At 35.5% G+C, this 57,671-nt stretch carries 40 protein-coding genes (1 of these 40 only partly in view); 15 read left to right on the top strand and 25 right to left on the bottom strand.

All coding sequences use genetic code 11. The features are described from left to right. The 4 genes from CG11_RS18640 to CG11_RS18625 form a co-directional block, all read right to left on the bottom strand. Window positions 1-1,112 carry the 5' portion of an ABC transporter ATP-binding protein gene (locus CG11_RS18640; RefSeq protein ID WP_052598350.1) on the bottom strand. 670 nt of this gene lie to the left of the window's left edge, so the window shows 1,112 of its 1,782 coding nt (coding positions 1-1,112); the start codon lies at window positions 1,110-1,112; its stop codon lies off the left edge, out of view. A gap of 423 nt (window positions 1,113-1,535) precedes the next feature. After that, on the bottom strand, window positions 1,536-1,889 hold the full coding sequence (gene secG, locus CG11_RS29090; protein WP_063833144.1) for a preprotein translocase subunit SecG: 354 nt from the start codon (window positions 1,887-1,889) through the stop codon (window positions 1,536-1,538). 33 nt (window positions 1,890-1,922) lie between these two features. Continuing rightward, entirely contained in the window at window positions 1,923-2,126 is a 204-nt protein-coding gene (gene secG / locus CG11_RS18630) for a preprotein translocase subunit SecG (protein ID WP_052598349.1), read from the bottom strand. A gap of 61 nt (window positions 2,127-2,187) precedes the next feature. Then, the gene (locus CG11_RS18625; RefSeq protein ID WP_156039828.1) at window positions 2,188-3,270 is read right to left on the bottom strand and encodes a hypothetical protein; all 1,083 of its coding nucleotides are present in this window, start codon (window positions 3,268-3,270) and stop codon (window positions 2,188-2,190) included. Between the two features lie 517 nt (window positions 3,271-3,787). Here CG11_RS18625 and CG11_RS18620 point away from each other — a divergent pair. After that, window positions 3,788-4,999: a hypothetical protein gene (locus CG11_RS18620; RefSeq protein ID WP_052598347.1), complete on the top strand. Its 1,212-nt coding sequence runs from the start codon at window positions 3,788-3,790 to the stop codon at window positions 4,997-4,999. 12 nt (window positions 5,000-5,011) lie between these two features. On the opposite strand, the gene CG11_RS18615 is transcribed toward CG11_RS18620, so the two are convergent. The 3 genes from CG11_RS18615 to CG11_RS18605 form a co-directional block, all read right to left on the bottom strand. Continuing rightward, window positions 5,012-5,602: a TVP38/TMEM64 family protein gene (locus CG11_RS18615; RefSeq protein ID WP_052598346.1), complete on the bottom strand. Its 591-nt coding sequence runs from the start codon at window positions 5,600-5,602 to the stop codon at window positions 5,012-5,014. A 136-nt stretch (window positions 5,603-5,738) separates the two neighbouring features. Further along, complete coding sequence (locus CG11_RS18610; RefSeq protein WP_052598345.1) at window positions 5,739-6,344, bottom strand: TVP38/TMEM64 family protein; 606 nt, start codon at window positions 6,342-6,344, stop codon at window positions 5,739-5,741. Between the two features lie 126 nt (window positions 6,345-6,470). After that, window positions 6,471-6,902, bottom strand: a complete 432-nt coding sequence (locus tag CG11_RS18605; protein ID WP_052598344.1) for a hypothetical protein — start codon at window positions 6,900-6,902, stop codon at window positions 6,471-6,473. Between the two features lie 393 nt (window positions 6,903-7,295). Here CG11_RS18605 and fbp point away from each other — a divergent pair, with 393 nt between their 5' ends. Further along, on the top strand, window positions 7,296-8,291 hold the full coding sequence (gene fbp, locus CG11_RS18600) for a class 1 fructose-bisphosphatase (RefSeq protein ID WP_052598343.1): 996 nt from the start codon (window positions 7,296-7,298) through the stop codon (window positions 8,289-8,291). 97 nt (window positions 8,292-8,388) lie between these two features. Here the strand turns inward: fbp and CG11_RS18595 are convergent, their stop codons facing one another. The 9 genes from CG11_RS18595 to CG11_RS18555 all read right to left on the bottom strand — a co-directional run bounded on the left by CG11_RS18595 (window position 8,389) and on the right by CG11_RS18555 (window position 19,893). Further along, on the bottom strand, window positions 8,389-9,999 hold the full coding sequence (locus CG11_RS18595) for a hypothetical protein (RefSeq protein WP_052598342.1): 1,611 nt from the start codon (window positions 9,997-9,999) through the stop codon (window positions 8,389-8,391). Between the two features lie 319 nt (window positions 10,000-10,318). Beyond that, window positions 10,319-10,798: a GtrA family protein gene (locus CG11_RS18590; RefSeq protein WP_052598341.1), complete on the bottom strand. Its 480-nt coding sequence runs from the start codon at window positions 10,796-10,798 to the stop codon at window positions 10,319-10,321. A 240-nt stretch (window positions 10,799-11,038) separates the two neighbouring features. After that, window positions 11,039-11,866, bottom strand: a complete 828-nt coding sequence (locus tag CG11_RS18585) for an alpha/beta fold hydrolase (protein WP_052598340.1) — start codon at window positions 11,864-11,866, stop codon at window positions 11,039-11,041. 23 nt (window positions 11,867-11,889) lie between these two features. Further along, entirely contained in the window at window positions 11,890-12,288 is a 399-nt protein-coding gene (locus CG11_RS18580; protein ID WP_052598339.1) for a hypothetical protein, read from the bottom strand. Between the two features lie 67 nt (window positions 12,289-12,355). After that, a complete protein-coding gene (locus CG11_RS18575) occupies window positions 12,356-14,392 on the bottom strand; it encodes a BatA domain-containing protein (RefSeq protein ID WP_052598338.1) in 2,037 nt (678 codons plus the stop codon). 263 nt (window positions 14,393-14,655) lie between these two features. Further along, window positions 14,656-15,066: a Holliday junction resolvase RuvX gene (ruvX, locus tag CG11_RS18570; RefSeq protein ID WP_052598337.1), complete on the bottom strand. Its 411-nt coding sequence runs from the start codon at window positions 15,064-15,066 to the stop codon at window positions 14,656-14,658. A 200-nt stretch (window positions 15,067-15,266) separates the two neighbouring features. Continuing rightward, the gene (gene nhaD, locus CG11_RS18565; RefSeq protein ID WP_052598336.1) at window positions 15,267-16,607 is read right to left on the bottom strand and encodes a sodium:proton antiporter NhaD; all 1,341 of its coding nucleotides are present in this window, start codon (window positions 16,605-16,607) and stop codon (window positions 15,267-15,269) included. An 828-nt stretch (window positions 16,608-17,435) separates the two neighbouring features. Beyond that, the gene (locus CG11_RS18560; RefSeq protein ID WP_052598335.1) at window positions 17,436-18,035 is read right to left on the bottom strand and encodes a DUF4412 domain-containing protein; all 600 of its coding nucleotides are present in this window, start codon (window positions 18,033-18,035) and stop codon (window positions 17,436-17,438) included. Window positions 18,036-18,450: 415 nt separating this feature from the next. After that, window positions 18,451-19,893 (bottom strand): hypothetical protein, encoded by a 1,443-nt coding sequence (locus CG11_RS18555; RefSeq protein ID WP_052598334.1) that lies wholly within the window; start codon window positions 19,891-19,893, stop codon window positions 18,451-18,453. A 172-nt stretch (window positions 19,894-20,065) separates the two neighbouring features. Between CG11_RS18555 and CG11_RS18550 the strand changes: the two genes are divergently transcribed. Further along, on the top strand, window positions 20,066-21,232 hold the full coding sequence (locus tag CG11_RS18550) for a PLP-dependent aspartate aminotransferase family protein (protein ID WP_052598333.1): 1,167 nt from the start codon (window positions 20,066-20,068) through the stop codon (window positions 21,230-21,232). Between the two features lie 253 nt (window positions 21,233-21,485). Next, the gene (locus CG11_RS18545; protein ID WP_052598332.1) at window positions 21,486-22,538 is read left to right on the top strand and encodes an alkane 1-monooxygenase; all 1,053 of its coding nucleotides are present in this window, start codon (window positions 21,486-21,488) and stop codon (window positions 22,536-22,538) included. A 19-nt stretch (window positions 22,539-22,557) separates the two neighbouring features. Here CG11_RS18545 and CG11_RS18540 read toward each other — a convergent pair whose 3' ends face one another. From CG11_RS18540 to CG11_RS18525, 4 genes are all read right to left on the bottom strand, one after another. Further along, entirely contained in the window at window positions 22,558-23,004 is a 447-nt protein-coding gene (locus CG11_RS18540) for a hypothetical protein (protein ID WP_156039827.1), read from the bottom strand. Between the two features lie 495 nt (window positions 23,005-23,499). Further along, window positions 23,500-24,093 (bottom strand): TetR/AcrR family transcriptional regulator, encoded by a 594-nt coding sequence (locus CG11_RS18535; RefSeq protein WP_052598330.1) that lies wholly within the window; start codon window positions 24,091-24,093, stop codon window positions 23,500-23,502. A gap of 745 nt (window positions 24,094-24,838) precedes the next feature. Beyond that, window positions 24,839-25,681, bottom strand: a complete 843-nt coding sequence (locus CG11_RS18530; RefSeq protein WP_052598329.1) for a hypothetical protein — start codon at window positions 25,679-25,681, stop codon at window positions 24,839-24,841. A gap of 229 nt (window positions 25,682-25,910) precedes the next feature. Continuing rightward, window positions 25,911-27,377, bottom strand: a complete 1,467-nt coding sequence (locus CG11_RS18525) for an MBOAT family protein (protein WP_052598328.1) — start codon at window positions 27,375-27,377, stop codon at window positions 25,911-25,913. 850 nt (window positions 27,378-28,227) lie between these two features. Here CG11_RS18525 and CG11_RS18520 point away from each other — a divergent pair. From CG11_RS18520 to CG11_RS18505, 4 genes are all read left to right on the top strand, one after another. Next, window positions 28,228-29,025: a TraB/GumN family protein gene (locus CG11_RS18520; RefSeq protein WP_052598327.1), complete on the top strand. Its 798-nt coding sequence runs from the start codon at window positions 28,228-28,230 to the stop codon at window positions 29,023-29,025. Between the two features lie 84 nt (window positions 29,026-29,109). Beyond that, complete coding sequence (locus CG11_RS18515; protein ID WP_156039826.1) at window positions 29,110-31,296, top strand: hypothetical protein; 2,187 nt, start codon at window positions 29,110-29,112, stop codon at window positions 31,294-31,296. A gap of 36 nt (window positions 31,297-31,332) precedes the next feature. Beyond that, window positions 31,333-32,658 (top strand): DEAD/DEAH box helicase, encoded by a 1,326-nt coding sequence (locus tag CG11_RS18510; RefSeq protein WP_052598325.1) that lies wholly within the window; start codon window positions 31,333-31,335, stop codon window positions 32,656-32,658. Window positions 32,659-32,818: 160 nt separating this feature from the next. Next, on the top strand, window positions 32,819-39,997 hold the full coding sequence (locus CG11_RS18505) for a T9SS type A sorting domain-containing protein (RefSeq protein WP_052598324.1): 7,179 nt from the start codon (window positions 32,819-32,821) through the stop codon (window positions 39,995-39,997). A gap of 110 nt (window positions 39,998-40,107) precedes the next feature. Here CG11_RS18505 and CG11_RS18500 read toward each other — a convergent pair whose 3' ends face one another. Then, window positions 40,108-40,638, bottom strand: a complete 531-nt coding sequence (locus CG11_RS18500; protein ID WP_052598323.1) for a hypothetical protein — start codon at window positions 40,636-40,638, stop codon at window positions 40,108-40,110. 658 nt (window positions 40,639-41,296) lie between these two features. Here CG11_RS18500 and CG11_RS18495 point away from each other — a divergent pair. From CG11_RS18495 to CG11_RS18475, 5 genes are all read left to right on the top strand, one after another. Further along, window positions 41,297-41,752, top strand: a complete 456-nt coding sequence (locus CG11_RS18495) for a hypothetical protein (protein ID WP_052598322.1) — start codon at window positions 41,297-41,299, stop codon at window positions 41,750-41,752. Between the two features lie 90 nt (window positions 41,753-41,842). Next, the gene (locus CG11_RS18490) at window positions 41,843-42,700 is read left to right on the top strand and encodes a leucine-rich repeat domain-containing protein (RefSeq protein WP_081909599.1); all 858 of its coding nucleotides are present in this window, start codon (window positions 41,843-41,845) and stop codon (window positions 42,698-42,700) included. 199 nt (window positions 42,701-42,899) lie between these two features. After that, window positions 42,900-43,763 (top strand): hypothetical protein, encoded by an 864-nt coding sequence (locus CG11_RS18485; RefSeq protein ID WP_052598320.1) that lies wholly within the window; start codon window positions 42,900-42,902, stop codon window positions 43,761-43,763. An 11-nt stretch (window positions 43,764-43,774) separates the two neighbouring features. Next, complete coding sequence (locus CG11_RS18480) at window positions 43,775-44,722, top strand: hypothetical protein (RefSeq protein ID WP_052598319.1); 948 nt, start codon at window positions 43,775-43,777, stop codon at window positions 44,720-44,722. Window positions 44,723-44,851: 129 nt separating this feature from the next. Continuing rightward, window positions 44,852-45,820, top strand: a complete 969-nt coding sequence (locus tag CG11_RS18475; RefSeq protein WP_052598318.1) for a hypothetical protein — start codon at window positions 44,852-44,854, stop codon at window positions 45,818-45,820. 10 nt (window positions 45,821-45,830) lie between these two features. Here the strand turns inward: CG11_RS18475 and CG11_RS18470 are convergent, their stop codons facing one another. Next, on the bottom strand, window positions 45,831-48,383 hold the full coding sequence (locus tag CG11_RS18470) for a DNA translocase FtsK (RefSeq protein ID WP_052598317.1): 2,553 nt from the start codon (window positions 48,381-48,383) through the stop codon (window positions 45,831-45,833). 439 nt (window positions 48,384-48,822) lie between these two features. Here CG11_RS18470 and CG11_RS18465 point away from each other — a divergent pair, with 439 nt between their 5' ends. Both CG11_RS18465 and CG11_RS18460 read left to right on the top strand, forming a co-directional pair. Continuing rightward, the gene (locus CG11_RS18465; RefSeq protein ID WP_052598354.1) at window positions 48,823-50,607 is read left to right on the top strand and encodes an ABC transporter ATP-binding protein; all 1,785 of its coding nucleotides are present in this window, start codon (window positions 48,823-48,825) and stop codon (window positions 50,605-50,607) included. Window positions 50,608-50,636: 29 nt separating this feature from the next. Then, complete coding sequence (locus CG11_RS18460; RefSeq protein WP_052598316.1) at window positions 50,637-51,155, top strand: GNAT family N-acetyltransferase; 519 nt, start codon at window positions 50,637-50,639, stop codon at window positions 51,153-51,155. Between the two features lie 39 nt (window positions 51,156-51,194). Here the strand turns inward: CG11_RS18460 and CG11_RS18455 are convergent, their stop codons facing one another. From CG11_RS18455 to CG11_RS18445, 3 genes are all read right to left on the bottom strand, one after another. Beyond that, window positions 51,195-51,665 (bottom strand): TspO/MBR family protein, encoded by a 471-nt coding sequence (locus CG11_RS18455; RefSeq protein WP_052598315.1) that lies wholly within the window; start codon window positions 51,663-51,665, stop codon window positions 51,195-51,197. A 276-nt stretch (window positions 51,666-51,941) separates the two neighbouring features. Further along, window positions 51,942-57,047, bottom strand: coding sequence for a DUF4132 domain-containing protein (locus CG11_RS18450; protein ID WP_052598314.1), 5,106 nt, complete (start codon window positions 57,045-57,047; stop codon window positions 51,942-51,944). Window positions 57,048-57,136: 89 nt separating this feature from the next. Beyond that, window positions 57,137-57,562 carry a hypothetical protein gene (locus CG11_RS18445; protein ID WP_052598313.1) on the bottom strand — a complete coding sequence of 142 codons (426 nt, stop codon included), beginning with the start codon at window positions 57,560-57,562 and terminating at the stop codon, window positions 57,137-57,139. Between the last annotated feature and the right edge of the window lie 109 nt (window positions 57,563-57,671).

Here is a 57,671-nt window from a genome sequence, read left to right as displayed (position 1 = left end):
AGAATGGTTAAATCAGGTCGAGAAGGATAATTAAATTTGACGTGATTAAACGCTATGTTTCCTTGTATTTTTAAGTCAGGTAGCGTTTCGTCCAAATTTATTTCCGAATTGCTTTCCAAAATTTCCATAATACGCTCTGAAGCACCTACCGCTCGTAAGACCTGAGTATAAAAGTCTCCTAAACTTGCAACAGCTGCTCCTATAATAGCCGTCAAGGTGATAAAGGTAACCAATTCGCCAGACTTCATTGTTCCAGCTTCTACCATAGTGGCTCCCCACCACAAGACAAAAAACATCGCACCAAATAAAGCCGTTATAATAAAAACAATAAACAAACCTCGGATGCGAGCAAAGCTAAGTGAAATGGAGACAACATCGTCTACTGATTTCCCATAACGTTTGCGCTCGAACCACTCGTTGGTAAACGATTTGACAACAGAGATAGCCTGTAGTGTTTCTTCTAAAATAGTACTTGTTTCAGCTAATTTATCTTGGCGTTTTCTTGATAATTTTCGAATATAACGACCAAATACCATGGCAATAATAATAACAACAGGAAATGTAGATATCATCACCAATAATAATTGCGGTGCCATCCATGCCAAATAAACAAACCCTACTACTAGTATTATAATTTGACGAATCAACTCTGCCAATGTAATTGATAAGACATCTTGTAATTGTTGAACATCTGCGGTACTACGACTTGTCAATTCTCCTACTCTATTTTGGTCAAAAAAAGTCGTGGGTTGTGTAATTAACTTGTTGTACAAAGCCTTGCGTATATCGGCCATTCCTCTTTCGCTTACATTCGCAAAAAGCAGTACTCTAAAATAAGACGTTAATGCTTGTAATACTAAAATAGAGGCTAAAACCAAGCCTACATCTTTGAGCGTAAAGCCCCATTTTGACTCGCCTTTAGCAATATCTATCAATTCTCCTGCTGCCGCAGGAAAAACCATAAATACACCACTACCAATTACTAAGAAAAAAAGCCCTCCGATAAAGGACAAACGATAGGGTGCCAAATAAGCCAACAACTTCTTCGCTTTTGCCCACCCATCTTTACTAATTTTGGGACGCTCTTCTGAACCGCTTCTCCGTCTAGCCATGTGCTATGATATAATTAAGAAGGTATAAAAAAGTCACATATTTGTGATTTTAATTTTATCTAAGTAGTCAGAAAAAATAATAACAAAAAATGGGATGCTTTTCTGCTAATCAAAGAAGAAAAACAAGGCTGTTTTAGCTGCGCTGCGACTGCATGGTACTTGTTATTTTTTTTTTGAACGATTACTTATACAGTACCTCGTAGATTTTTTATTCTAATTATTGGTAAAACAAAAAATTTATGAAGTATTGCTTCAAACAATTAAGGTCAATCGACCCAATCATTTTGAGGTGCAAAGATAAAATCAATCTCTCTTTATTCTGTCAGACTTAGGTCAAATCTTATAAGCTGACATAGAAAAAAGGTTCGCCCCTAATTGCGACGAACCTCATATCTTTTATTTTGTAACGCAACTGCGTACTAATTAGTTAGTAGGCTGTTGTGGTAGTGTTTGTCCTCCAGGAACTGATGCAGGAGCTGTTGGTGCAGTAGGAGCTGTTGTAGTTGTTGTGTTAATTTCTTCCCCTACAGGACCACTAGCGCCGTCTCCTTTAAAAAATACACCTGTCACCAAGCATAAAGCCAATAAAGATGAAGCTAAACCCCATGTAATTTTTTCTAGCATATCGCCAGAATTTGCAGCTCCCATAACTTGATTTGCCGCTTGGCTTCCTCCAAATGCAGAGCTCAATCCTCCACCTTTAGGGTTCTGTACCAAAATTACAAGAATCAATAATACAGAAATGAATGCGATAAGTATGGTTAGTAATAAAACCATGATAGTAGATTATTTTCTTAAATTAATGAATAATTAGACCACGAGACACAATGCAAACATCAATGTCGCCATTCCCAAAGTGATTTTTTCGAGCATTTTATCAGATCGAGCAACACCTATTAATTGGTCGGCATTAAATGTAGCGCTCAATGCGCCTGTCTTTGGATTTTGTATTAAAATAACAAAAACTAGTACAGCAGCTATCAAAGCTATTGCAATTAACAAAAATAAACTCATGTTTGCATTTTTTTAGTTAAAAAAGGAGTTATGTTTCTTTTTTATCCAAATACCATACAATTTAAGCTAGTTCTGCTATTTTGTCTGCAAATAAACGACTTTTTTCAGGAAATTTCAAACTTAATGTCTTATACATTTTAATTGCCTTAGATTTTTGCCCTTGTAGTGCCAATAAGTCAGCCAAAGTTTCAGAAGCAACTTCTTCATTTTCAGTAGTACTATCATCTTCCCAAGCCTCTGTAGAGTTTTCAATATCACTCTCCTTTTTATCGCCAATACTCTTGAGAAAGCCATCCGTTTGAGTTAAAAACAAATCAAAGATATCTACAGACTCTGCATTTTTTTCATACATCTGCTCCAAGTTCTGGAATTCTAACTCTTGCTCGCTCTTATCGACTTCCACTTTGGGGAACGTATCTTCTAAAGTTTCCTCTTTAGCATTTGGAACAAAAGAAACGTCTTTGGTCTTTTTACGTGTTTTCTTTTTAGAAGTTTTAGCCTTTCGTGTTGTAGGTTGAGTAGAATTTTCTTTCGGTTCAGCTTCTTCTTCTAGAAAATCAAAAACCCCTTTTTCAAACACTGGAATTCTAGACAACTTAAAGCCTTTTTTTAGAGCTGGATTTTTATCATCTATTCTTGGAGGTTCAAACTCTTGCAGCCATTCTTCTATTGGCATATTGCTCAAACTACGGTTTTCTTCTTCTTCATTTTCGTCCGAAACAGTGTATCCAACCGACAGATCCTCAGCCGTTAATGGAGTTTGAAATGCTAAAAATGGAGGGTTTTCAGAGACTTTATGCTGGTAAATAGGGGGTGGATCAGCCAATTCAGTCGTTAGTGGAGTTTTTTTTTCCGCTTCAGAATCATCTGAAGGTTTCATATCTATCACCTTTGTTTTCTCATTAGCTACTGTTGGCGTATTTAAAAAATCATACAATTTGCTACGATCAGCAGCATACATAGAAGCCAAAGCTAGGTGTCGTTCAAACGCAATATGTTTGTCTGTTTTATATTTTTTGAGCAAGAGCATACGGATACCGTTGCAGTATGGAAACTGCAAAAGCAATTGATCCAATGCTTCATAACTCATTGTATTGAGTTCATTAGGATTTTTTAATAAACTAGTGAATTCAGATCTTGTCATAAAATGATAAATGCATTCATTCTTCAAAATTCATATCCTCGTGATAATCAAATCAAAAAATGCACTTTATTTTCAATAATTTGCAAAAGTTACTTAAACAATAAGATAACAAAAATACATTTTTTTTTCGAATAATCATTATTATAGACAGGATAATCTACAAATTCATTCTATCCGACTTGTTAATATGCAACTATTCAAAGGACTTTTTTGCTCATCAAAAATATTAATAACAAAAATCACCCTACCTTGCTTGTATACATATAGCTATTTTACCCTCTTATCAGCTGCAAATTTTTTTATTCCTTACCAACTCTCTATCTTTGTAATGAACTTTTCTTAAAAAGTAGTTTTTTAGTTTCTAAGACTTCGTGTATTTTTTCATTTCTTTTACAAAAGAACAAAAAATGCATTTCATTCATAATCAAATCAATGTGGTTTAACTGAACTACTACTGCGTGTTTTCTCCAAAAAGTCTACGTACTAATCTTTATTCACTATTACCCATAAAAAACCAATGACCAATCATCTAGATAATTTAGGAGCACTTACATTTAAAATTTCTAAATCGTATATCCAATCCATTCTTGTAGCGTTTCTAGCAGCAATTGGATTTATTTCTTATGTAATTTGGAGCAATGAAACGCCAATGTTATCCTTAGGAATAGTGGGACTATATGCCTTATTCACAATTGTTTTTGGTCTCTACTTTTCTTATATCTTGTCCTATCGTGTTATTGTTGACACTAAGAAGATAACCATTAGAAGTCTATTTGCAAGCAATTCTACTTCCTTAGAAGTATTGAACCATTATTCTCATTTAAAAGGAATACTTTACCTTAACACCACAGACGGCAGTAGGATTACTATCTCTTCTTATTTGGAACATATGGATTTATTCCTTAATTGGCTCGATCATTACGTCCCAAGCCCAGAAAAAGAAAAAGAGTTACAACGTCTAAAAACAGCTAGGATAGAGTTTGAACAAAATGAGTTGTATGGAAAAAGTGCTTCTGAGAGGGAAGCTAACTTAAAAAAAGCAAACAAGGTCGTTCTAATTCTACATGGTGTCACTATCATCAATGTACTACTATTTTTTTATTGTATTTTTTCTTCAAAAAGCAGTTTATATCCTTTTCTAGTCAATCTATCAACCCCTATTATTTGTCTGTCTGTTTTGTACTATTTCAAAGGGCTTGTTACTATTGGTTTGGATTATAATAAAATAAATGTACAACCAAATCTTATACTACCTTTAAGTTTTTCTAGTATTCTAGTTGCACTGTATCCTTCTCTATTGAACATTCATTTTGTCAATTACAATCAACTTTTATCGTATAATTTACTTTTATCAATCGCATTTACCTTGTTATTCATACTTGCTTCTAGAGAATTTCAGCTTAAAAAAGTAAAGGATTTATTGCTTCCAATTTGTATTTTACTAACTGGCTCCCTAGTTTATAATTATGGAACTATTTCCTTTTTTAATGTCTACAAAGACACCTCAGAGACCAAAGCATTTAAAGTTGCAGTATTAAATAAAAACGTAGAAAAGGAAAAAAATCATTCCATCCAAGTTAGCTCGTGGTATCACCAAGCAACCAATAACAACATTCCTGTTCCAAAATATCTTTATGAATCGGTACAAGTAAACGATTCGGTCCTTATTGTAGTAAGCTCTGGCAACCTAGGTCTAGAATATTACTGGATAGAAAACTTAAATAGGTAATTCAACCAAGTGCTAACCAAACAAAGCTCGTATCGTATCTTCAAAAAAATACATTCCCATACTCAATCCAATTGTTGGAATCAAAATACCAATGATATTGCCAATCATATATTGTCGTTGGTTGATATTGGTCAAAGCCAAAGTGTAGCCTACAAAAGGCGAAAATTGAACTAAAATTCTTAATACAATTAACGTTCTAATAGGTCGGATTTCTACTTCTGCTAGTAATTTTTTGACCGTAGGATTCTTAATTTCTGTCAAAGCTTTGCCTCCCATGGTACGCCCTAAGACAAAAGTAGCCCAAGCTCCTAATAAAGCTCCAACATAAGCAAAAAACGCTCCTTGCCAGTATCCAAATAACATAATTGCCAATAACAAAAAGGCCGTCCCTGGGATATTCATAATAGCAGAAGTTACAAAAATGGCTATAAATATTAATATCCCCCAAAAGCCCGTTTGCTCTACCATATACTGCATACTCTCAAGACTCAGCCAAGCACCTAATGCTGTGTACTTGACTAATAAGATGGATGTAATAATAAATAAAACCAAAGCACCTAAACGAAGAAAAGTATTCTTTTTAGTTTTTTTCTCTTGCTCCATAGAATATAATTAATGATAAATCGTCTGCTAATTAGCTTGCTATATTCGTCTTCTCTAGCTTTTGTGCCAATAACACTTCGTTACCTGTGACGCTATTGATTGCAAATACGATGCTATTGATAAACGAACTAATGTGTCAACTAATTACTGATTTAATCCAAACCAAAACGACTTCTTGAAAAAAAGCGCTTCTAAAAAAAACGGTTCCTAAAATAATAAACGCAAAAGGGAATATCATTGCTATAGCATTGCCTATAAAAAACTGTCTAGATTTTATATTGGTTAATGCCATTGCATAATTGACAACAGGAGACAGTAGCATAAACACTCTCAACCAACAAATCGTTTGTATAGGATGTGTATCTACTCTCGAAAGCACTTTTTGAATTCTTTTATTTTTAATCTCCGTCAAGGCTTTCCCTCCTACAAATCGTGCAAACAAAAAATTAATCATTGCACATAGATTTGCAGCACCAAAAGACAACAAAATCCCCCAAAAGTAACCGTAGGTTAAGATAGCAAATACCAAAAAAACGGCTCCTGGTACGCTCATCAAAGTTCCTACCAAAAACACTAAAAAATAAATAACAAGTCCCCAATTTCCTGCCGCCCGAATGAGTTCTTGCAATTTTGCGACACTAAAGTAGGCTCCCAAAGGAGTATATTTTGCCAAAGCTAATAAACCTAACATAACCGTGGCTAATAATGCAATTCGTAAAACGAGTTCTTTTTTCTTAGCCATTCGGCTCAATACTTTTTGGGATTTTTGGAATAAATTGAAGTTTCAAAGTAAAATTATTTATATTAATTTGTTAATCAACTGTTTTTAGATTTTAAGTACCGTCAGCTAATTCTATCAAAAAATTGATTATTTATCAAAACTAACCACCCATTGTCTATTTTCTCGTATCAAGGTCAAGCCATTGCAATTATCTATATCTGTTGAAGACATACAAATAGTACAAGTAGCTAAAGTGTCGTTTTGAACCAAACAGTCTCGGACGATTAAATCATCTAAAAATGTATTGATTTCAACAGCTCTATTTCCAGAACTAGAAGAAAATAAGATATCAATTCCATCTTCTAAACTCTCACTTGCCAAGGCACGAACGGTTGCTTTATCTTCCGCTTGTATTGCCTCAAGTAACTGCTCTACTGTTTTCTGGGGACTCATCCCTTGCGTATTTTCCCACACATCGTACCCTACATAAATAGCCACCAAAAGTAGTAAGCTAGGCTGAATTAGTCCTCCTATTATAATCAATATAATAGCACCTATTGCTACAGATGTTGAAATCATAATTTTGATTTATAAGAGAAAATAATACCTTTCATTATTCAATTAAAAGAATAGATAAAACTGCTTATTTTGCTCTCTAATGAGAAAAAAATAGCGCTTTAAATTACTAAAAAAATAGAAAAAAAGCAATTTCAAAAACTACATTTAAAACTTCTTATTAGCCTCCCTTTTTTTGTACGATACATTTTTAATGTCATAATTTGAAAAATTGGCTAGCATATTGCTATTAAAAAGCGTATATTTGCAATAGAATAACGTACAATGCGTTCATTTAGAATAAGATTTTGATTTTCTAGTGTTAAACATTAGAATTTTTTTGCAAAAAACCACTTATAAACGTCTCCAATACAAACCATTTATTTAACCTCAAAAGTTTGTATTAAAACAACAGATATGAATAAGATTATTACCTTAGATGAATTCATCATCCAACGTCAAAAAGATTTTCCATTTGCAACTGGTGAACTATCGGGTTTACTTCGAGATATTGGACTAGCGTCTAAGATAATCAGTAGAGAAGTTAACAAAGCAGGTTTAGCTGACATTGCAGGACATGCCGACACAGCTGCTAATGCTTCTGGTGAGCAGGTTCAAAAACTAGATGTTTTGGCAGATAATTTATTGATTTCTTGCCTTCAAAATAGTGGCGAATGTTGTGGCATTGCTTCGGAAGAAAACAACACCTATGTCCCTATCGAATCTAGTATTAATGCCAAATATGTCGTTTTATTCGACCCTTTGGATGGTTCTAGTAATATTGATGTGAATGTATCTATTGGTACAATCTTCGCCATCTATCGCCGTATTTCGGATGATGGTGTTTGTCAATTGAGCGACTTTCTACAAGATGGTGTAGAGCAAGTGGCATCAGGCTATGTCTTGTACGGTTCTTCGACTATGTTGGTCTACACTACGGGCAAAGGAGTAAATGGGTTTACCTTAGATCCTTCGATAGGAGAATTCTGCTTATCGCACCCCGATATGAAAATTCCACAAAAAGGCAACATATACGCTGTCAACCAAGGAGCTTATCACAGGTTTGATGCCTCGGTACAACAGTTTATTGATGAGTGCATGGATGATTGTTGTACGTTTAGATATGTTGGTTCAATGGTTGCTGATGTTCATCGCACCTTGATCAAAGGGGGGATTTTTATGTACCCTGCCACCACAACAGCTCCTAAAGGAAAACTACGCTTGTTGTACGAGTGTAACCCTTTATCTTTTATCATCGAGCAAGCAGGTGGATGCTCTACGAACGGTACTCAACGTATTCTGGAACTTGAAGCAACCGAACTGCACCAAAGAACACCTATTTTCATGGGTTCTCCTAATATGGTCAATCGTGTAGAAGAGATTATTACAAGCCAAAGCCAAGTAATGGCTTGAAAGAATAAACATAATAAATAGGGACAATTGTATAGTTTGAAAGTTTGAGAATACATATTATTTATATTTTCAAACTTTCAAACACAATTTTTGATTTCTATTTTTGAGGATAATGCTTTAATGTAAATTCTAAAGCATTGTTATAGCAAATTTTGTCTACGACTAATTCTGGCGTAAATGTATCGTTAAAATGTGCCACACATTCTAATGGATTTTCTTTGGCAGCTTCTTCTTTTATCTTAGCCAATAAATCTGCTTTAAACTGGTTCAACTCTATAGCCGTTTTATAGGTACTAATAGGATCAATATAACCATCGAAGTCTGTTCCTATTGCCAACATATCCCAAGCTTTTTGCTTCTCTGCTGCCAACAAACTAGTATCGTTATAAATAACCCGAAGTACTGCTTTGATGTTATTCCACATGGCATCGATATTATTGATTTGCTCCTCCCTCTCCTCTCGTTTTTTAGATGAAACACCTAACATTCGCTTATCAAAAGAAAGCCCAAACAAACCGCCTGTTGCATGAATCATATAAATATCTTCATCACACAAATTGATTCCCCACGCATAAAAAGGTCCTTCATCAGTTTTGACTCGAAAAGTATCGTCTTCATCCTCCTGTACATCAATAATTTCTTGCAATGTTTTTCGAGCGGCATAAGAACAATGACTAGCAATTAATGGAATGGTATCCCCTTTTTCCATACAAGGGCGAATTAAATATTCATAATATTCTTTTCGTCCTTTAGGGCTCATGTGCTTCAAATCAATTAATATTCGATACCCCTCTTCAGGTGCAGGGTTATTATCAGCATCAACAGACAATAATTTCCGAATAACTTTCCAGCCCAAATCCGTAAAACCTTCTCCCATTAAGCTATCCTGATTCAAAACATAAGCCGCTACTTCTGGCAAGCTATGGGCATGACCACACAAGCCATTGTTAAAATGATGCGAATAGGTAATAAAAAACAACGGATGTTCCCATTCTCTTTTAATAAAATCAACTCGATCCAAAACCGTTTGTTCAGACTCCGTTTCAGCACCAAAAACATGCGCTCCTTCGATGGATAACGCCATCATAATAACATCATCTTTCTCTTTTGCGATTTCGGCTGCCTCCAATCGGTTTTTAGGAATTGCATACGTTCCTTCAGCATCATAATACGCTGGATATTTTGTTCTCCGTCGTTCGCTATTTTCAAAAGCTTTACGAGCAACACCCAAAGTATAAATTTCGTTTTTTGTTTTAACACCTGATTTGCTACAGATATAAGCATATTCTTCTTGCAAAAATTCCCAATAATCGTACTCCTTTGATGTTACATATCGAATCATAGCAGTAGGAATTCGCATCGTTAGATGTTGCATTAAGGTTCGCAAAGGTGCTTTGTGGTGTGTTGCGACCCTTGCAATACGGCGAAGCATTTGATGTTTCCCTCCCGTTGGTTTGGTGGGGGTCTTAAAAAAACCTTTTTCGATAGGATACAAAGCATTCCAAACTAAACGAGCCCCACCATTCCAAAGCGTCACCAAATCGGATTGGCTATATCCAGCCGCTCGGTCAACATTTTTTAGACGAGACATATTGGTTGCAACAACTGTCCAGGGGTGATACATTCCTTTTTTTTCGTACTTGCTACGTTTCTGGTGCAAGCATAGATAGGAGCGCATGTGCGCATGACAATGCAAATCTGCAAACATATTTTTTTTTGGTTAATGGTCGACATTGCTTAGCGAATGTCTGTTAGTGAGTTATTAAACGTAAGTAGGACGGAATCAACACCTTGGGTAACATTTAAAGACTTCGAGCAACTTGCCGCTAAGTCAACAATACATAAGTATCTTAAAATAGGCATTAACTCAAACAAGTTCTGAATTTTTGACCGTTTACACAAGTAGTCGTCTGCTATTTTTTAGTTTTTTTAATAAAAAGCTATTTTTTATTAATACAAAATACTAATAATCAACTACTTAAAATTAACCTTGTTAAATTTTATGAATGAGAACATTCAAACAAATATTAGTTTACATCTTGTACTTTAAAGCTAAATTTAGTTTGCATCATATAACTAAACAATACAGCAATAACAGTCGTTAGAATTTTGGATGGTGTTGGGTAAAAACCAATTAAGTCTACCAAAATTTTCATCGAAAGGTAACTGATTAATAATGTAATCATCCCTGCAATGAAGTACCTAACAAATTGTGTCCTCATCGGTAAATTCGATTCAGGAAAAACAATAAAACGATTTAGCAGAAAGCCAATACAGAAAGTGATGGGAAAAACAAAAAATAAGGAAGCGATATGAGCACTTAATACAATAAAGTACAAATCTAAATTTTGTTTGTTTAGTACAAAATGAAAAACTACAAAATACAAAATCGTATCTAGTACTAAGTTTCCTCCACCACAAACAGCATATCGATAGGTTTTAAGCGGAATAAATGGTTTAAAAATAAAATAACCAAGGTCAATAATTCGGAGTAAAAAAGAAGTCATGATTTTTGGGGGAATATTATGAATTAATACTTCGTGGATTACTTTTAGTCCTGATGGCTCACTGCTCTTATGAGGACACTATCGCCTCCTTAGTTTGCCACAAGCTCACACAACTAAATTGATACGATTTCCCCAAGAAGTATCAATAAATACACACACTAAAGAAAATAATTTTTAGGCTGCTAAGTTATTAATTAACTACTCTAATTCATCAAAATAATCTAAAAATTACCAACAATCCTATTGCAAGCGACCTTGTTGGGTTCTTTCATACCAAGACTTTAAAGGTTGGGCTAATTTCTCTCGCACAAAGAAATGATTTCCTTTAAACACAAGCAATTCAGTTTCATCTAGTTGCTTTAAAAATTTTTGGGCATGTGTTGCAGGTGTAATTCGATCCTTTTTTCCATAAAAAAAATAGGTCTTAACTTGGTATTGATTGAGTAATTTTAAATGTGCCATACTAGCCTTCATAGGGAAATAATACATCGCCATCCACGTCTTTAGCATTCTTGCTCGCCGTCTAGGTAAATCCAATTGTTGTTTGAACACCAAGTAAGTCGCTCGGTTCATTAATTTCAAGCGGTGCGTCACTTCAAAAAATCTCAAAATTCCCTCCGAGGTTTCAAAATGGTTTCTAGCTCGCTTTCTAAACCACATAGGGCACCAAAGACGGCTTGCTGTGAATGTGTATTGAAAACCTGCGGGAGCAAAAAAATAGATTTCCTCTATTTGCTTTGCCAATAAAGGCAAAATCCCCCAAATGATTCTTCCCCCCATGCTATGACAAGCCATAGTGCAAGATTCTACTTTAAATTGCTGCAATAACAACAAAACGATGTGGGCAATATCCTCGGGTTTATAAATATCTCCCTTCCAACTTGTTTTCTGACCATGAAAAGGAAGATCAATAGCCAAGGTAGTATAGTCGTTTGACCACACCTTAAGAGCGATATCCTTGAACAAATCTCCATTATCTGCAAACCCATGCAATGCAATTAATACTTTATCACCATCTCCATATTGGTGATAATAAACTTGGTGTTCTTTGTATTCTAAGAAAGGCACTTTGCTTGTTTTTTTAGGGAAATTTACTTGTATTGCTCTTTTACTTGGTCTATAATAAATCGCCCTAGCTCATTGATATAATCCAATTGCTCTACAGTAGAAAAGAAGCTATCGTAATCTTTTTCTATTCTTTTATGATAATAACTATCCTTTACCTCCCATTCTAACACATAACTAAGTCGATTAAAATGAATGGATACTTCCAGTTCAAACCCTAAGTTTTGTTCAATCACAAACTCTTGCCAAGAATAATATAAAGTACTGTCCAAGCTATCCAATAACTGCAAACTGATTTCAGGAAATTCGACACTAGCAAATAAGTTATCAAATTCTTTCGCCATCTTTATTAATCCTTTTAAAAAAGGTTCCAAGCTATTTTCATACACTTTTTCTAGTGCTTGGCGGCTAATTTTTGTAGGCATTTTTTTAGACTTGTTTTAGTATTATATACTCCCTTGATGTACTTTCCGAATCCATAAAAGGACATTCTTACTTTACTTTCCACAACCGCAACAAAACGGTTTCGATTGCCAGAAAAATTAGGGCTAAAATCAAGCACCATTTCCACAAAGCTGTTCCTTTGCTTTGAGTAGCTATAATTTCAGTAAAATCTGTTACATTAGTCCCCTCTATAATCGCCACTTGATCTCCTACTAAACCGCCTAATTCATCTTGGTTATAAAATGATAAAAAGGATTCTTTTCGATCATAATTAAACCCAAACTTATCTAAGACCTCTCCCTCCTTTAGGAATAAATCATAGAAACCAGCCGAACGAATTTGATTGTTCATTCCTAAAGACACACGACTCCCCATAGGACGCTGTTCGGGAATAAATTCGCCCTGCTTGCCCTTCATTTTATATACTAGTTCTGAAGAAGAAGCACGGTTATCCGTTTCCAAAACTTCATCCTTGCCGATTATATAGGCTACTTTATCTTCGCTAGTAGCCGATAAAGCCATTTTATACAACATTGGGACAAAAATTTCTCCATTTTTGACAAAATCAGAATAGTCCAAGCCAAGAGGAGCAGCACAGAGAAACAGATGTCCTTTGCCTTTTCGGTATTTCCCCACAAACGTACCACCATCTCTATATCTCAAGATTACCTCCTCTCCTGTAGATGCCTTTTTGGTAATTTTAAAATTCGCTTGTGTTATTGGCAATTTTAAGTTACTGCGTCGTTCTTCAAAGACATCATTAAAAATAAATTCCTCAAAATTAATAAAAGAAACCTTTCGCTCACGAGTATCTAAAGTACCATAACTGTTGGCATTGAACTGCCTTGTTAAATTATTATAATCGTTTAGATTAGCTTCGTGGTGCGGAAAAACAACAACATTTCCTCCATTTGTCACATAGTTTTTTAATTCGCTAATCAATCCTGAAGGAATCGTTAATAACTCATCTAAGATCACCAAATCATAATTGGGGAAATCCGAATAATTCAGTTGACCTGCATTTTGAGCAGTTGCTTTAAAATACTCGTTATCTTTAAATGTAGCCGATACAAAACGGTTGGGCGAGCCTCCATGAATTTGTAAAATATCAACTTGCTCATCGACATTAAAGGTAAAATAATAATCGTTGTCAAACTCTATTGGAAAATCTGTGATATTCAATTTAGCTTCATACCACCCTGTACGCAAAACGGGAATATCAATGGTATCATAAACAGAAGTTTGAGCGGGAATTGTTAAGGTTCCGATAGGACGAGTTTGATGGTCTATAAACAAGCTCATACGTACATTTGGAATTTCTTTATCGCTCAAATTTCGAACTTTTACAACCAGTGGGTTGGGCTGATTTAAGCTTTGGACAGGCGATTGAAACCAAGCTGTATCAATCGCTACATTTTGGTTTTGAACCGATTGTAAAGGCACTAAATTCAAATTGATTGTTGTGTCTTCATAACGCTCTAAATCCGTAATATTTTTCTGAAAATCTGAAACAATATAAATTTCCTTATTTTTATTCTTTCCTCCGTTCACTGCTTGTTTTTGACGAGCCAACACCTTCGATAAGTTGCGAACATTGTACGTAATTTCCACCTCGTTCAATCGTGTCAAAGCATCTTCTTTGCTCAACAAGCGTTGATCTCTACCTTCAAAATCTGCTGTCAAAATTTGAATTCGATCATCGACACTGTAAGCAGATACAATTTCCTCTACCCTACTTCTAGCTTTTTCTAGCAACCGCACATCTTCACTTTCTGCCGCCATACTAAATGAGTTATCAAAAAAGATACTAACATCTTTATTACCCGCTGCTGTCTGCCCTCCCTTGCTTGGGATGTAAGGCATTGCAAAAGCAAATACTAGAAAAGCAATGGTCAAAATACGAGCCGCTAAGACCAATAAATGCTTAACCTTAGAGCGAGCAGATGTTTGTTCTTTTACCTCCTTTAAAAATTTGACATTAGTAAAATAAACAGTTTTAAATCTTCTAAAATGAAAAAGATGAATAATGATTGGAATTACTATTGCCAATAAAGCCCACAAAAACCAAGGATATACAAAGCTCATTTATTTTTATATTACATTTTTTAATACTCCGTTGATTTTCAGTTTGATTATCAGCTCCTTAACAGAGCAACAAAATACATCTTTTTGATAATCAAACTAATACAACTTTCCCACGAAGTAATGAATTTTCATAAAACAACTTTTGTTCTAAAATACAACAGGCAGCAAGCTATACCAACATTTTGATATGTCTTAAGAAATATTTAAGTCCACAAAATGATACCGTCCAATAAAGCCTCCTAATAATCTATACTTTTAGCGCACTAATAAAACCCCATATACTCTTGCAAAATAATACAAGCACTAATCTGGTCCACTAATTCTTTGTCTTGCCTATCTTTTTTCTTTTTAACGGTTTTTTGAATTACATCTTTAGCCATTTTGGAGGTATAATTTTCATCCTGGCGCTCAATTTTGATGGTAGGATATGCCTTCGAAAACCGCTTGATAAAACCTCTTATATGCCCTTCTAGATATGTTGGAGTGCCGTCTTTATGTGTCGGCTCACCAATAACAATGCACTCTACCTCTTCTATTGCCAAATAAGATTCAAAAAAAGACATCAACTTAGCTGTTGCTATGGTATCTAAAGGACTAGCTATAATTTGCATAGGGTCTGTTGTTGCCAGACCTACTCGTTTGATACCATAATCTATTGCCATAATTCTTGCCATATTTTTATTTTTTTGAACGATTATTTACATCAATTACGACTACAAACAACACGTCGATTTCACATGCTTGCAACACATAAAATCGACGAATTGTTTGTTTATAATGTTAATATTTGAAATGCACTTCGTATCGATAATCGTCTACTGATTATTCATCTTCCACCTTATTTCCATAAGGTTTCTATAGCGACTTATTCTTTTTACGAAGGATTGATAATAGGATACAACAACAAAAACGCTGCTGCCCCTGCTGCAAAGCCAAAAAATGCCAACCAAGCAATTTTCTTCAAATACCACATAAAATCAATTTTCTCCATTCCCATTGCTGCTACACCTGCCGCAGAACCAATAATCAACATAGATCCTCCCGTACCAGCTGAGTACGCCAAGAAATGCCATAATTTAGCATCCATAGGCTCAATATACATTCCCATTGCTGCTGCTACCAAAGGTACATTATCAATCAAAGCTGAACCTAAACCTAAAACAGCAATTACTATATCTCTACTTGGAATCGTATTGTCCATAGACACTGCCAAATCTTTCAGAGTTCCCATTGACTCTAATGCTGCAACAGCCATCAAAATTCCTAGAAAAAACAAGATACTTGACATCTCAATTCTAGACAATGCATTGTGTGCTGAATAATGGTGCTTATCTTCAAAATCTTCGTCAGGATGTAGATATTCAGAAATCAACCATACCACTCCCAATGAAAGCATCATACCTACATATGGAGGCAAGTGCGTCACTACTTTAAAGATTGGAACAAACACCAAACCCAATAGACCTGCAACCAACATAATTCCACTTCCTTTTACTTTCTTAGTATGTTGCTCTGCTTGTCCTACAGGCGTATCAGGAATTGTAATAGCCCCTTGCATGTAAGACATTCTAGACATCAAGAAAGTGGGCACAATCGCACACACAATAGAAGGTATTAATATATTAACAATCAAACCTGTTGTAGAAACTTTATCATTAATCCAGAGCATGGTTGTTGTCACATCTCCAATTGGAGACCAAGCTCCCCCTGCATTGGCAGCAATGACAGCCAAACCAACAAAATAAATACGCTCCTCTTTTACTGGCACTAATTTTCTTAGCAAAGAAACCAAAACGATTGTACAAGCCAAGTTATCTAAAGTAGCCGAAAGAAAGAAAGCTAAAGGGGTTATCAGCCAAAGCATCGTAGATTTCTTTGTTGTTTTGATACGCTCTGTAATAGCCGAAAATCCTTTGTGCAAGTCAATCAACTCTACAATCGTCATAGCACCAATCAAAAAGATAAGAATTTCAGCGGTCTTACCAATATGATGTAAAAGCGTTGGTCCTAGTTCATCTTTGTAATAATCATGTGCTCCTCCTGCTCCATGAGCGGCTACGTGTCCCTCTGGAAGTGGGATATGTCCCAATGATACTAAAGCCCAACAAATTGCGGCCATTATTAATGCAGGAACCGTTTTATCTAACTTTAAAGGGTGTTCGAAAACGATTGCCAAATAACCAATGATAAACGTAATAATTACTGCTGCTAGCATTTTTTTTTATTGTTAAATGATTAGGAGTTTTATCTTGTTATAATAATCAATAGTCTGCTACTCTTTGGCTTTTGCACTACTAGCATAAACCAACTTAACAGGCTTAGTGAGCAAAAAACGTAAACGCACTTTCATTAGCTTGATAAGCAGACTAGCGAAATGATATTTGTTATTTTTATTAATACTTTATATAAATCAATAGTTCGTTGAAACCACGCAGTAGCAGCGAAGCTAAACTTTATTAGTTTGATAATCAGTAAGTTGTGCCCTTGCTGCATTTTATGTTAAAATTTTGATTATCAAACTAATATAAATGTGCTTTTTTATCTTTTTTGGTAAAAAAGTAAAAAATCAACGAACTACTAATAAATAATACTTCGTAATTTTTTTCGTCTTGCATAGAAAACAAAAAAGCTTCGCATCAACTTAATTACCAACAAAATAAACCTCAGTAATCTGAAGTCATAAAACCGATAATTAGGTTAATAAACACAATCTATGGAGTACTGTTTTATAATCAGTAGTAAATCTAAAATAATAGAAACAATCCACTAGGTTTTAGCAAACAATTAGTTTCGAAGTACTCCCTAAAAAATCAGCTCAAATTACACAAATTGGTGGGTTTACCAAAAACTAAAACACTTTTTTAAAGGTACTTTTTTCAGTATACTATATTCTAGCTATTGGGGTGTGATTACAAATAAGCTCAACTCAATTGATACAGAGGTTTTTAAACTCTTCAAGCTCCTTCCTTTGAGTGGCAAAAAAGTAAAACGCCATCCTCAAAAATGGGATGGCGTTTTTCATATTTTTCTTAAAATTGCGCTCCTATTTAAAGTAAGAATCGGCAATGGGCATTCTAGTTACTTTTTTTAAAGTTGTCTTTGCCAAAACATTTCCTTGCTTGTCTTGTATAGTAATATTGAGGGGAAAACCAGCTTTGCCAGATTCTGCCAAAGCACAAAGACCATAGTCTGATTTAAAAAACTGTTTATACTCAGCAAAGTTGACACCTATATCTGTTGTTACTTCAACTCTAGCCGTCATTTCGGCTGTCGTAATTTGCCATTCTTGAATGCGTTTAAAATCACTATTGCTGCTAGAACCTTTTTCCTCTAATTTGGCATCTTCCATCGAAAAGCCAACAGGGGTGGTAATTTTTTCAGAAGGAATTTCAGTTTTTGTGTTCCCACTAATCATTAGCATTGAGTTAGAGCTTTTGAGAGGAACAAAACGCATTTGCACGCCCCTACTTGAGGCAGACGATAGTTCATAAGCAATTTTATCTCCTTTTATATACCATTTTAAATCATATTCTAAGCCATTGGTGGTTACTTGGTGCATTTCGATAACTCCTTCAAAATTTTGAGCAGAGAGTAGATGAATGCTGGTAAAGAAAATAATTAAGAGTAGAGTTATTTTATTCATATTGTCGTATTATTTGAGTAGAGTTCGTGTACTTCTATGTTATTGGTCAAAGAATTTGCCAAATTTGTGTTTTTGTTGACATTTAACTGGTTTCATCAAATTTAGTTAAAAAATCAAACACTTAAAGTTAGCATTTATTTTTATTTGCTGTTGACTCCCAAATACAAGTCTAATTCCACTGACAAAAAGAGCACACACTTTTAAGTCGTTTGTTATCTTATTTTTCAGTTTATAAGCATTTTAGTCCTAGAACAAATTGAGTTAATACTAATAAAGAATAACAGCCTTTAAGCGGAGATTGCTTAAAGGCTGTTTTGGGAGATTAATTAACCATTTTTACCAAAGGTGTAATACGATATTATTGGTTATTCGCTTGATAATATCTAAATAACAGGTAAGCGTAAAAAATAGCATTCTAATTCCCTACCACACCTTTTATATTAGTAGTTTGATAATTGGCATCAATAATACCCTGCAAAACATTTCCATCTCTTTTAATCGCATAACCTGCCTGACCACCTAAAGGAAAAACTTGAAGTGGTGGATCAGGGAAATTTTGATTAAACACACTAAAGCCAGCTATGGCAACATCTAGATTAAAGGTCAACGATCCTGCTAGACCATCTAGACCATATCCTCCTCCATTGCCACCAAAAACAGCAGGAGAAATTGTAATGGTAGGATTAACAAAAGGAATTGGTATGCTGATTGAAATTGGTGTTACCAAAACACCTCCATTTCCTGGGGTAGCCAACATTCCTCCAGTAGCAGTATTCCCAGCCTCATAATAACCTAGTCCTGTTCCCAAATCTCCACCTAATCCTAATTGAGCACCGCCACCACCACCAGCACCAATACCGATATTAAAGTTTCCTGTTGGACCACCAATTGGAATTGTAGCCAAAAAGCCTACAGAACCACCGCCGCCACCGCCGCCATAAATGCGACCAGTATTAATCAAATGCGTGTGGGTGGTTAGAACCATTGCATCTGTTCCATTTTCCCCATTACCAACCTGACCTTGCAAACCAGCACCAACACCGCCATCACCTCCTCGAGCTAGCAAAAAGCCTTGATTATAAATACCTACTTTGGATTGAGGGTGCAGCCCGCCTGTTGTGTAAACAGGAGCACCAGAGGTATCGTTTGTCATTTCTAAGCCTGGTGGGACTCTCAATACCACACAAATTGGCGTCCCCGTAGGAAGATTGTTAACCGCTTGTAAATCATAATTAACGGTTGGTGCAATCAAATCAATTTCCACACAGGGATCAACTGTTACAACATAAACCTGACTTTTGATGGTTCCATCACACGCCGCTTGAACGACAATTGGATAAGTACCCGCAGGAGCAAAAATATCGGCTGTAACTTTTAACGTAATGGTATCTGTTCCTGTCACTACTGCGCTATCAATAGAAGCCGTAATGCCTTGCGGAAGGTTTGCAATAACATACACACCTATTGAGGCAGAACCATTCCTTTGATCTATAAAAAGTAAGGTAGAATCGCTATTGCCTACGATACGATCGATATTTCCATTCTGATTCTCTATAGAAAAATCAAACAGGCACTCATCACAATCCTCTTGCCATACTGGTAACCAACACCGACCAGTATAATACTGCATAGTGCTATCTTCGGTGTTAAAAATTGTTAAACCTGCCTTGGGGCTAAAAATATTGTCTCGTTGGCTGGTTGTCATTCTTGGAGGCAAGAATCCTCGGTCAGTAGATTCTAAATGCAAGATAGCTGAAGTATCTGGCTGAAGAATGTTGATTCCTACCTGCGCTTCTGTGAGTGTTGCACAAGCAAAAAAACAAACCAAGAGAAGAAAAATCCTATTTAATGATTTCATTTAATCTTCTGTATTATTTTTTTATCTAAAATTGTAGTATATACGGTCCTAATATATGGTTACAAACATATCAATATTAGCACGTTTAAGCCCAAACATTGGCTTGGTACATTTAGTAAATATATTAACTTTTTTTTAAGAAAAAAACCTAAAATCATTTAAATTCAAAACAATGAAAGATTGGTCTCAGATTTTAACCCACCATGGCGAGGAAAAGGAAAAGTATTACAACGCTATTGTTCCTCCTATTATTCAATCCTCCAACTTTAGTTTTCCAAATGTCAAAGCATTTAGAGAGGGGTTCAAGAACGAACTAGATGGTTCTATTTATACGCGCGGCAATAATCCAACTGTAAATATCCTTCGTCAAAAAATGGCCGCCCTAGAAGGAAGTGAAGATGCTCTGATCTTGGCCAGTGGCTCCGCAGCTATTTCTGCTGCTATAGTAGCCAACCTTTCGGCAGGGGATCACATTATTTGTGTTCAAAAACCTTATAGTTGGACATTTAAGTTGCTGGATAAGTTCTTAAGTCGATTTGGCGTGGAACACAGTTTTGTAGATGCTACTACAATACAAGAAATAGAAGCTGCCATTCGTCCCAATACCAAAGTTTTGATGCTAGAAAGCCCCAACTCCTTAACTTTTGAAATACAAGACCTAAAAGCTTGCGCTCAACTTGCTCAACAACACAACATTACGACCATTATCGACAACAGCTATGCTAGTCCTTATTATCAAAATCCTATTGACTACGGTATAGATATTGTTGTTCATTCAGGAACTAAATATCTGGGTGGTCATAGTGATGTTGTTTTTGGAGTTGTTTGTGCGTCTAAAGCCATGATTCAGAAAATATTCTATTCAGAATATATGACTCTAGGAGCCTGCATTTCTCCCAATGATGCTTGGTTGGTTCTGCGAGGATTGCGCACATTACCCATTCGTTTAGAAAAAATTAGCCAAACAGCTGAGCAAGTGATTGCCTTCTTAAAAAATCATCCTAAAGTCGATTATGTATTGTATCCACTCGATAAGGATTTTCCACAATACAACTTAGCTCAAGCTCAAATGCGTGGAGCAGGAGGTTTGTTTTCTGTTAATTTTAAAGCAAAAACAATAGAACAAATGGAACAATTCTCCGATGCCTTAGCTCCATTTTTTCAGTTCGCTGTCTCTTGGGGAGGACATGAATCTTTGCAAATACCTACCTGCGTCTTTTACAACTTGCACCCAAACGAAGTTCCCCCTCTCCCCTTTACTTTTGTACGATATTATGTTGGTTTAGAGGAGCCAGAATACTTGATTGATAAATTAACGACTGCTTTAAAATTGTTGTAGTCACCTAATTTTAATAGCCTATTCTTCTGTTTTATGCATCGTCCATTTTATTCGTAACAGAAGAACAGGCTTGTTCAAAGTAATAATCCTCAATACTTTATTTGTAAATTTTAATTCAGTTTTGTATTTTGTAGGAGAGCATGCTTAGACTTAATTGGTAATCATAAGTTCCAAGTAACTCTTTTAAATTTGATATTGCATTATCAAAACGCAATCGCTACCTTCTTTTCATCAACAATCAACTTTAATTATTATGTGGAGAGATTTAAAATACTTGCTAGCCTATATTATTCCTGCAATTGTCGCACATGCCTTGTACTACAGAGGTATTTGGTCTTTTAATGGAGTTACAGTTGCTTTCATCGCCATTCCTATTCTGGAAGCGTTTTTCCCTGGCAATACCAATAATTTGGATAAAGAAGAAGAACAAACCCAAGCCAGCAAAGTATTTTTTAATATTCTGCTCTATTTAAATGTTCCCATGCTTATTGGTATTGCTTATTGGTATTTCTATACCTTAGCCAATACTGCTTTGCAAACTTATGAAGTCATTGGTTTGACTCTAACTGTAGGAATTTATTTAGGAGGCGTTGGCATCAATGTAGCCCATGAATTAGGACATCGCACAGAAGCCCTGCCTAAGTTTCTATCTAAGATATTACTAATCCCTAATCTGTATATGCATTTTGCCATTGAACACAACCATGGTCATCACGTCAATATCGCTACGCCCAATGATCCTGCTAGTTCGAGATTCAATGAAACCATCTATGCCTTTTACTTTAGGTCAGTCATTTTTAGCTATATTTCTGCATGGAGTTTAGAAGCGAGGCGTTTGAAACAACAAGAAAAACCTGTTGTCAGTATACACAATCAAATGATTCAATTTCAGTGCATTCAATTGGGTTATTTGGCATTGGTTGTCTTTCTCTTTGGATGGTCTTTGTTGCCTTTTGCTATTCTTACAGCCATACTAGGATTTTTAATGTTAGAAACAGTCAATTATATTGAACATTATGGCTTGCAACGCCGTCAATTAGAGTCAGGGCGATACGAGCCTGTTCAACCTTGGCACTCATGGAATTGCAATCATGATATTGGAAGAATTCTATTGTATGAATTAACAAGACATTCCGACCATCATTATAAATCAACTAGAAAATATCAAGTGTTGCGCCACTTCGAGAAAGCCCCTTTACTACCTTGGGGCTATCCAACTTCTATGTTGATTGCTCTTATTCCTCCTTTATGGTTTTATCTAATGAACCCAAAAGTAGAAGCATTTAACCAACGTTTGGTGGCTTAATATTCTTCCTTATTTTCATTTAGTTTTCCCTAATAGTCATAGGAGCACCAATTGTCAGGTAATCAGAAACGTGTTTTACTAAGATATCTCGTGTGTAACATTTTAGTTTGAAATAGTCGGAAGTATTTTCAAAATAAATTCGAGCCACATGCATTTGGGAGCCATCAAACAAGCCTTTGATAGTAACTTTTCTCAAAGAGAATAAGTGCTTAGAATCGTATAACTGAATTTCATCTTTAGCAGTTGCCGTAAAGAATTGACAACTACAAATTTTACCTTTTCCATTGTCTAGCAAAACTGATTTGGCGCCAACAGGAATTCCAAAAGATTCTTTCATTGCCATTTTGGTTCCTTCAGGCAAGGTCATTAGTTTTGTATCAGCCATAATTTGCGCCTGTAAATTAGTGGACATCAAACAGCTTACAGTTATAGCAAGGGACATACATAATTGTAAGAATGTTCTCATAATAGATTTATGTTTATTGGTTCTTTGACAAGTCGTAGAATCAATAGGATGCAGTGTTTTAGTAGTTAACAATGTAGTTTCAACAAACTATTTATCATTAAAAATGAACTACTACCGCACAAGTTATTGTGTGCACTACAATTCTCAAAGAACATATTTATTTAAAAATTCCTAGATTATAATCTTGTATTTATACGACTTGTTATCACAAACAAGTACAATTAAAATAAGGAAACTTAAAATGGGGGAATTTGTCAAACAATGCAAGACAAACTGAAAATCTATCTATAGAGGTACTTTTAAAAGTAGTTTGAAGTTGTTAAAAGTTCATCCATATACATATAAAACAATAATTTCAACAGACTACTACTCATAAAAGTAAACCATTAAATACTAAATTGCCACTTAAGGATAGCATTTAACATAAAAAAAACCTCTAAAGCAATTTATTTTATGCTTTAGGTAAGGTTTGTTTTTCGAGTGAGGTAGGATAAACTATGTTGTTAAGGTTTTGATTACGGTTTCTTTTAAGAATTTAGCTCGACGTTTGAAACCTTCGGGATCGCTCATTAATTTATCAAAATACGTTAAGCCTTCGTTGACAATAATGAGATAATCCGCAACATTTTCAGGCTCTATATCTTTAACAATACCTGCTTCGATCCAAGAAACAGCTTCGGGAATCAACAATTGCTTAAACTTATTGTACATTTCTTGAAAGAGTTCTTTAATACGAATGTTTCGAGAAGACAAATAATAACAAGCATAAAAAACTGTTTGATCAGAAAAATTCAACCAATCTTCGCTGAACATGATATCCAAAGTATTGCTAAATCGCTCTTGGGGATCTTCTGAATTAAACATTTTTTCTTTAAATGTTTCTTCGTAACGTCCTAGCAAAAATTTCACGAATGCCACGACCATTTCATCTTTAGTTTTGAAATAGTGAATCAACAAACTAGGGTTTACATCCATCAAATTGGCAATTTTTGCAATGGATGCATTTTCAAACCCTTCATCTTTTAATATAATGTAGAAATGCTCTAATATTTCTTTCTTGCGTACATCTGCTTTGCTTTTTCTTCCCATTGCCTATTTTCTCTTTCGTTATTAATTTAAAATAATTTGTTCTCTAAAGATATTTGTAGCCACTAATGCTTCTTCTTCTAGGCTCCAAAAGTTACTCAAAAAAAGAATATCAATATACTAAAAAGTTAGAGAATCAACTACTATGACAAACATTCAACAAATATTCAAATAATTTTGTTAATTTTCGCCTTTTAACTCAACAAAATTCACAAAAAAAACGCTTATTAGATTTTCTATCCCTTTGTTGAAGGGCATTTGAAATAGAAACGTATGATAAGAATAATTGTTTAAAAATAGCAAGATTCTATTCTGATAGAATACAAAGCTACACAATGATTCAGTGTATCTCTCATTTTAAATGATAACTTTTCTATTCTTCTTTTAATGTAGTTTCATTATATAAAATCCGAAGGTAATCAAGAGCTTAATTTAGCTACGCTGCTACTTCATGGTATGCTTAGATAGCTTTATGTTTAACCTTTGTGTTACCAGCACAAGCGCCCCTAGTTCACTGCGTTCATACTCGAATACTGTATTTGTCGAATGATTGTTCCTTCGTCATAACTGACAAATACGGGCGTATTCTTCATAGGCTTATTCTTTTATACTACTAGAGTTCAAGCCATCCCGATTTTTCAAGCTCCAATATACCCCCTCAGAGTAAGGCATAAGCTCTTTTTCAGGGTAGACTCTGTTTTATTCTTAAAAAGTAAAATCCGTACGGTTTTATAGCTGCATTGTAACTTTATTCTTTATTTTTTAAGTAAGAAGATAAAATATCAGCTCCTTTTAAGGAAACATGATCTCCATCTGGTATAAAGCAACTATCGTCTAAAACTATACTATTAAAGTCTAGAGTAACTAACTGATGTTCCAGCATTAAATTATTGAATTTTTCGATATATTCATTAGGAATTAACTTACTGTAATAAGGATGAACGGGAACCTTTAATATTATCAATTCAATGTCTTCAGTTCTAACCAAATCTTTTATCTTCTTCAAGTACTGAATATTTATTTCCGAAAAAGAAAGTACATCTCCAGAATCAGTAAAAAACTGTGTATTAACTCTTTTTATCATGTGTTTTTTTATAGCAGAAGTACTTATAAACTTATTATCATATCCATGATTAATCCCATTTTTTTTTACATTTATATAATTCCTATAAAAAACACTCACTTTTAAAGGCATACATCTTAGTTTTTCTCTAAAGGGCAATAGATCAAAATATCTAGGTAGTATATCTTGCGCTCTCTTACCATAAATAAATTCATCATAATAAGATGAAATATTATGATAGCTAAAACCTAAATAAATCTTTTTGATATTGGAGTTTTCACTGAGTATTTTTTTAAGCTTATAGTATGAAAAATAAGTAGACTCTGAGTTAATTGCAAAATTGGCAGTATTGCTTAGTATGTTATCATTTATTGAGAGTTGAACATGAGAATCTCCTATAAATATATTATTTATTTCCTGTTTTGCCCTAGTATAAATCAAGTTGTTACTTGGCAATAAAAATGGCCATAAAAATAATGGCAACAGTCCTCCCAAAAAAACAAGAAACTTCTTATTAAATTCTTTCATTTCACTTTATTTATAGTTCGCCCAAACCTCCCAGTTCTATCGTTTTTTGCAAAGTGTAATCCTCATAAACACATAGCTTAATGAAGGGTTTTCCTATAAAAATGTTTGAACGAAATTGTTTTCTAGATGAATAGTATTTTATGTATTTCATAAAGATTTTTTTAGCCCCCTCTTAGTTTAATATTACTGTAGTTCATAAAATGAATAGATACTTCAGACAAAGTATCTATTAAAATTGAAAATAAATAAATTGCTGCTCTTTACCTCCAAACCAAATTATTAAAAATATAATTATATAATACATTAAATAGCGTAATGGCCTTTTCCACTCCAAACCTAAATTTTGTAACGCAAACTGTTTTTCTCTACCTTGCCACTCTATTAATAAAAATACTAAAAGTAAAATAGGTAAACTCATACCTATCTTCCAATAAAGTAAATTTATACTTTCAACATAGCTTGACTTCTGTGTTAGTCCCCACAACATAGCATTTATATAACTACACGCATGACTAATACTTTCTGCTCTAAAAAAAATCCAAGCAAAAACAGTCAAACTAAAAGTAAAAGACATAGAAAATATTTCTTGTACATTGGGAAATACCCTTCCAGAAGCGACTGTATCAAGATTCTTTCTATTATTATTCAAAAGTAATAGAGGTAAAAAATAAAAAGCATTCAATGCCCCCCAAGCAATAAAAGTCCAATTAGCACCATGCCAAAATCCGCTCACTAAAAAAATAATAAATGTATTCCTAATTCTCAGGCCTCTCCCTCCGTGACTGCCTCCTAAAGGAATATAAAGATAATCCCGAAACCATGTAGACAAAGAAATGTGCCAACGCCGCCAAAATTCTGCTATATCTCTAGAAAAGTATGGAAAAGCAAAATTTCTCATTAAATCAAAACCGAATAAGCGAGCTATTCCTATTGCAATATCTGAATAACCAGAAAAATCACCATAAATTTGAAACGTAAACAAAATTGCTCCTAAAACTAGAGTACTTCCTGAATAATCAGCTGAATTATTAAAAATTAAATTAGCAAATTCTGCACAATTATCTGCAATAACTACTTTCTTAAACAATCCCCAAAGCACTTGGCGCAAACCATCAACGGCTTTCGGATAATTAAATACTCGCTTAGAACTAAATTGGGGCAATAAATGAGTCGCTCGTTCAATTGGGCCTGCTACTAGTTGAGGAAAAAAACTAACAAACGCAGCAAAAGCAACAAAATCTTCTGTTGGTTTAAGTTTTCGCTTATATACATCAATTGTATAACTTAAAGTTTGAAAAGTATAAAAGCTTATTCCTACAGGCAAAATAATATTTAATCTCTCAATATTTAATGTTGTTCCCCAAAAAGAAAATGCCGTTATAAAATTTTCAAGGAAAAAATTATAATACTTAAAGAAACCTAAAAAACCAAGATTGACAATAATACTTCCCCAAAGTAAAGTTTTTCTTTTTTTAGTGTTACTACTTTCTATTTTTAATTGTCGCCCAATTAAGAAATCTACAACTGTGCTAAAAAATATTAATAATAAAAAACGCCAGTCCCACCAACCATAGAAAATATAACTAACTACAACTATTAGCAAATTTTGCCATTCAAGTTTTTTGTAAAATACATACCAATAAAGTATAAATACAATTGGCAAAAATATTGCAAAATCAATTGAGTTAAAAAGCATCTTTATTTTATTTAGTAACTGTAGTAGTTCGTTGCTTAGTTCACTACGCTCATGAGGGCGCAAGCTTAGTTTTTTTTACCAAAAAGATAAAAAGCATATTCATATTGGTTTAGCTTCGCTGCTACTACGTGGTACTTCGTGAGTGCTGCGCAGTTGATAATCAAAACCTTAACACAAAACACATTAAAACCATAACTTGCTAACTATTGACACCAATAAGTGGTCAAAAAAAAATAATAACAAAAAATGTGATTTGATTTGTATTAATCAATAAACACAGTGACCACATAGTAACCGTGTAGCTAACTACTAGAACTTAATTCAATGTACCTTGTTATTTCTTTGAATAATTACGTATTGGAATTTCATTCTTTTACTAATGATTATCAATCATATAAAGTTTTTTTGAAAAAAAACTACTAACAAAACAGATTCATACACATCCATTGTTTGGAACTGCAAGGTACAGAAACAACAAAAAATAGACAACAAAAAATTACTTTTTATTGTTTGCCAAACATATTTCCTTACAAGTACCAAGGCTATTATATATTTTGTTCTCACAATTTTTTTCTATTCTTACTTTCCTACATACTCTCAATATAATCAGTTTAAAATTTTCCTTACCTTGTTGCTCAATAAACAATTTATTCATGCTTTAATCTTATACGATTTACAAAATAACAGATGAGCTATTAAGATTATCAATCGTTTGTTCAAACCTCCTAGTAGCTCATAACTAATGACTAATTTTACATACTACCTAATTCATTTTGGCAACCATTTTGATAGTATATTTTAATATAGGTCAACACAAAACGGTGCAATATTATACCAGATAATAATTAGAATGACAAAAAAAAAACACAGCCTTCTTTGGGAAATTAGCGGTCAAAGCTTAGCCACACCATCTTATCTCTTTGGCACCATGCATGTAAGAGATAACCGTGCTTTTAGAAATATTGATTTTTTGGAACAATGCATTCAAAACTGTGCGGCTTTTGCAGCTGAGTTTGACTTAAAAGATGCCAACCCTCAACAACTCCAAGAGGCTACGACACTTCCTGAAGGTGTATCTTTAGAAGATTATTTAAATCCTAGAATCTATAAAAAACTAGAACGACTATTGCAGAAAGAAACAGGTCATCAATTAGAGCACCTAAAATACAGTTCTCCTATTTTGATTTTTAATTTGATCTCTGAATCTCAATTTCAAAAAGACAATGCGGTTGCATTAGATAGCGCCCTTTACAATATTGCGGAAAAAGCGGATAAAGAATTGATGGGTTTAGAGACATTTCAAGAACAAATGAGTGTATTTTCTAAAGTTGATATCAAGGAACAATGTCGCTCCCTAAAAAAGATGGCAACGCATTTTGTTTCTTTTAGAAGAGAGATAAAAAAAACATCGGAGTTGTATATACAAGGTGATTTGCAAAAGTTGCTAAAAAAGGCAAAAAAATCAATTGGTGGCATGCGGCAAGTATTGCTTTATGATCGCAACATCCTCATGGCAGATAGATTTGAACAGTTTGCAAAAGAACAAAGTCTTTTTGCCGCCATTGGAGCAGGGCATTTGGGAGGAAAAAAAGGAGTTTTGAGATTATTAAAAAAGAAAGGATATACTGTTAAACCTGTTTATTACTAATTTGCAGTTGAGTAATGACAGCAGTTCTTTGATAACAACTAACCAATAATGCATTGTTTTCTCTACATTTTATACCTTACGTGTTTGACAAGTATTGTACAAGCTCAATCTAACTATCAATTAAGCCAGTTTAGAGTTATTCCTAACACCAATATCCAAGGACAACACGGCACTACTCAAGGGATTGATATTCAATTTAAGTGCACACCCTACGTACTTAGCATCCCTACTCAACAATTTTCTGTAGAGATCAAGAACAATGGGCAAATGATTGCTGCTAAAAGTATTGATTTTTCTTATCAATGCAGCGATAGTTTGGCGTATTGGATTGACAGCTTAGGTATGGATAGTTTCAATTTAGACACCCTACTTCACATTTATATTCCATACCGTGAAATAGATATAGAAGAGGGTTTGCATGATGTTAGTTTAACGATTTGGATAAAAGGACAAGGACTCCCCATTTACAACCGTGCATACCGCTTAACACAAGTCAAAATTTATGATCTATTTCTAGACCTAAAAGCAGCTGCTATTTTTCCAGATACAAATGCCAACCCTATTAGTTTAGGTTACAGTGTACCAGATCCTAAATGGTTGGTAAATATTAGTTCAGACCTTACCTTGCATGGCGTCAAAAACAAAAACTCACTTAAAACTAAATCTCAAACATTCAGCACAGCAATTAGCAATTACGATAGCCTTTCAGTCTGCATTTACAATGCCGATCCAACTGCTTATCAGTATTTAGGATGTTTTCAAATAGAGCATGGCAATTCAGATTTTTACAAGGATTATCAAAATGTCCATACCAACCAAATTAAATCAGCTAATTTCGAAGTAAAAAAAATCGAACGAAAACCTGCTTCTACCAACTTCCACGTAATTGAAAACATGAACTATAAAGGCATCAAGGGCATCCAAGTTGATTTTCAATACAGCCTCCCTTTATCTTACAAACGCAAACACATTCGGATACACATTACGGATAAAAAGCAAGCTCGATTAGAGAATATACTAGAAATAACAGGACAACGAACGGTGCAAGGCAATCGGATTATTGGCAAGTATAGTTATTTCATTGCTTATTATAATTTACAAGGGTCTCAAGCTATTCAATTAAAACTAACAGGCAATGATTTTTTAATTCAACAACATATATCTGATAGTTTAAACATTGCTAAAACGATTGAAGCCCTTCAAGTACAACAAAGTGTTGGTTACCAGCACCAAGGCATTTCAGGCATCTTATATCAAATAGATTTTAATATTCCAGAAATTCCTAGTCAAGCTCAGCTAAAACTGTCTTTCCCGACATTACCTGATAAGACAATTGCGGAATTATTCTACTGGAATGCCATCCATCCTAATAAAGTATACAAAGGAGTTGAACCCAAAATACCTTCTCTTAATCAACAGACTATTTTCATCTTTCTTCCTTATTTTGTCGCCCCATCAACCATACAATTAGCACCTCGCTTAAGTATAGAAGCTATTGATGTTCCTTCCATTAAACTAGCAACATTTGACACTAAAAATTACGCTCGACCTAATAGTTTGAACGATATTAGAATCGAAGCAACTAGCCATAAAGAAATTCTATTTACAGGTATTTCTGGACAACTATTTCAGTTTAAAACCAATATTCCTGATTATTACCATAGTAAAGGTATTTTCCAAATTCAAATTCTAGAAAATGGAAAACCAATCCAAGAAGGATTTTTTATCAACGAAAATGCCGAACAAAGCCTTCAATTTCCGATTCACAATCAAAAAGATATTCGAGTTTTTATTCCCTATCGAATCATGCAAGAAGGTGCCCACTACAGCGTTACCCTACAAGCACAAGGAGCTAATTTCACACTATCCGAGTCTAGGACAGAGTCTTACAATTATTCACAAACAAAGGTAGAAACCATTGGATTTTACTTACAAGAACTATATAGTAAAGAATGGCAACAGGTTGTTTACGCTATTCAAGTTAGAAATAACAAAAACCCTAACAGCACATACCCCAACTTAGGTTATGAGGTAATTTTGCAAGATACAGTAGGTTCAAAATACAAGCCTTCTATCCCCAACGCCATCCACTTTTCTGCTGCTTTAAATGACGAAATTATTATTACCATCAAATCTCCTACACAAACCAATCAACAGGCACTGCGTTTTTCAACTTCTATTGCCACCATGCGAGCAGAAAAGAATTTATTACAACTCAAAAATCAGTCTGCCGTAAAAAAAGCTACCTTTAAGATGATTGACCAAAATTAGCTATTGACTTGTTCAATATTTATATATCTTTGTGCTATGAAATCGAACAAAATTACAACAAAACACATTCTTGAGCGGTTGCAAATTGATGCTTTGAACGAAATGCAACAGGCAATGGAACGTACAGCTCAACAGGCTCCGAACATTGTCTTGCTCTCGCCTACTGGATCTGGGAAAACGCTTGCTTTTTTAGTAGCACTCTTACAACAACTTAACGACGCACCTGAGCTTGGGGTTCAAGCTTTAATATTAACGCCTTCAAGAGAGCTTGCGCTTCAAATTACGCAAGTTTTTAAGGACATGCAGACAGGATACAAAGTTAGCTGCTGTTATGGTGGTCACTCTATTCAAACCGAACTAAATAGCCTTCAAGTTCCTCCAACCCTTTTGGTTGGAACACCTGGTCGGATTGCAGATCATTTGCGGCGAGAAAGCTTTTCTACTCAAAATATTGAACATCTTGTTCTAGATGAATTTGATAAATCATTAGAATTAGGCTTTTCCAAGGAAATGTCTTTTATTATCGAACATTTGTCTAATTTGCAACGCCGACATCTGACATCTGCGACTACAGCTGTAGAAGTACCTGAATTTGTTGGTCTAAACGACTATACTACCTTAAATTTTCTTGCTGACAAAAACGCTGAAGCTCTAAGCACCAAAGCTTTGGTAACTACTAGTGCGCATCGAGAAAACGATTTTTTGAAGTTGGTCAACTATGTTGGCTCGGAAGCAACGCTTATCTTTTGCAATCAAAAAACAACCGTTGAACGAGTACATCAGATGCTCTCTAGAGCGGGGATAATTCACGATGTATTTCATGGTAGCTTGGAGCAAAAAGACAGAGAATTAGCCCTAATCAAATTTAGAAATGGAAGTCACAACATCCTTGTTACGACAGATTTAGCAGCAAGGGGCTTAGACATTCCAACCATTCAACACATTATTCATTATCAACTACCGCATACCGAGGCAGAATTCATCCATAGAAATGGTCGAACAGCACGGATGAAAGCAACAGGAACAGCTTATCTTATTTTGGAACAGGACAAGCCATGGAGAACCTATATTGATGAAACAATAGAATATATTGAACTGCCAGAAAAGGTTCTTCCTTTGCAGAAACCAACTTGGAAAACACTCTATATTAGTGCTGGAAAAAAAGACAAAATTAATAAGTTCGACATTGTTGGCACTTTATTCAAAAAAGGAGGACTTCAAAAAGAAGACTTAGGATTGGTTGTTGTAAAAGAACACTTAGCTTATGCTGCTGTACACGAAAGTAAGGTTAAACAAGTCATTAAAAACGTTCATAAACAACGCATTAAAAAGAAAAAAGTATTAATAGAATTAGCTCGATAAAATCAAGCTATTTAACAGATTATCAAAAGCATGAAAACACAAACCTTATTCTTTTTTTAATCTTTATCTACTTTTTTTTCTATCTTTAATAATGATTCACCCCCCATTTATTGCTAATGTCCTATTGTCCTCCCCACTGGCAATACTAAATTTTAGATATATGAAATTAAGATGTCTACACTTTTTTTTTGCATTTCTTTTTTTAATTAGTACTAATTTATCTGCCCAAGTAACTCTTACGGTTCGAATCAACAGCGGAAACTCAACCACCACTTGTACCGATGGTTTTTTTGGTGGTGCTCCAGAACCTCATTGGAGAGTAGAGGTAGCAGGACAAGGCTATACAACCTACCCTAGAGCAGGCATTTGTTTTACAAATCCTCCAAATACACAGTACAACGAGACCTTTAATTGCCCTAGCAGTTATCCCAATAGTCTACAAGTTTGCCTTAGAGCATTTGAAGACGATGGTACTGCTTGTGTCGTTAGTCAAAGTTGCTTGGAACAACGTTGCCAAAATTTTGCAACGCCTACTCCTGGCAATTCCATTACTTATAATTTGAATGTAGGCGGTTCTAGTACCGCTAATGTCAACTTCACCATTACTGCAACAGGCTCCTACCCTCCTGGTTCGGGTTATGATCAAGTTTGTAATGCCATCAATTTAGGCACCTTAAATTCTAATAGTTCTGTTGGTAATAGTAACCTCAGTAACTATGGTAATTTTTGTGCAGGCAATGCTGGGGATCCTAACCCTTGGGGAGGTAATAACGATCAAGGAGTTTGGTTTCGTTTTACAACAGGTCCAATGCCCGCAGCTGTTATCGACTTCGATGCGAACAGCGATCCACAAAATCGTGGGGATGGCATAGACTTACAGTTAGCCTTATACGAATCTAGTAACGGAACTTGTAGTGGTACACTTAGCTTAGTAGCCGAAGATTATCAAGGAGCAGGGGTTGTCTGGGATGAAGACATGTCTATCAATTGCTTACAACCTAATACTACATATTTTCTTTTAGTCGATGGGGAAGCTTTTACACTACTTACTAATAATGGAATAGAAGGTTTTTTTGGTCTGCAAATCAATGACAATGGAATTCAACAAGCAGGAGACGAAATCTGTGATGCAGAAAACCTAGGAACTGTTCCTAGTGGTGGCTCTGTTGCCACCCCAAATCTAAGTCGCTCTAATGTCTGTGCTACGAATACCAACGATCCCAATCCAGGGGCATGGGGCTCCGACAAAACAGTTTGGTTTATGTTTCAAGCGCCACCATCTGGTCACGTTTACATCAATGCAGATAGCGACCTTCCATTTCCTATAGGAACCGATGCGGTAGATTTGCAGTTGGCTGTTTACGGTACTAGTAACGGAACCTGTACTGGCACACTCAATCATATTTACAGTGATTATACTCCAGGGTTATTTGGTGAAGAAATGGATGTTCGTTGTTTGACGCCAGGAGAAAACTATTGGGTAATGGTCGATGGCTCGCCCTTGAATGTTGATGGTATTTTTGATTTAACCATTACTGATGGTGGTCAATTCCCTGCCCCCAATGATTTGATTTGTGATGCCATTCCACTAGGACAACCAGCGCCAGGAGGAACCGTTGGTTTAACAGGTCAATATAACTATTGTGCCAATAATTTATTCGAACCCATTCCTGCCAACTGGGGAAATGACCAAGGGATTTGGTATACCTTTATTGCTCCCCCTTCAGGAAAAGTGGAAATTCGATTAAACGACTATGGTTTACTAAGCCCTGATAGAATTGACTTACAAGTTGTCGTTTATGATTTGACAGGTGCTGTTTGTACAGGAACTCCTACTGAAATAAAATCAGAACACGATGGAATTGGTGTAGTATGGGACGAAGACATGTGGGTTGATTGTTTGATTCCTGGGCGTGAATATTGGATAATGGTCGATGGTGAAGGCTCTTTAATTGACCCTGACTTACAAGAAGGTGTTTTTGATATAGAGGTCTATGGAGACCCTCAAGATCCGCCTGCCGCCAACGATGAACCTTGTAATGCGATTGCACTAGGAGACCCAACAGGAGGTTCTGTTGGTACTTCGCCTACTCCTTTGCATGGTTCTCAAAATAACTTCTGTGCGGATGCCGTTGGAGAACCACAGCCGTCTAACTTTACAGCAGATCAAACTGTTTGGTACACCTTTGTCGCACCATCGACAGGAGCTGTTAATTTTGATTTAAATAGCGACCCTGTAATTGGGGGCGTTGATGCCATCAATTTGCAAATTGCTGTTTACCGATCTCCAAGCTGTACTGGACCTTGGATTGAAGAAATAAGTGGCAGCGATTTAACCTACGATGTTGATATGGACTTATGGTGCTTGGTTCCTGGCGATACCTATTATGTCCAAATTGATGGCGAACCGCCTGTTCTTCTAGAAGGTCATGAAGGTTATTTCGACATTACCATTACCGAAATTCCCCCTATTCCTGTTTCTCCTAATGATACGATTTGTGGTGCCATTCCACTAGGTAACCCATGGGCAGGACCTGTCAGTATTGCCAACCAACACAATTTGTGCGCAGACGATTTGGGCGATCCTAATCCAACTGCATTTGGCACCGACAATACCGTTTGGTATACATTTACAACCCCAACTACAGGAGGACCTTTTGCATTAGATATCCAAGCAACCTCAGACTTGCCTTGGCCTTTTGGAACCGATGCGGTAGACCTACAGCTAGCAGTCTTTGAATCATCTAACAATAGTTGTACAGGAACATTGACTGAAATGACTAGCGAATACTCTGTTTTAGACTTGTTCAATGAATTTATGAACGTCCGCTGTTTAGAAGAAAACAAAACGTATTTCTTGATGGTAGATGGTTCTGTTTTAAATGTTCAAGGGTACTTTGATTTAAATTTAACCCCTGCAACTCCAGTCCCAATTCCAACAAACGACTTAATCTGTGATTACATTGACCTAGGAACTGTTCCTGTTGGAGGGGCGATCAATAATGGGGTAGATTATTCCAATTTCTGCTCCGACATCGAAGCGGGTGAACCCAATCCTTTTGCGATTGAACAAACCGTTTGGTTCTCCTTTGTTGCTCCCAATCACGTTGGGCTAAATGCTACTTCTGAAGTGACGGTTAACGTTACAGCAGATCCTGGAGGTTTAGGGGATGTTGTTGATTTGCAATTAGCAGTTTATGAATCTAGCAATACGCTTTGTACAGGTACTATGAATTTACTAGAAGATGGCGATGCCGATCCACTAACAAGTTTTGATGCTAGTGTTAGTGTTACTTGTTTGTATCCAGGGCAGCGTTATTACGTACAAGTAGATGGTTCTCTTTTAAATCAAGAGGGTTATTTTAGAATTGACATTCAAGATGATGGTCAAGGGCTGCGTCCTCCTTATAATATGTTGTGTAATGCTGTTAACTTAGGAACTGTTCCGAATGGAGGCGCTATTAACAATAATGTCAATTATACCAACCTTTGTTCGGATACAGAACCAGGAGAACCAACTCCGTCAGCTTTTGGCATTGAAAAAACGGCTTGGTTTACCTTTGTCGCACCAGCATCTGGTAACATTACGATTAATGGATACAATGACCCTAACAATGTAGGAGATGAAATTGATTTACAATTGGCTCTCTACTATTCTGATGATAATACTTGTACAGGAAATTTCTTAGAAGTAGATAGCGATTATGACATCCTAAATAAAGACGAAGAATTGTCTATAGATTGCTTAGAAGGCGGTCGCATTTATTATCTACAAGTTGATGGTTCTGGTGGTTTGCTTGGCGATGAAGATGGATGGTTTACCTTGCAAATCAATGACGATGGAGGTACAAGCAATGCTCCATACAACAATGGCATTTGCGATGCCTTTAGCTTTGGTACACCAACAGGTACTTTGCAAACTCGCACCAATGAGAGTAATATTTGTGCTAATATAGAAGTAGGTGAGCCAGGAGTTGGCAACTATGCTACACATACGGTTTGGTATCAATTCACAGCCCCACCATCTGGGCGAATAGAAATGAATGTGACTTCGACCAATTTAATCTTAGGAATGGATCCAGAAGTGCGCATTTTTGCTTCTTCTAATAATACTTGTACAGGAACCTTATCAGAGGTTGAAAGTTCCAACTGGCCAACGGCATTAGTAACAGAAAATATTGAAGCAACCTGCCTTGTTCCTGGTAATCAATACTTCATTCAAGTCGATGGATCCAACTTGGTTATTGAAGGGAGTTTCAATATCGACATCATAGATATGATGCCAACTTATGGAACAGGAGTTGCAGGCGATCCACAACCTAGCAATGATAGCTGTAACAATGCTATTGCGTTGCCTGTTCAATCTGAGTCGTGTCTAAATGGAGCAGGTACCTTCCAAACCAACAATTATGGTTATCCAACCATTACTTACAATCCTGCTTATGCACAAGGTTGTGGTGGCAACTGTGGGGCAACTTGGTATCAATTTACCATGCCAGCTTCTGGTAATGCTGTTATTGAAGGAAATGATGATGCGATTGGAGGAACTTTTGGCGATTATTCTGAATTGACCGTAGTTGCTTATACAGGAACTTGTGGTAGTCTGACGCCTATTGACTGCGACCAAGGAGGACTGACTAGCGATGTTTCTTTCCAAGTGGCAGCAGCTCCAGGCACAACGGTTTGGTTGCAAGTATTCAATGACGATGGTGACGATAATGGAGAAGATTATCAAATTTGTATTTCTGAAGGCTGTGGTTTTGATAACTGTTTGGATGCTTTATTAGTCCCTATGCTACCTAATGTTCCTTATTGTTGGAATACCTCAGGTGCTGGTGGTGAAAACATTTCTGGTGGTGCTCCTGGCTATGATGAATGTAGTGAAGGGGATAATCCTGAAAATTCTGTTTATTACTACTTTGAATCCGATTGTAATGGTAGCGATGTTACGTTACACATTATGAATGGTCAAATTAATGGTAGCTGTCTTTTGGGAATCAACCCAACAGATGGGTTTAACATTTCACTATTCCAAGATGCAACCCCTTGTGACAACAATCCTTCTGCGTTAGTGGACTGTCAATCGTTTACGGCTTGTGATGTCCAACCCATCAACTGGAACTTTACATACACTGGATTAGCTCCAAACACACCTTATGTCATCCAAATTGATGGTGGATTTGGTAATGCAGGTGGTAACAACCAAGGAGAAGTGATGATTACGACGACTGTCAATCCAATCTTAGATCCAGTCTCTACTCCTCTAACCTGCTCTGGTACAAACGATGGAACAGCATCAGCAGTTGTGACTGGAGGTGGCGTCCCACCATTTACATTCTTGTGGTCTAATGGCGGCACAGATTCTACGATAGTTGGACTAGCATCAGGCACCTATACGGTAACAATCACAGGATCCAATGGCTGTACAGATACTGCAAGCGTCTTTGTTGACGATGGTTTGCTAATGACCGCAGCAACCTTACCTCCAACTAATGTAAGTTGTAATGCAGCTTGTGACGGTCAAGCAACAGTTATAGGAATTGGAGGTACGGTAACTACAGGATACACTTATTTATGGGATGCTGCTGCTAGCAACCAAACAACAGCTACAGCTACTAATCTCTGTGCAGGGACTTATTCTGTTACCGTTTTTGATAATGCTGGTTGTTCTGATTCTACACAAGTTACAATAACAGAACCAAGTCCATTAGCAATTAGTTTGACAAACATTGTTCAATCTGGCTGCGATTCTCTACTTTGTGTAGGAAGCGCAACAGCCATTACTACAGGTGGCAATGGTCCTTATACTTACCTTTGGTCAAATGGTAATACCAATGCTATCCCCGCTAACTTGTGTCCAGGATTTAATGCTGTCACAGTGACAGATGCACGAGGGTGTACCGATAGTGCTAGCATTATAATAACGACTCCTATCGTTTCTACTCCACCTATCATCACACCATTAACAGGCAGTTTCTGCCCTAATACAACCGTTAACTTGGTTGCCACGGGTGGGATTGCAGGTACAGGTGCAGTTACCAACTGGTATACGGGACCTAATGGAACAGGTAGTTTTGTTGGCACAGGAAATAGTATTAATATCGTCACGGATACTACTACAACGTACTATGTACGTCGAGAAAGTTTGTGTGGCAATACTGTGGATTCAAGTATTACTGTAACTGTCAAACAATATATTTATGCCTTGAATGGTACGAGTACCAATACCTATTGTACGGATAACAATGGGTGGCATCATTTCTTTGTTGGAGACGATATTATTTTCTCTATACAAGGAGATATTACGACAGGAGCAATGCCAGGTTTCCCTCTTGTAACGATATGGGATTCCACTAGTTATTATCAAGAGTCCGAAGGACCTTTTGCCCCTACGTCGTGTGCAACAGGCTGGACACCAGGAGAAGAACGTTTTGAGATGGAGCGTAGCTGGAATGTAGATTTGGGCGGTGGTGCTGTTAATGCCCCTTATAATGTACGTTTTTACTATGAGCCCGCAGAACGAGTAGCCATTGAGACAGCTGCTATTAACTGGATGGCAACCTACCCTGCTTGTGGATATACTTACAAATATCCTTATCCTTTAGGTTCGTACTTTTTCAAAAATGAAGGTGCAAATTACGATGCGCCTGTTTACGACAGTTTACACCTAACAGGACCTTTGGGGACGACTATTAATGGAGTCAATTATGGAGAGCTACAAAATATTAATAGTTTCTCAGGTGGTTCGATTGGTTTGATTTTAATACCTATAGATTTGCTTCCTGTAGATTGGCTTTACTTTGACGGGACAACAAACAACAAAGTTAACTTCTTGACTTGGGGAACCGAAACGGAGGACAACACGGATTACTTTAATATTGAGCGCAGTAAAGATGGGTTTAATTTTGAAAAAATTGGTCAGGTCAAAGCCCAAGGTCAATCAACCGAAACTACGCATTATTCTTTTGATGATATTCATCCATTCAAAGGTCCCAACTACTACCGTTTAGAACTAGTCGATTTAGACGGAACATCTACCTATTCTAATGTTGTATTGCTAAGCATCGAAACAGGCAATCTGGTTTATAACTTCTATCCTAACCCTACTGATGGAGTTCTGTACTATCAATACGAAGCAGAAAACGCAGAAATGTTAGAAATAAAGGTTATGGATGTTTTGGGTAAATTAATTGAGGTAAAAGAACATCAAGCTGTTTTGGGAACGAATAACATTCCTACTGACTTGAATGAATATCCACCAGGAACTTACATGGTCAGAGTTTACCACAAAAAGACAGGTTATGTTCACATAGCTAAAGTGATTAAAAATAAATTCTAGTTTAAAATAAAAGCCGTTACTTAAATAAAAATTGGGTAACGGCTTTTTTATTTTTCATAAGAAAGCTCTAACATAGCATAGGCATTATCATAATACAATAAAATGGCTACCTATAAAAAATTATGTTTTTTAGGCATTATGAGCAAGGTAATCCCCCAAAACATGATACTCCAAATTATTAATCCTAAGGAATAAGGTAATGTCCAGCACACAAGAATAATAAATTGAGGATGTATGTTAATTGTTATTAAGTAACTTAGATGGTTCCATAAAATCAAGGTTAAACAAATGACCATTACTACCGAAGAAATAATAAATACGCCCCAAATAATCGACTCTCCTTTTATATCTAGACCTTCAAAAAAAGTTCTTACAATAAACACTCCTAAAAGTAGAGAAAGACCAGAAAGCAAGAAGCCTCCTATATATTGGGTTTGTAGTAAAAAAAATGTTGCTACTCGTGACATCTCCCCTCTCTCAATATATTCATAAAACTCATGTACATCATGAAAACCTACAAGTACATGCATGATACCAATAATTGCTATTTCTAATTGAATAAATCCAATGGTATCTTCACTAAAAAACTCTTTTAATAATATTTTCTTTGATTTATCGTCATCAAGTATCGGACTAGGCATAAGTATTCTGTTTTACAAATAAAAACTTCATTTCTTTAAAATACTTTTTATAGAGAAATATTACAGCTGCATAATAGATATTAAATAAGTAGTCAGAGAAAATAATAACAAAAAATGAGATTATTTTCTGTTAATCGAAGAAGTAGGCAGTTTCAGCTCTGCTGCTACTGCGTGGTACTTGTCATTTTTTTGAACGATTACTTAAATATAATAATTCCTTAATTAATCGTTGAATGCATTTATAAATAAGAATCTTTCACACCATTTAGAAAAGGAGATAAACGACCATTAATCCAATCCTAACCACCTAATTGTATTTAAAGAATTAACTATTTTTGACTAAGATTATGTAACTTGGATTTATCATGGAGATAGTTATGGTCATTTGGGGCTTGAGACAGGAAATGTTTTTTTGTTTTTATAAACGCAATCAACTGGTAGCAGAAATCAACTTGCATAAAAAAATTACCTCAAGTTGACACCTACAAAATTTGCGCTATTCGGAAATATATTTTACTCCTGAAAGTGCTGTTTTTAAAATAAGGGGTAATAGAAGTTCATTTAAGATCTACCCAATGTTTATAGCCATATTTTTGAATTGTCTCAATGCAAACATCTTTATCTCTTTTTTTAACTCATGACTTAAATCAACTTATATATGGCATCTGCATTTTGGACATTAGAAGATGGTAGAACATTCGCTCGAAGATGGTCGGCTATGGCATTTATCCTTCAGTTATTCACTGCTGAACTAAAAAGCATTAATGGTGCGGAAGAATTCTGTGCTTATCTAGAGAAATTCGTTTTTAAGGAAGAGGAAGGAGACATAGCCAATGGTTTTGGTGGATTTATTAGAGATAGGGAAATTGTTATGTTCAACTTTGATTTGAGGTCTTTTACTCCAACAAACCAAGGTTATTTTTGGCAGGCTACTCAGAACGCATTGGCTAAACAAAAAAGTATTCAAAATAGTAATAATGAAATAGTAGTATTTCTTCTTACAACACTATTAGACATGCATAAAAGAATTCAACTTAGAGAAAACCCTATGCAACTAAATCACTTAAAAACAATAACGCCTGCCCCCAAAGAAAAACTTGGTCCTGGGTGGTAGTCTTTTTAAAACTGCTAAGAGCAATGACGCCTATAGTATATTCTCATGGTTCCAGAAATTACACCTTATTTTTACAGTTAAATATATAATATGTTCAACTCCACTCATGAAAAAATGCAGTACTTGATTTCTACTGCTCAAATTGAAAATATTGAGTTAGCATTTCAACTAGCTCAAAGCCAAAATGTACCCATAATAGAACTATTAAAGCCATGGAAGTATTTACTAGAATTCACTCAAATTAATGAAAAATCTCTTACCCAAAGTCTTTGTAAGATGCTACATTTAGAACGGCTCATTTTTATTAACAAAGAAAAAAGGAAGGTTTCATCAATTCCCGATACAATAGGTAAATTAAAAAAACTTAAATCAATAGTCATAACGGAACAGTTGTTACAATCTATTCCTGAAAGCATTGGTGAATTAAGCGATTTGACCTTATTAAGTTTGTATTCAAATAACATCACTTCTATTCCCGAAAGTATTGGTCAACTCGTTAAATTGAAAAAATTTAATCCTTACGACAACAAATTGACTTTTATTCCAGAAAGTATTGGAAACTTAACGGAGCTCACAAGTATTAACTTATTAAGCAATAGGCTATCCCAGTTACCAGAAAGTATTCATAAATTGACTAATTTAAGATACCTTACCCTTGAAAACAACCTCTTTCAAGAGTTCCCTTGTTGTATCCTTCTGTTACCTCAATTGGAAATCTTAAACCTGAATAATAATCTTCTGACAGACCTCCCCCCAAACATTCATCAACTCCAAAAATTAGAACGACTTTATTTGAGACATAATCGAATCAAACATTTACCTAAAGCAATGAGCTCTCTTACGAATCTAAAAGAATTGTATTTAGGAGGTAATTCTATTCCCAAACAAGAAGTAAAAGATTTAAGAAAAAAACTCCCTAATTGTACAATATACTACAACAAAAACTAATCATTCCTCCTCTTTATAATTCAAAACATAATAAACAGACCGCTCATTTACTACAAGCTGCATTTTCTTAATTTATAATGTCTCAATACAATATTTCCTAGGGAATATAGCCTCTATAATTCTACATAATTCACTAAAAAGTTATACAGAATTAATTATATTTAGATTATTAATTTCCTAATCAAACTATCCCTTACTCATGTACTCTAAAAAAGAAATAAATGCTCTCTTTGAAATTTTTAAATCTGGAACTATTGAAAATATTGAATTAGCTTTACAATTATCTAAAGAATCAGACCTAGACTTATCGTTGGTACACTTTGAAACGCTATTCGACTATTTATTAAATATTGGTGCATTTAATGCCTCTCCTAAAATATCGTTGGCGTACAAAATTCATCAAATCTTAACCACTACATCTCTTTCTATAACCATAAAGGATACTGCATTTGCAATTCTCCCAGCCAGCATCTATCTCCTAAAAAACCTAAAACAATTAACTATTGCCGCCCATGTAGAAATATATGTTCCCCAAACCATCTCTTATTTCAATCATCTCGAAGAACTAGAAATTTACCTTCTAGATCAAGAAAAAATTCCTTTATCAATTTTTGAAATTTCATCTCTAATAAAACTTGATTTGAGTCTAAACCTATTTACTGAACTTCCTCGTGAAATATGGCAATTAAGAAACCTAGAAGAACTCAACCTTTTAAATTGTATTTATTTACACACGATTCCCAATGAATTATTTGGACTACCTAAACTTAAAAATGTCTATCTTTTACAAACTTTAGTTAATGAAATTTCCCCCTCTATTGCTTACTCTCCTATTCAAAACTACGTCCTCGAAATTAGCTCAGCTGAAGGGAAAAAATTAATGGCGACTCCAAAACTAGGGACAAAAATGCTACGACATATGAACCATGAGACTAAATGGGGACGAGCCTTTCACGATGCCATGCAATCACGCAAATTCTTCAATCAAAAAATTGAAAATATCCCTCATCCTATTAAGCAAAAAGGACTAAATGCGATAAAAGAATATTTTAAAGGAAAATAACACCTCATCCTATGTTTACGATTAAATATCTTCCCATTTGTATTGTATTGTTTTTCGTTGCTTGCGACAATTCAACCGCTCCAGCATCTAAAGAATCGATTAACACCAACAACACTACCTCAAGAGATTCTATTGAAAAAAAGGAAACACATACATTCCAAGCTATCAATCCTCAGACATTTCCACAAGGTTTTTGGATAGGAAAAAGCTATTATGATTCTCTTCAAAATGGCAACTTGACGTCACTATTTATAGAAAACCATCTAAAAACCTATATCGCCAACAATCAAGGACAACTTGAAATTGGCAATGCTTATGGCATTCAGAATGGAACGGTTTCTATGGTAAACGGACATTATTACTTTCAGCCTGCTTACCCTCAAAAAAAAGCAGATTACTTTTTTGATATTAAAGAAGATAATCATTCTTTTTTGCTTTCTACTAACTTTTATTGGGGTGCTCAATATGTTGATGAATTAAATCAAGATACGATGTACATCAAAGTTAGTGATGACATAGATGATAATAACCAAGATGGCTTCTATCAACTCGAATTTCCAATTGAATTGTTATATTTTAGCGGAAACTATGAAGTCTTAGATAAGAAAACCAACCAAGTTTATCCTAATGTAAAAATTGAAAACCATTCTATTCAAAATTTTATCAATGGTACAAATTATCCATTTGATTATGAATCCTTTTTCAGTGGCTCTCATGTCGTGTATATAGCACTCGAAGAAAAATATGGAAGAACCTATGAACTTAATTCTTCCGAAAGAACCTATTACTTGCCTTCTGAAAGAAAATATTTTGTTGTTGAAGATACCGAAAAAGGCTTTCAGCTTTTTCAATTACTACAACCTTCCCTTAACAATCCTAACGGTTGTGTAGAAGCCCATGATATAGAATCTGAAGCAGAAAAAGGAGAGCTATTATTTGTATTTTCTAAAAAACTATAATTCGAAGGTATTCTATATTTTGGTCATTAAATAAAATCTCGTTTGGAAAAACTTAATCCATCGAGATCAAGAAATTACTGGCAACAAGTAAAATCGCTTCTCTTTAACACTCATTTTATCCCCAACATTATGAATCAATACGAACTATTACAACTCCTCCGACACAATGCTAAACAAGCAGCGGTACAACTACCTAAAAGCCTTAATATTTTCTTAGAAAAGACCACTCTGATAATAGATATTCCTACCAAAAGAACGCTTGAAAATATGCAAACAGATGGCGCTGCCATTGAGAGTTGGATTTTTCTTTTAAAAAGATGGATTCCTAAAATTGAAAAAGTGATTATTAAATGGGAGTCTCTTCCACCAGATTATATTTCTACCAAAGAAAATGCAGTATACCATTATCAACGTTTTTTATATAGAATGGATAAAATTTCTAAAGCTTTTCCTTGGGTAACCATTCTCCCTTCCAATCAATTGGATCTTGCTACTTCAACATTCAAAACAAGCAAGAACCTTCTTATGAATACACCTTCTACTAAACGCGCTACCAAAACTGTTGTCAAAAAAGAGCTAGAAGCATATACCGAAAGCGAATTGGAAGCCCTTATTTTGTTTGATCCACAGACTTCTAATGCCTTCAAACAGCACTTCAACTTAAAAACAATTGATTATCAGCTTCCTGTTGGCATTTTTGAAGCTAATATCAGCAATTCTGCTAGAGTTTTTTCAGGTCGTAAGAGTGCTATTGATATTTGGGGTATAGATCAAGATGATAATTGCTGCCTATTTGAACTAAAAAAAGCCCAAAATCGGAAAGTAGGTGTACTTTCTGAAATGTTTTTTTATGCTCATATACTACTCGATGTTTTGAATAAAAACATACAATTTGCTCAAAACAATCAGTACATTCAGCCAATTCTCAACGCCAAAAAAGTTAAATGCTTTTTACTTGCTCCCTATAGCCATCCATTAATTGATAAGACAGTATTCCAATTAATGAACACCTCCCAATTTGGAATACAATATGCCCAAGCCTTCATTCAAGAAGCAGATTCTCAAAGCATTCTTTTTAGTGATTTCTCAGCCAAGTAGTGTTCAAGAATTATCGGAATGAAATCTTGCGTTTGCGCTCGTGTAACGCTTTTAAGAATTGCTCTAACTCTATTTCATCGTTGATATATACTTGTCGAGCTTTGGAGCCTTCGTTGGGTCCTACAATACCTGTGTTTTCCAATTGATCCATAATACGTCCAGCTCGATTATAGCCTAATTTAAGACGGCGTTGAATCATAGAAGTAGATCCCTGTTGATTCATTACTACCAAACGAGCGGCATCATCAAAATGCTCATCAAGTTCGTGCAAGACTTGATTTAATTTTTGCTCACTATCATTTCCACTTCCACCTTCTTCTCCATAGGCAGGCAGTAAGAATGGCTGTGGATAGCCAGGTTGACTGGCAATATGATTAATGACACGTTCCACCTCTGGCGTATCTACAAAAGCACATTGAATACGAATTAAATTCCCTCCAGAAGAAAGCAACATATCTCCGCGCCCAATCAACTGGTCAGCCCCTCCTCCATCTAAAATTGTTCTAGAATCAATTTTAGATGTTACTTTAAAAGCAAGACGTGCTGGGAAGTTCGCTTTGATAATACCTGTAATAATATTCACCGATGGACGTTGCGTCGCAATAATTAAATGTATACCAACAGCACGAGCCAACTGCGCCAAGCGACCAATTGGTAGCTCAACTTCTTTTCCTGCCGTCATAATCAAATCTGCAAACTCATCAATAATTAAGACAATATAAGGCATAAAGCGATGCCCTTTTTCAGGATTGAGTTTGCGCGCAACAAATTTTTGATTGTACTCTGTGAGGTTACGAACCGAAGCCTTTTTTAATAGATTGTAACGCTCGTCCATCTCGACCGTTAAAGAATATAAAGTTTGGACAACTTTGGTTACATCCGTTACAATTGCCTCTTCTTCATCTGGTAAGTATCCTAAATAATGAGCAGAAATTCGATTGTATAAAGATAATTCTACCTTCTTAGGATCAATCAAAATCAACTTCAATTGCGAAGGGTGCTTCTTATACAGCAAGCTCATGATAATGGTATTAATACCAACCGACTTACCTTGCCCTGTTGCCCCTGCTATCAATAAATGCGGCATTTTGGCTAAATCTGCAATAAACACCTCATCAGAAATTGTTTTACCTAGAGCAATTGGCAAATCCATTTTAGCTTCTCTATACTTCTTAGAAGCCAATACTTCTTTCAGAGAAACAACTTGTTTGTTCCTGTTAGGAACTTCTATACCAATCGTACCTTTACCTGGAATTGGTGCAATGATACGAATTCCTAGTGCAGCCAAACTCAAAGCAATATCATCTTCTAAACTTTTAATTTTAGAAATGCGAACTCCTGGAGCAGGAATAATCTCATAAAGTGTCACTGTAGGACCTATTGTTGCTTTTATTTTTACAATTTCGATCTTGTAATTTAGCAATGTCTCTATAATTTGATCCTTGTTCGACTCTAGTTCTGCTCGATCTATAACTGGTTTTTGATCATCATAACTTTCTAACAAGTCGATAACAGGGTTTTCATACCTAGGCAAATCCAGTGTCGGATCATAAGGTTCAAAATGGTCTTTATTTTCCTCAGCAATACCAATATCAATCGTATCACCTTCTTTTGAAATTTCCATTTCTAATTCCCCATCATTCTCCTCCTTAAGTTTTTCCTTAGCTGCCTTTTCCAAATCTAAAGACAATTGATTTTGAGTCAATTTTTTGACTTTATTTTCCAACTCATCTTTGGTTGATTGCTTGATAACTTTTGGAACTTCTAGCTCTGCTGTATTAGGACTTGTTTCTGTCGTATTATTTGCATCTTCGACTACCGTTCCCGTCTCAGTTGTATTGGTAGTAACCGAAGTTTTTAAAGTATTCGTTTTCGGTTTCAGCACGGTAACAGTTTTCATTTCTGGTGCTTCTGGTTCTGGTTGCGCCTCTGGAGTCAAACGGAAAAGACTTTTGAGTGTTGCTAGTAGATTGCTAACAGAAAAAGCACTTTTAATCTCCTCTACTGTTAAACCATCTTTAAAGTTTGGATTTTTATTCCAAACAACAAATCCTAGAAAAGCAAATATTAAAATTGCGATTGTTCCAATTGCTCCTACTAAACCATCTAACACTCCTACCAAAAACCTTGTTATGGCACCTCCCCAAGGAAATTCGTAGCCTTGAAAAACAAATGCAAACAAAAAACTCGTCCAAAGCATGGTTAATATAGAACGCTTATAAACAGGTATTAGTTTTTTGAGGGGTGTTTCAACAATTAAACTCATTCCTGTTGTAAATAACAGAAATACCAATATAAAGGAAGAAAAGCCAAACCCATAATAGATAAACTGGTGCGACAACACTGCCCCCAATCGTCCTAGCCAATTCTCCATATCATGTGGAGACAATAGAACAGACCAGTTGGCTTTGTCCATATCTTCCTTCCAAGTAAACAGGTAAGAGGAAAATGCAATAAAAAGGTATAAAGTAAAAAATAAGCAAAACAGTCCTACTAACTTTGGAAAACGATCGTCTTGTACTCCTCCCTTTATAGAAACTTGTTTTTTCTTCTTTTTAGCCATTCTTTTATAAAATCAATGATTGAAATTAGTAGTCCAATTACCTTGGGATGGGCTATAACAAAATTACAAATCTGCGAAACACGTTAAGTGAAATGAGTTTACATACTTCTATCGCAAAGATGATGTTGTATTTTCATACCTACAACATGTTCTTTTTATTCAAAAAGTAAAATTTAGCCAACTACTATTTTTACAGCCAACAAAAATAAGTAATAATATTGATGTTTAAAGGATTTCAAGGCAAAAATGTCATGTTTTTGCTGATGTCAGAGTTCTTGTGTACGCAAATTTGTGTTGAAATGCTTCTTGAATCTATTTTTAGTTGACGAATCAAAAGCTTTTAGAACAATTAAAATTCTTTTTTGTTATAATCAACATTCGCAATCGCCGAACTGATTTTATAATTCGTAATTCCATAGAGTATTCTTATATTTGCAGCATGAAAGAATTAGCCTATTTAAATAAATATTTTGCGCAATACAAATGGCGTTTTTTATTAGGAATTGTATTTATTGCAATCTCTAATTATTTTCGTGTCTGGCAGCCACAAATTATCCGTTATTCGCTGGACTTAGTAATTGAAAACGTAACGCTCTATGGCTTGTACGACGGTTTTTCTGTCAAAGACCAATTATTTGAACGAATAGGAAGTATCCTATTTTTCTTTATGATTTTGGTCATTAGTTTTGCCTTTCTAATGGGCTTTTTTATGTTTTTTATGCGCCAAACGTTGATTGTGATGTCAAGGTTAATCGAATATGATTTGCGCAATGAAATATATGCACACTATGAGAAGTTAACCCTTGCCTTCTACAAACGCAACAATACAGGCGACTTGATGGCAAGAATCACCGAAGATGTCAACCATGTACGTATGTATTTGGGACCAGCGGTTATGTATAGCATCAATTTAGTGATTTTGTTTACCATGGTGATTTATTCCATGATACAGGTTAGTCCTACGTTGACATTATATTCTTTAATTCCTCTTCCTATTCTTTCGCTATCCATATACTACGTCACTAGTATTATCAATAAAAAAAGTGCTCGAATACAAGCACAATTATCTGTTTTAAACAGCTTATCACAGGAAGTCTACTCAGGAATACGTGTTGTCAAATCTTATGGACAAGAAAAAGCAATGGGAAACTTCTTTAAGACAGAAACCGAAGATTTCAAAACAAAATCACTAGAATTGGCTAAAGTAAATGCCTTCTTTCATCCTCTAATGCTCTTTTTAATTGGAATTAGCACCATTATTACAATTTATGTAGGTGGACTGTTGGTGATGAGTGGTGAAATTTCTACTGGAAACATTGCCGAATTTGTCATTTATATTAATATGCTAGCTTGGCCTGTTACTTCGATTGGGTGGGTAGCCTCGATCATACAAAGAGCCGCTGCATCTCAAAAACGAATCAATGATTTTCTAAAAACAGAGCCCGATATTGATATTGACCACACCGCTCCAGTTACGCCTATAAAAGGAGAGATTGAGTTTGATAAGGTGACCTTTGTATATCCAGATACAGGTATTACTGCCCTGAAAAACATTTCTTTTAAACTGAAAAAAGGGGAAAAAATGGCGATTATTGGTCGCACAGGATCAGGGAAAACAACCATTGCAGATTTACTACTGAGAATGTACGACACCGATAATGGACAAATTTTAATTGACAACCAACCCATCCAGAAGCATAATTTAGCTCATCTAAGGGCAGCAATTGCTTATGTTCCTCAAGATGTCTTCTTATTTTCTGATTCTATTTATAACAATATCGCTTTTGGAAAAACAGACGTTGACGAATCAACCATTCGAGAATACGCCAAACACGCTGCTGTTTATGACGATATCATGAATTTGCCAGAACAGTTTGATACTGTTGTTGGTGAGCGTGGTGTCACACTTTCGGGAGGACAAAAACAACGCATTTCTATTGCTCGTGCTTTGATCAAAGAACCAGACATCGTTTTATTAGATGATTGTTTGTCTGCTGTTGACACCAAGACAGAAGCTCAAATTACGGACTATTTAAATACTGCTTGTGCAGATAAAACAACCATTATCATTACCCACCGCTTGTATGCTGCATTGCAATTTGATCAAATAATAGTTTTGGATGATGGTAAAATTACAGAAATGGGAACTCATGAAGAATTGATGCAAAACAACGGGTATTATTATGAAATGTATGAAAACCAGCGTTTAGAAGAAGTTGAGTAATGTAATATTTAGCAAATAAAAAATCAATCATGCCAACACCTAAAGTATATGAAACCGAGCGACTTTTTTTAAGTCCTACATCTGCTGCTGATGCTGCCTTTGTATTAGAACTCTTGAATAGCCCCAAGTGGATTCAAAATATCGGAGATCGAAATGTACACTCACTAAAAGAAGCAGAAGATTATATTACCAATAGAATGCTTCCCCAATTAGAGAAATTGGGCTTTTCTAATTATACTTTAATTAGAAAATCAGATGGTGCCAAAATGGGTTCTTCTGGCTTGTATAATCGCGAAGGTATTGAAGGGGTTGACATTGGCTTTGCGATGTTGCCCGAATTTGAGGGAAAAGGTTATGCGTTTGAGGCTGCTAATAAATTGATGACATTAGCCAAAGAAGAGTTTAAACTTTCCAAAGTTAGTGGCATTACTATAAAAACCAATAAAGCCTCTCAAGGTCTACTAGAAAAATTGGGGCTAAAATTTTCTAAAATAATTCAACTAGATGGCGATGCCGAAGAGTTAATGCTTTATGAGTTAGAATTATAAAAAGATACTAAAAGTATAGCATTTTGAATTTGCATTGAATTAGTTGTACAGCAATATATAAGCATTTAAAGAGGTAGCTATTAATAACCACACAAAATAAGGCAACATCAAAAAGGCTTTGGCTTTCATAGTAGATCGGTATCCAAATAAAAAATACCCTACTAATATTGTCAATAAACTAATGACGATTAAACCCAACAAAACATAGTGATAAACAAAAAAGAGGGGGTTCCACCCTACGTTCAAAATCCATTGAATACCAAATAGGATAGCTAATTTTGTTTTGTCCATTACTTCTTCCCATGCATAAGCCATAAAAATGGAAAAACAAATCATTATTGTTGTCCAAGCAGCTCCAAACACCCATCCTGGTGGTGTCCATGGTGCTTTGTTAACACTTTGGTACCATTCTCCATTAACAGCTGCATTGGTTGCCAAGCCCCCTAGTGCCAAGGCTCCAAAGTTAATCACTAAAAAAATAACTAGGTTTTTAAGAACTGTAGAACTCATAACTCAAAGCATTTTTATTTTTATTAACAATATTGATCTACAATAGTTCATTAAAACCATGTAGTAAAGCTAGTGACTGGCTTTTGTCATGCCTCAATTCTTGTTCTCCTTATACATTTTATGTACCAAAGAACACGACAAAATAAATACGTTTGCTTTACTATAGAAAGCTCCTTTTCAAGCTCAACTCCAATCAAAAAGATGGTATAAATTCACCTATTTCATTCCAAACAAATAAATCTATACCACCGTTTTTTTTTGCTTTAGCCTCTATCTCTACAAAGATGTATTTTCTACTTTATCATAAATTTGGCTTAATACTGTTGGATCTTGTATTTTATCATCTTTAGCCAATAACAAAACCTTTGACATTAACTCAGCAGAACGAGGGTCGTCGTCTACAAAAGGCAAAAATAAGCGACCACGATGCTGAGAATGAACAGGTAAAATAGAAAGATAGCGTCCTGGTATCTTATGACACACAGCACTTCCTAAATGCACCGTATAGCGTCCCATAGTACCATCTATGTAAACATGGTGTTTTTGAGTGCTAACATTCTTCAATTTGAACAGTCGAGCTGTTTCCTCTACCAAGACGGCTCTCATTTCAATTGTTGAATGGCTTGCCTCTGGGTCTACCCCTCCAACATGTGCCACACTGACCACTAAATCAATATCCCGCATCACTTCGCTAAACAATCTAGGTTCTAAATCTTCAAAAGCAACAGGCTTGTATGTTTTTCGATTAAAAAACTCCACTGTTTCTAAAGTAGGGCTTTCAACATCCGCAGGCGAGAACCAGTCTGCCATTGCATACATTTTGGCAATAATCCCCTCCTTGTGATAAACTTTTTGCAAGCCTTCTTCATAATCAACCGTCCACCCTCTAGTTTTTAAAAGAGCAACTGTTTTTTTAGGTTGAACTTGATGCCCTGCATATCGACGAGAAATAGTTCTCTCTTTCAATTCATCGGGCGTTGCCAAATAAAGCTCTCTAAATATCTGTTTAAAAGGTTGCTTTATTTTTTCATCAAAACAATAACGCTGGTACGCAGACCAATCTCCATCTTGATAAAGATCCGAACAATGAGCAATCCATACGGTTTCTCCCCATTCATACTTCTTATTATGGACACTTTTAAGCCCTTCTGTTGTAGCAAAACCTAGTTGGTTGTTGCTTTTGAGCACTAGTTTTTTTAGCATCGGTTCTACCACAGGATGGTGTAGCAAATTTTGTATTTCTGAGGTTGTAAACGCATCCCCATTGACCATAGCTTCTTCTAGGCTTTTACGGGTACGGGTATATTGATTTCGAAGTGTTTTATTAAACGCTTTTAATTCCACAACTGCTTTCTCTTTTCGTAGTTTGGCAGGTATAGCATTTAATTTTTTGCCTTGTTTTTCACAAACAATAGACGATTTACCCAACTCATCAATCGTTAAATAAATTTCAACAGCACCAAAAGTTAACCTTTTAGCTTTCTCCATAATTTGATGTGCCTCGGCAGCCTCCATTGCCCAAGTCAATCGAATAGGATCGCTATATCCTGCCGTTCTAGCTAAATTATCCATTGCAATCCGTACTGCTAAACCTTCACTTGCTTGACGTTGCGAACCAAACTGCTTGCTCTCTTTCTTAAATTGCTGCAAGTACTGATACCGTTTAAGCAAATCTTTTTCTCGATTCGCTCTACTCAATGGAACCAAACCATACACCCGCAAATAGTCTTGGTTTCGCTTCTCCTTGACACGTTGTGTTACTTCTTTAATCTTTGTGTTGCCTAAAATTACATCGGCATACAATTGCGCTCGTTTATGCCCTCTCCCATCAGAAATATATTTTGCCGCATCGTACAGGACTTTCCATTTGGCTTTCCCCATATTTTTATACGCTGCTTTGAACCACTCAGTGTCTACTGCCCCATCCTTAAAATCAGTTACTTGAACTTTGGAATATTTTGCAATCTCTGTTTCTGTTTCAGCCGTATGATAAGCATTTGTATGCGCGTGCAACCACCAAATAGCCGAGTCCAATCCTTTCCACTTCAAGTAAGTACTAACAAAAGGAATCCATTGTTGGGCATAAACCGCCGCCTCTATCAAACGTTTATCTGATAATTTTGCCTCTTTCACCAACTCATTAAAGTCCTGTTGAGTTTCTGTTTTGAGCGGTTTACAACTTTTCAGAAGTTCACTCAATATTTGCTTTTTACTATAATCCGAGCCACTCCAAACATACCCCCTGTTCAAACTCTCTTTTCCCAATGCTTTAAAAATTTGAACAAAATTATGAATGCCGTAAATTTCTGATAAACTTTGTGCCAACGGAGTAACAAGCGTAGAGCTATCTCCCCTAGCCAACTCAATTTCCAAAATTCGATCTCGGCATTTTTTCAAAACATCGGCTAAAAAAGGAAAACGTTCTAAGTAGTTAAATGCTTGTGGATGCTTGTTTCTTTGTGTCAACAATCGAATAGCATCAGGTTTCAATACTCTATGATATAGCTCATCTATAGTAATCAAATTCAATTCGTAAGCTCTAGCTACATCAATCAATTGAGGTAATAGATAATCAGCCTCCTCAGCTTCTTTGGGCAATGTTGATTTGCACCAATGTTCCATCTTCCAATAAGATTTAAACGCTTCGTCCGAAAATGCTATACTATTATTTTTATAAGCATTATAAGGAACTGAAAATGCAACTAAATCTCTCCAAGTTCTTACATTCGTTTGCCAACGATTCTTTTCTATTACTGCCTTATCAATTTCACCTTTAGGCACCACAGCCATTAATTGAGCTATCAGGCCTTTCAAAAAAGCCATTTTCTCTTGGTAGGGAAAGGCGTAAACCAATAACTCCAATATCTTATAAATTGGATTTTGCCAATAATAAGTTCCTATTTTAGGGATATTGGGGTAATAGGTATAACACTCAAACTGTTTCTGTACTTTTGACTTAGTTTGAATGATTTGTACGTTCTTATTTTGATTTAATAAAAATAAATCACAAGGGGTCAACTTAGCATCTTCATACCATTTTAACCAAACTTCGGATAGCGGATAATTCTGAATATGTTCTTCTCTTGTTGCCTCTTCTCCCAAATCGTTTGAAATCTGTCTAAACTGATTCCCCAGTACGATTACCTCTCGCTGTCCTCCCCAATGCTGTACCTCGTACTCGTAGTCTTGGTATTTTTGAACTAGATCGTGTAGTTCTTTCAACGCATTTTCTATCTTTTTTGCAGGCATACTCAATCCTAATGGATTTTTCTTGGTACGTTCCACATACTCTCCTTCACTTGGCTTTTTTGGTTGAACAGCAGCTGTTTTCACTAATGGGTCGTATAAACCAAGACCATTTTCCCAAGTGTACTCCTGTCTTGTTTCTTGTGTATTGACAATATTTTGCAGCAAAATTGATTCTGCTTCTGTTAATGTGGGACGTTCTTGGTATTTTTGAGCCGTAGTAACCGTCCAATCTTTTAAGGTTTCGTCTGTGTATACTTGGTTCAAAATATCCAATCCAGCCAAACGTTGATCAATTGACTTCGAGGCTACCAAACGCTCTGTACTAGCAATGATTTGCGGCTTGTCTTTTTTTAGAATTAACTGAATCACACTTTTTCGGGTTGCCGCACTTTTTCGTTTTAACAACAATTCGAATTGCTGTACCTCTTCATCGTTTAGCTCTGCATTTTTCAAAGCATTCATTCCTGTGTCTCGAATTAATTGCCCCCTATCGGTTAGAATAGTAAATGCAAACTCTCGCTGAAATGGTGTTAACACTCCCTTATTCTTTTTAATATTATTGTTATAATAAGGATAATACGTAGGCAATATAATCTGAGTCACCTGCTCTCGATCAGCCACAGACATTTTAGAAAAATGGGGTAAAATTAACCGTACATCCTCTTCTTTGGTCGCATCAATCAATTTTAGCATTGCTTTATATGCCATCGAAGGATGAATCTCAACACTTAACCAAGAAAATACCATGTTAGAAAGACTTTTCCCCTTTTTGGGAATTCGTTCCAACTGCCCTTCTATATTTCTAAAAATTTGTAAACCACGAGCATTAGAAACCAAATATTGATCATTAAAGGTATAGGAATTAAACGCCCTTAATCCCCAATACAACAACTTCAGATTTTCTTCCTTCAGTGCCTCCTCTGCAAATTCCAATTCTAGTTTACCAACTTGAGTTTGGTTCGCAAAATACAAAGCCAAACAGCGTTTTTCTATCGTTCCTTTTTCCCACAAATATTGAATAAAAGGGTAACACTGCTCAACGTCTAACACGCCTTGCGCCCACAAAGCCATATACACCTCTGTATTATCTTTGTCTTTGATAGCATTGGGAATCAACTCTGGATTGTTCAAATAGTTGCTTCCTGCTTCCAAAAAACGCTTTACAGTACTTTGCTTGGCTCCTTCCCAACCTAATCCAGCCCACGTATCTACTGCTCTTACAACCGACGAAAATCTTGTTAAATTATGCTCTAAGATTACCTCTATTAAGTACTTCATGGCTCCTAAAGAAGTTTCATCCAAACATTCTAATATCGTTTGTCTCAATCCTTCTTGGCGTTGTGCACTCAGCAACAAATCTTTAACAGCCTTCCAAGCTTCTTCTTTGGTAGATAATAATAAAGCCTTGATAATTTGCCGACTTACTTTTCCTTTTGGATGTCGTTGATAGACAATATCCAATAATAACTGAAATATAGCTTCATCTCCTGCATCAATCGCAGCAGCCCACACATGTGCCTTCCAATTGCTTCCATAAGTGTACAAAGCATGGTCGTTGATGATGTACGTTTCCATGTCCAAATTGTACGACAACTCTGTGTTGAGTTGTATTAAGAAGTTCAGTTGATTGACTCTTGTTGTATAAGTTAAATGAGGCGCACGAAAAGATCGTCTATAATACCCACTTTGGTAAGCTAATTCAGGGATTTTATGCCATGCTTGTTGAATGTACTTTACACGTTCTTTGCCATAAAAATATTCTAATACCGCTTCATATTCGGCACACCACAAATCCTCATTCTTATATAACTCATTAAATTTAGCATAACGCTTTGAAAATAAATCAACTGTTTCTTGATAAATCCAATAGTAACTATTGCGTTGGTTTGATCTTAATTCAGGAAAACCGTTCACCAATATTAAAGCCATTTCTAAAGCGTTTTTAGACAACTTGACGGTCGAATTCCCCAACAAACTTGCTACTTCAACTACTTTGGTTTCAGAGGAACCTAAGGCTCCTTTCAATTTTAATAATAAACCTTTTTCCGAAGAGTAATGCTTACTTAATTGTTTGCAAGCATTTTTGCACTTTTCGTTGATATAGTTTGTTTGTAAATCTACTTGGTTTTCCATTGTTAAATTGGGTGTTTAGCTACGCTCATATTGCGTAATTGTATAATTTTTTTCTGAATGATTGTTGCTGCTTATAATTGAATAAAGGTTTACCAAATGCTCCCCGCTAAGAATGTCAGGCGAATAAACGTAAAAACACTGTCTTGGTTGAGTTCTACGATTTGCTCTAATGACTCAATGGGATCATCATTTAGAAATACAGCGAATAAACCATCTTCAAAAGCTTCTAAAGCAGTTTTTATAGCTGCTTCCTCTTGAGCAATCGTTGTATTTTCAGTGTCACCAAAACTAATTTTCCCTTCTTGGCTAGCTTGATTAAGTTGTTTCGTACTCAAAATGTTGAGAACAATAGGAGTTGTTTTTTGAAGGTTATAAGCTCGTACCTGTTGCTGGACAATTGCTGTTAACAAGGAACGAAAGGTAGTTTTTGTTTCGAGAAGTTCTATTGAGAGCGTGGCTTTATCAATTATGGGATGTTTTTTTCCCAATTGTTTGATAGAATAATGGATTTCCATTTGGTGTGTTTGGTGTTATTACTAGTATTTTTAATAATAACCACTGTTAAGTAATTAGTAGTGATTACTAGTTGTATTATTGTATCTATTTTCAACAAATTATCGGGGC

The sequence above is a fragment of the Aureispira sp. CCB-QB1 genome (genome assembly GCF_000724545.1).
GTDB lineage: Bacteria > Bacteroidota > Bacteroidia > Chitinophagales > Saprospiraceae > Aureispira.
The sequence above is the reverse complement of the archived record's forward strand: the minus strand, read 5'-3'. Positions and strand labels throughout refer to the sequence as shown.

What these genes read in the sequence shown, in the direction of transcription:
- secG (WP_063833144.1), bottom strand. Translation starts at nt 1,889, where the DNA reads ATGGTTTTATTACTAACCATACTTATCGCATTCATTTCTGTATTATTG.
- secG (WP_052598349.1), bottom strand. Translation starts at nt 2,126, where the DNA reads ATGAGTTTATTTTTGTTAATTGCAATAGCTTTGATAGCTGCTGTACTA.
- CG11_RS18625 (WP_156039828.1), bottom strand. Translation starts at nt 3,270, where the DNA reads ATGACAAGATCTGAATTCACTAGTTTATTAAAAAATCCTAATGAACTC.
- CG11_RS18620 (WP_052598347.1), top strand. Translation starts at nt 3,788, where the DNA reads ATGACCAATCATCTAGATAATTTAGGAGCACTTACATTTAAAATTTCT.
- CG11_RS18615 (WP_052598346.1), bottom strand. Translation starts at nt 5,602, where the DNA reads ATGGAGCAAGAGAAAAAAACTAAAAAGAATACTTTTCTTCGTTTAGGT.
- CG11_RS18610 (WP_052598345.1), bottom strand. Translation starts at nt 6,344, where the DNA reads ATGGCTAAGAAAAAAGAACTCGTTTTACGAATTGCATTATTAGCCACG.
- CG11_RS18605 (WP_052598344.1), bottom strand. Translation starts at nt 6,902, where the DNA reads ATGATTTCAACATCTGTAGCAATAGGTGCTATTATATTGATTATAATA.
- fbp (WP_052598343.1), top strand. Translation starts at nt 7,296, where the DNA reads ATGAATAAGATTATTACCTTAGATGAATTCATCATCCAACGTCAAAAA.
- CG11_RS18595 (WP_052598342.1), bottom strand. Translation starts at nt 9,999, where the DNA reads ATGTTTGCAGATTTGCATTGTCATGCGCACATGCGCTCCTATCTATGC.
- CG11_RS18590 (WP_052598341.1), bottom strand. Translation starts at nt 10,798, where the DNA reads ATGACTTCTTTTTTACTCCGAATTATTGACCTTGGTTATTTTATTTTT.
- CG11_RS18580 (WP_052598339.1), bottom strand. Translation starts at nt 12,288, where the DNA reads ATGCCTACAAAAATTAGCCGCCAAGCACTAGAAAAAGTGTATGAAAAT.
- CG11_RS18575 (WP_052598338.1), bottom strand. Translation starts at nt 14,392, where the DNA reads ATGAGCTTTGTATATCCTTGGTTTTTGTGGGCTTTATTGGCAATAGTA.
- ruvX (WP_052598337.1), bottom strand. Translation starts at nt 15,066, where the DNA reads ATGGCAAGAATTATGGCAATAGATTATGGTATCAAACGAGTAGGTCTG.
- nhaD (WP_052598336.1), bottom strand. Translation starts at nt 16,607, where the DNA reads ATGCTAGCAGCAGTAATTATTACGTTTATCATTGGTTATTTGGCAATC.
- CG11_RS18560 (WP_052598335.1), bottom strand. Translation starts at nt 18,035, where the DNA reads ATGAATAAAATAACTCTACTCTTAATTATTTTCTTTACCAGCATTCAT.
- CG11_RS18555 (WP_052598334.1), bottom strand. Translation starts at nt 19,893, where the DNA reads ATGAAATCATTAAATAGGATTTTTCTTCTCTTGGTTTGTTTTTTTGCT.
- CG11_RS18550 (WP_052598333.1), top strand. Translation starts at nt 20,066, where the DNA reads ATGAAAGATTGGTCTCAGATTTTAACCCACCATGGCGAGGAAAAGGAA.
- CG11_RS18545 (WP_052598332.1), top strand. Translation starts at nt 21,486, where the DNA reads ATGTGGAGAGATTTAAAATACTTGCTAGCCTATATTATTCCTGCAATT.
- CG11_RS18540 (WP_156039827.1), bottom strand. Translation starts at nt 23,004, where the DNA reads ATGAGAACATTCTTACAATTATGTATGTCCCTTGCTATAACTGTAAGC.
- CG11_RS18535 (WP_052598330.1), bottom strand. Translation starts at nt 24,093, where the DNA reads ATGGGAAGAAAAAGCAAAGCAGATGTACGCAAGAAAGAAATATTAGAG.
- CG11_RS18530 (WP_052598329.1), bottom strand. Translation starts at nt 25,681, where the DNA reads ATGAAAGAATTTAATAAGAAGTTTCTTGTTTTTTTGGGAGGACTGTTG.
- CG11_RS18525 (WP_052598328.1), bottom strand. Translation starts at nt 27,377, where the DNA reads ATGCTTTTTAACTCAATTGATTTTGCAATATTTTTGCCAATTGTATTT.
- CG11_RS18520 (WP_052598327.1), top strand. Translation starts at nt 28,228, where the DNA reads ATGACAAAAAAAAAACACAGCCTTCTTTGGGAAATTAGCGGTCAAAGC.
- CG11_RS18510 (WP_052598325.1), top strand. Translation starts at nt 31,333, where the DNA reads ATGAAATCGAACAAAATTACAACAAAACACATTCTTGAGCGGTTGCAA.
- CG11_RS18505 (WP_052598324.1), top strand. Translation starts at nt 32,819, where the DNA reads ATGAAATTAAGATGTCTACACTTTTTTTTTGCATTTCTTTTTTTAATT.
- CG11_RS18500 (WP_052598323.1), bottom strand. Translation starts at nt 40,638, where the DNA reads ATGCCTAGTCCGATACTTGATGACGATAAATCAAAGAAAATATTATTA.
- CG11_RS18495 (WP_052598322.1), top strand. Translation starts at nt 41,297, where the DNA reads ATGGCATCTGCATTTTGGACATTAGAAGATGGTAGAACATTCGCTCGA.
- CG11_RS18490 (WP_081909599.1), top strand. Translation starts at nt 41,843, where the DNA reads ATGTTCAACTCCACTCATGAAAAAATGCAGTACTTGATTTCTACTGCT.
- CG11_RS18485 (WP_052598320.1), top strand. Translation starts at nt 42,900, where the DNA reads ATGTACTCTAAAAAAGAAATAAATGCTCTCTTTGAAATTTTTAAATCT.
- CG11_RS18480 (WP_052598319.1), top strand. Translation starts at nt 43,775, where the DNA reads ATGTTTACGATTAAATATCTTCCCATTTGTATTGTATTGTTTTTCGTT.
- CG11_RS18475 (WP_052598318.1), top strand. Translation starts at nt 44,852, where the DNA reads ATGAATCAATACGAACTATTACAACTCCTCCGACACAATGCTAAACAA.
- CG11_RS18470 (WP_052598317.1), bottom strand. Translation starts at nt 48,383, where the DNA reads ATGGCTAAAAAGAAGAAAAAACAAGTTTCTATAAAGGGAGGAGTACAA.
- CG11_RS18465 (WP_052598354.1), top strand. Translation starts at nt 48,823, where the DNA reads ATGAAAGAATTAGCCTATTTAAATAAATATTTTGCGCAATACAAATGG.
- CG11_RS18460 (WP_052598316.1), top strand. Translation starts at nt 50,637, where the DNA reads ATGCCAACACCTAAAGTATATGAAACCGAGCGACTTTTTTTAAGTCCT.
- CG11_RS18455 (WP_052598315.1), bottom strand. Translation starts at nt 51,665, where the DNA reads ATGAGTTCTACAGTTCTTAAAAACCTAGTTATTTTTTTAGTGATTAAC.
- CG11_RS18450 (WP_052598314.1), bottom strand. Translation starts at nt 57,047, where the DNA reads ATGGAAAACCAAGTAGATTTACAAACAAACTATATCAACGAAAAGTGC.
- CG11_RS18445 (WP_052598313.1), bottom strand. Translation starts at nt 57,562, where the DNA reads ATGGAAATCCATTATTCTATCAAACAATTGGGAAAAAAACATCCCATA.